Source organism: Streptomyces sp. NPDC056144 (genome assembly GCF_042264145.1).
Classification (GTDB): Bacteria; Actinomycetota; Actinomycetes; order Streptomycetales; family Streptomycetaceae; genus Streptomyces.
On sequence record NZ_JBHJVF010000017.1, the window covers coordinates 67,158 to 119,516 of the forward strand.

Here is a 52,359-nt window from a genome sequence, read left to right on the forward strand (position 1 = left end):
CGGCGAGGTTGTTGCGTGAGTTGAGCGTGTTCGGGTGGTCGTGGCCCAGGATGCGTTCGCGGATGCCGACGGTCGCTTGGTGGAGGGGGATGGCCCGGTCGTAGTCCCCGGCCGCCACGTACGAGGCGGCGAGGTTGTTGCGTGCGGTGAGCGTGCTCGGGTGGTCGTGGCCCCGCAGCCGCAGTTGTACGGCGAGTGCGCGCTGAAGACCTGACAGGGCGAGGTCCAGGGCGCCCTGCCCCTTCCTGTAACGGGAGGCACGGTCGAGGGCGACTGCGGTGTAGAGGGTGTCGTGGTCGCTGGAGTGGTGGTCGACGAGGGAGTCCGTGTGGGGAAGGAGCGCTTGGAAGCGGGGCCAGTTGGCGGGTTCGTCCTCGTCGTCGGGATATGCGCTCGCCAGAAGTGCGGCGGCCTCGTCCCGCGCCGTAGCGATGTCCTCGGCCCGTCGGTGCGGATCCTCGGGGTCCGGCGTGCGGGCCAGGGCCTGGACCAGCCGGTGGACGCTCAGCGTGCCGTCGTCGTTCGCGGTGATCATGTTGTACGCCGCGAGCTTGCCGATCGCCGCGTTGACCTCGGGCGGCGTGCCGAGAGGGGCGAGCAGGTCGCGCGGGATCCGGTCGGGGGCGTACCAGGCGAGGACGCGCAGCAGGTCGCCCGCCAGTGGGGTGGCCGCGACGCGGTCCAGGGTGAGGCGCCAGATGCGGGCGGCCGTGCGGGCCGAGTCGCCGCCTTCGGCGGTGGCCGCGTACATCGTGGCGGGCCAGGAGGCCAGCTGGTCCAGGTACGCGTACGGGCTGACGCCGGTCTCGGCGCAGTACGCGGCGGCCTGTTCGACCGCCAGGGCGAGGTACCCCAGCTCGGCGCAGACCGCTTCCGCGCCGGTCTCGTCGCGGGGGCCGTGCTGCGTGAGGATGCGGGTGAAGAGTTCGACCGCGTCGGCCGGGGCGAGCACGCCAAGGCGGACGACGGCGGCGTGGCGGTGCCAGCCGCTGGCCAGGCGGGTTGTCACCAGGACCCGTCCTCCAGGGATCCGGTCCAGGAGCGGGCGGATGTGGGCCGGGTCCTCGACGTTGTCGAGGATCAGGAGCCATCGGTCCGGGTGGTCGGCCAGCCACCGGATCGCGCGTTCCGTCTGCACCTCGGCGGGGAGTCCGGTCAGGCCCGGTTGGAGGGCTCGGGCCAGGGCCGCCACGCCCGCGTCCACGGCGGGCGCGGTGTCCGCCGTGATCCACCACCGGACCGTGTCGCGCCGCCCACCGGCCCACTCGGCGGCGAGCGCGGACTTCCCCACCCCGCCGAGACCGTGTACCGCTTGCACGAGCACTTCGCCAGGACCGGTGAACGCCGCCTCCAGGGAGGCGAGCTCGGACGTCCGGCCGACGAAGCCACCGGCCGCGACGGCCTGGATGTTGGACATACCTGTCTTGGCCGCGTCGGCCGGGATCGGCCCCTGCGCCTCGGGAGGCAGGAAGAACGCCTGCTGGGTCTCCACGTGCTGCGTCACGGAGTTGTTGACGTCGCCACCGGCGACGATCGACCCGTTCGTCCCGTGCAGGGCGGGTTCAGGGGGCTCCGGGGGGCGCTTCCGGATCACTGCCGGAACTCCGTCGTCGAGTCCTCGACGTCACCGCCCGCCGCGATCCCACCGTCCCGGGCGGCAAGGCCGTCCTGCCCCGGTGCGGGGGGAGTGGAGGAGGGTGGGGGCGTGCCCACGTACGTCGTCGAGGAACGCGTCACGTTGCCCCTCGCCGCGATCCCGCCCCGCTCCGCGACGACCGGCCCGGCCGGGGCGGGCGCGGGCGCCGCAGCCCCGGCTGCCGCCGCCCGTAGCTGCCACAGGCCCACCCCCGCCGCGACCAGCCCCGCCACCCCGCCCGCGACGCCCCACCCCTGCGCGGACCCCTCCGGATGCGACACCGTCACCCACACCAGGAGTCCGATCCCCGCACCGGCCCCCAACAGGGCCAGCCCCCACCAGCACACCCGCTGCCACGTCACCATGTCTTCATAGTGGACCAGCGGGGCTCTACGGACCGAGCCCGGCGGGAAATCCCGCCGGGCTCAACCACCGTCTACGGACTGCCGGTTCAGACGCCGGCCGCGTTGACCTGCGTCAGCCACGCGTTCCAGTCCGCCTCGTAGTCCAGCGCCGTCAGGAACGTGCGGGCCGCGGCCCAGTTGCCCGTGCGGTAGTAGCCGAGGACCTTCTGCACGTCGGCCGGGTGGCGCTCCAGCATGTAGCGGGTGGCGAGGTAGCCCCACTGGTAGACGCGGGTCGAGTCGGCGTTCTCGTACGTCGTGTCGAAGAGCGTGCGCAGCGAGTACGTGTGGAGACCGGCCTGCGCCACGGCCTTGGTGTTGGTGAGGTTGCGGTACGAGTACGAGACGTACTCGGCGAGGCCCTCGACCCACCACACGGTCGGCGTGCTGTATCCGGCGCCGAAGTCGCCGTACATGTCGTAGCGGCCGTCGAGGTAGTGCGTGTACTCGTGGTTCAGGTTCCAGATCTGCCAGCCGGGGGCCACGTCGGTGCGCTCGTAGCAGATGAAGCGGGGCTGGGCGCTGTTCTTGGAGGGGTCGCCCTCCAGGTACATGCCGCCGTTGTTGGTGTCGATGTCGTAGATCTTGCCCGCCCACGCCTGGTAGTCGGCGCGGGTGTTGAAGACGTCGACTTCGAGGGTGGTGTTGGAGTCGTCCGCGACCGCGCCGGAGTCCTTGACCACGCTGTGGAAGAACGCGTCCTGGTTGGCGAGGCTCGCGCAGGTCGCGGCGAGCTGCTCGGCGGTGATCTCCTGGGCGCGGATGCGCAGCGAGGGGCTGCAGTCGTGGACGATCGGCAGGACGCGGCTCTCCAGGCGGCCGCCGCCGCCGGCCGCCGGGGTGGTGACGTCGGGCTTGGCCAGGCCGTGGGCCACGCGGGCGCCCGGGGCGTCAAGGGCCTGCTCCAGGGTCAGCTGGGGCGTGGGTTCGGCGGCCTGGGCGGACTGGAGCGGGGCGGCGGCGAAGGCCGTGACCAGCAGGGCGGTGGCTATGGCACGCAAGGGGGACTCCTGAGGAGGAGGAGGGTGTGGCGCGGATGAACCGTCCATGACGGACTCGCAGTAAAATGGCACACGTCACATTGCTTGGCAATACTGTGGGGCGAGGGACTGTCGTGACGGGGGTGCACACGCGTACGCACACGCAGAAGCGCCCCGGTCGTCATGACCCGGGGCGCTTCGTCCGTGCACAGGTGTCGCGGCTCAGCCCTTCGACGCCGGAGCGTCCGGGCCGCAGGCGATCCGCGCCGCCTCCAGCGCGTGCTTCTCGCGCTTCTCCGCCTTCTTCACCGGCTCCGAGCACGACAGGATGCCCGAGCCGTCGAGCGTCCAGCTGGTCGCCTTGCCCTGGATGGGCGCCTCGGTGCCGCACTTGTACCAGAACTCGCCGGTGACCTCCTTCACGAAGGAGTAGTCGACGAACTTCCCCGGACCGAGCATCGTCGTACGGCCCTTGTGGTCCGGCGCCGGTCGGCCCACGTCGGTGAAGGCGTACTCCGAACCGCTGTCGCCGGGGTCGATCTCGCCGGTCTTCACGCCGAGCGCCGTCAGCGCGGCCTTCGCGTCCCCGGCCCCCGCCGGGACCCACTCAGCGAAGGTGACCGAGACGTGCGGGGTGTAGAGCGGCTTCAGCGGGGCGGTGAGCTCCCCGCCGCCCTTCCCGACCTCCTGCTCGTCGGCGACGCCCGTCAGGACGTCCTTCTGGGTCACGTTGGACCAGGTGTACGTGCCGCCCTTGCAGGGCTTGGCCTTGGCGGCGGACGCCGAGACGGAGGGCGCGGGCTTGCCCGACGCCTTGTCCGTCCCCTTGCCCTCGCCGTCCGACGTGCATCCCGCCGTACCCGCCACCAGCGCGGCCGCCGCGCAGGCCGCCAAGGCCGTCCTTCTGATCCTCATCCGCTTCCGCTCCCCCTGTGAATGCCGTGGTCACCACTGGTCAGGTGGTGGTGGGGCCGATCATCACCAGTCGATTCCCTGCCCGGCAAGGGACTTGAGCTGCATATGAGGTCAGAACAGCAGGTTGTACTTCTGCCACCCGCTGCCGACCCGCACGCGCGTCGCGAACGGCGTCGTCGCCGAGCCCGTGCCCGCGTGGAAGTACAGCGCGCCCGTGGCGTCCCGGCCCACCAGGTCCGCCTTGCCGTCGGAGTTCAGGTCGCCGGGGGAGACCAGCGCGTTGTACCCCTGGTAGCCGGTGCCGACCTGCTTCGCGGGGGCGAACGGGCGCGTCGCCGAGCCCGTGCCCACGTACAGGTACGTCTTGCCGTCCTTGGCGCGAGCCAGCAGGTCGGGCTTGCCGTCGCGGGTCAGGTCCGTGCCGCCGACGAGCGCGTTGTAGACGTTCCAGCCGCCGCCGATCCGCAGCGGCGTCTTGAACGGCGTCGCCGTGACGCCCGTGCCCTGGTACAGCCGCAGGACGCCGTCCGTGCCCCGCGCGAGCAGGTCCGCCTTCTTGTCGCCGGTCAGGTCCGAGGCGCCGGCGAGCAGGTTGTACGTGTTCCAGCCGCCGCCCACGCGCGACCGGCCCGTGAACAGGCCGCCGTCACCGGACGTCCGGTAGAACCACAGCACACCGCTCCTGTCCCGGGCGACGGCGCCGGGGCCGGTGCTCTGGACGGTGAGGGGACCGAGGCGGGTGATCGCCGAGTACCGGTTCCAGTCGCCGCTGTAGCCGACCGGGGAGACCTCCTGGAACAAGGGGGAGACCTTGCCCGTGCCCTCGTACGCGTACAGGTCGCCGTCCGACGCGCGGCCCACGAGCTGGTGGCGCTGGATCACCGGCTTCGTGCTGCCGATGGAGAAGTCGGAGCTCTTCTCCGGGTTGCCGATGCCGAAGTTGTAGACCTCGTACGCGGCGAACGCGCGCACCCGCCACGCCGGTGCGCCCGCCGCGGCCTTCAGGCCGTAGGTGACCGTGTAGTCACCGGGCTTCGTCACCGTGCAGTACACGCCGCCGTCGGGGATGTAGCCCGTCGAGTGGTCGCAGCTGATGCCGGTCGCGGTGCCCCTGGAGACGCCGGTGACGGTGACCTTGAGCTCGCCCTCGTCCCAGCGGCGGTATCCGGGCGCCGCGTTCAGGTCCAGCCAGAGCTTGCCCTTGTCCACGGCGTGCAGCTTGAGCGTGTGCTTCACCGTGCCGCCCGCGGGCAGCGTCGGGGTCGTCAGCGTCATCTTGTTCTGCGCGACGTGGGCCTTGGACCTGACGGTGACCGTCGCGTGCGCGCGGCGGCTCGTCTCGGTCTTGGTGGCGGCGATCTGTGCTTCCTTGATGCCCGCGTCGACGCTCGAACCGCGCGGCACGTACACGAGGCCGTAGTAGGCCGTCGTGCCGTCGGCGGCGGTGCTCGTCGCCTCGACCTCGGGGCCGAGGAAGCCGCTGCTCCGGACGTCGCACGTGTACACGCCGGCCTTGCCGGCCTTCGGCGCGCAGCCGTCGTTGCGCACGATCTTCAGGCCGCTCGGCAGGCCGCCGGTGGTCCAGGCGGCGTTGGTCAGCGGCTTCTTGCTGATCGCGTAGACGTACGTGCCGTCGGGCCGGCCCGTGGTCGAGCCGAAGGTCCCGTTGGGCCACAGCTCCGCGTAGCCGGTACCCGGCATGATGATCTGGTCGTCGAGCTCGTCGAATCCGAACGTCGGATCCCCGGCCGCGAAGGCGGACCCCGCCCCCACGACCCCACCGGTCACGAGCATCGCCGCGGCGACACCCGCCCCCATAAACCTGCGCAGCATTCCCACCCCAGGGAAAAGAAAACGAACGAATGGTCGGCGGACGTTAACACGTCCGCCGACCGCATCCGTCAGCACATTCCCCGGACGGTCTCAGCCCTTGCTGACCGCCGCCAGGATCTCCGGCAGCCGCCGCGCCGTGCGCGGAGCCGCCACCTTCAGGCCCGCCCAGACGAGCAGCGCCGCGTACACCGCGCCCGCCGGGAGCAGCACCCACAGCAGCGACTGCGTGTCCGTCACGTGGAGGGTGATCGCCGCCGCGATCATCGGCGCGCACAGCAGCGCCGAGCCGAACATGCCGCCGAGGATCGACATCCAGGCGAGCCCGCCCTGTCCCGGCACCACGTTCTTGTAGCCGCTGTCCTGCGGGATCGAGTACGGGAAGGCCGCCGAGGCCACCGCGCCCGTGCCGACCGCCGCGCCGAGCAGCGCGAGCGCCAGGCCGAGGGCCTCGGGGAAGGCCGACCAGTCGCCGAGGACGGCGGCGGTCACGCCGGTCACGAGGACGGTGTACGGGACGGTGACCAGGAGCATCACCAGGGCCCGCGCCCGCAGTTCGGCGTACGCGTCGGCGGTCGTCGAAATGGTCTGCGCGACCATCCAGAACGCCGAGGTGTCCTGGCCGAACTGGTTGTACATCTGCACGCCGAGCATGCCCGAGGCGAAGCACGCGAAGTAGATCGAGCCCGTGCCCTGGAAGGCGTTGAACAGCGGCACGATCAGACCGATCGCGAGCGAGGTCACCCACGCGGCCTTCGTCTTCGGGTCGCGCCAGATGTACCGCAGGGTGCGCTCCATGACCGCGCCCGTACGCCCGCCCGGCAGGAGCCGCGCGAGCGTCCCCGTACCCGACTTCTCGCTGACGCCCGCGTCCGCCGCCGCGCCGATCGTCGAACCGTCCGGCTCGACCATCAGGCGGACGAGGCTCCGCTGCCACCAGTACACGACCGCGACGAGCGCCGCCGCCGTCAGCAGCAGCCGGCCGACGGCCACCCCGTACGCGCCCTCGCTCGCCGCGTCGACGGCGCCGATCGCGGCGGCCGGCGGCAGCCAGCCGACGACCTCCGCCACCGGTTCGAGGACTTCGAGGCCCCCGGCCTGGCTCAGGCGCTGTGCGCCGAAGTTCACGACCTGGATGCCGACCGCGATCACCAGACCCGACAGAAGGGCCAGGTCACGGCCCTTGCGGGAGGTGAGGAGCCGGATGTTCGCCGCCGCCACCGCGCGCGAGAGCGCCACGCAGCCGACGGTCACGAGCGGCACCGCGAGGACGGCGGCGACCGTCCCGGCCGCGCCGTGCGCGACCGACAGGGCCGCGCCGAAGGCCAGGACGAGGGTGAGCACCGGGCCGATGCCCACGAGGGAGGCCACGAGCAGCGCCCGGATCAGCGGTCGGGGCCGCAGCGGCAGCATGACGAGCCGCGAGGGGTCGAGGGTCTCGTCGCCGCTCGGGATGAACAGCGGCATGAACGTCCACCACAGGGCGAGGACCCCGGTGAGCAGGACCGCGATCGTGTCGGCGTCCGCGTTGCCCCGCAGGAGCGCGAAGGCCAGCACCATCACGGCGGAGAAGAGGAGGCCGACGACGACCGTCGTGATGTACGCGGCCGTCCGTCCGCCCGACTGCCGCAGCCCGTTCTTGAGCAGCGACAGCTTGAGCCGTACGAAGACGGAGGTGAGCGACGGTACGGGGGAGGGGACGGGGGCTGTGGTCGTGGTGGTCACTTCGCCCCGCCGCCCAGCCAGTCCAGCGACTCGCCGGACGCCGCCCGCCCGTTCGCCCCCACCAGTTCGAGGAACGCCTCCTGGAGGGAGCCGGCCTCGCCCCTGACCTCCGCGAGCGGGCCCTGCGCGCGGATCCGGCCCGCCGCCATGACGGCGACCCAGTCGCACAGCGACTCGACCAGCTCCATGACGTGGCTGGAGAAGACGACGGTCGCGCCCGACGCGGTGTACCGCTCAAGGACGCCCCGGATGGTCTGCGCGGAGACCGGGTCGACGCCCTCGAACGGCTCGTCGAGGAAGAGCACTTCGGGGTTGTGGAGGAGGGCGGCGGCGAGCCCGATCTTCTTCCGCATGCCCGTCGAGTAGTCGACGACCAGCTTGTTCTGCGAACCGGCCAGGTCGAGCACGTCGAGCAGCTGCGCCGCCCGCTTGTCGACCTCGGCGCCCGGCAGCCCCCGCAGCCGGCCGCTGTAGGCGAGGAGTTCGCGTCCCGAGAGCCGCTCGAACATCCGCAGGCCCTCGGGCAGGATGCCGATCCGCGCCTTCACCTCGGCGACCGACTCCGGGTCGGCCCACACGTCGTGCCCCGCGACGAGAATGCGCCCCTGGTCGGGCCGCAGCAGGCCCGTGATCATGGAGAGCGTGGTGGTCTTTCCGGCCCCGTTGGGCCCGACGAGCCCGATGAACTTCCCCGCGGGCAGGACGAGATCGACGCCGTGCACGGCGATCTGCTGCCCGAAGCGCTTCCACAGCCCCTCGACACGCACCGCGGGCACCGCACCGGATTCCGGTGCGGTGCCCGTCGCGGCGCCCGTGTTCAATGCTCCGTCAAATGCCTGGTCAGGCATGGTCCGTCAACCCTTCGGTTGTCCCCGTGTATACAGGGCCCACCATACGGGTGACGTGCGATCACGCCAGATTCACTGCGTACGCGCCCTGGACTCCGCCGCCTCCCGGCCGCACGCGTACGCGAGGGCGCTGATGAGCTCCTCCGCGTCCGGCAGCCACCGGTTCGCCGGGGTGGGGCGGCGCGCCCACTGCACCGCGCCGACGCCGCCGATGCGGGTCGGCGGGGCCGCCACGTAGTGGCCCTCGCCGCGCGTGGTGAGGTCGATCGCCGCCGGGACCCAGCCCAGCTTCCGTACGAGGTCGGGCACCTTCGTCGCGGCGCCCGGCAGCACGAAGAAGAACATCCGGCGGTCCGGAGTGCAGGTCACGGGGCCGAGCGTCAGCTCCATGCGCTCCATGCGCGCGAGCGCGAGGAAACCGGCCGACTCCGGAACCTCGATCGCGTCGAACGTCCGGCCCGTCGGCAGCAGGATCGACGCCTTCGGCGTCTTCGACCACATCCGCCGGGCGCCGACCCCGCTCCCGGTGGCCTGGGTCGACCAGTCGGGCTTGACGGCGTGCGCGCCGGGGACGGCGCACGCCTCCGCGCCGCAGGAACAGCGCTCCCTGCCCTCGACGGCCTCAAGCCAGGTCCCGGGGAACACGTCCCAGTGCCGCTCTTCCGCGTACCGCACGGCACTGTCCAGCAGCTGTTCGCCGCGCTGCTGGGGGATCTGTGCGGTCTCCGTGACTCCGATGGTCTCTTCCACGGTGAGCACAACTGCCCCCGTCACCTGGGGTTACGGGCGCGGGGTGCAGTCGTGTGACGCATCGATCCTGCATGCGGGGCGCACGGTTGCACTGGTGGGGGCGCGCGGAGGGACGGGGAGCGGGGGTGGGTAGAGGGGAGTGGGGGAGCCGGTGACCCCTGTCCGGTTTCGCGTGTTCACATCGGCATTGACCGGATATCCGCCGGGCAGTGATCACTTCTCGTGATCACCGCACGGTCATAGGGGGTTCCTCATGACAGCAGCCCGTCCACTCGTCCCACGTCAGCCGAACGAACGGCTCCAGTCACTCATCCAGGAGGCGGCCTGCTCGCACGCGGGCCTGGCCCGCAGGGTCAACATGGTCGGCGCCGAGCGCGGACTCGATCTCCGCTACGACAAGACGTCCGTGGCGCGGTGGCTGCGCGGGCAGCAGCCGCGCGGCCGGGCGCCGGGCGTCATCGCGGAGGCCCTCGGCCGCAAGCTGGGACGTACGGTCACGATCGACGAGGTGGGGATGGCCAACGGCCGGAACCTCGCGGCCGGGGTCGGGCTCCAGTTCGCGCCGACCGTCCTCGCGGCGATCGAGCAGGTCTGCGAGCTGTGGCGCAGCGACGTGGGCCGCCGGGACTTCCTCACGGGATCGACGGTCGCGGCCTCGGCGCTCGTCGAACCCAGCCGGGACTGGCTGATCACGGGCGCCGACGCGCACGTGGCCCGGCACGCGGGCACGCGCGTGGGGGTCGCGGACGTGACGGCCGTACGGGAGATGACGACCGCGCTCGTCGACCTCGACCGGCGCTTCGGCAGCGGGCACGTGCGTCCCGTGGTCGTGCACTACCTGAACAGCGTCGTGTCGCAGATGCTGTCCGGCTCGTACCGGGAGGGCGTCGGACGGCAGCTCTTCGGGGCGGCGGCGCGGCTGACCGAGCTCGCCGGGTACATGGCGGTGGACACCGGTGAACCGGGGCTCGCGCAGCGGTACTACATCCAGGCGCTGCGGCTCGCGCAGGCGGCGGGCGACCGGGGGTACGGCGGGTACGTGCTCGCCGCCTCGATGAGCCACCTCGCCGCGCAGCTCGGCAACCCCCGGGAGATCGCGCAGCTGGCGCGGGCGGCGCAGGAGGGGGCGCGGGGGAAGGTGCCGCCGCGCGCGGAGGCGATGTTCCTCGCGGCGGAGGCGCGCGGGCACGCGCTGCTCGGGGACGTCCGCGCCTTCGAGGCGGCCGTCGCCCAGGCCGTACGGGCGCTCGACCGGGCCGCTCCGGACGCCGCCGACGAACCGGCGTGGATCGCGCACTTCGACCACGCCTACCTCGCCGACGAACTGGCCCACTGCCACCGGGACCTGGGGCAGCCGGAGGCGGCGGCGCGGGCCGCGCGCGAGGCGATCGCCGGGCACCCCGAGGCGCGGGCGCGGCGGCGGGCGATCGGCCTCGCGCTGCTCGCGACGGCGCAGGTGCAGCAGCGCGAGGTGGAGCTCGCCTGCCGGACGGGCACGCGGGCCCTCGAACTCCTGGGGGCGATGCGGTCGTCGAGGGGCGCCGAGTACCTGGAGGACCTGCGGGACCGTCTGGAGCCGTACGCGGGGGAGGCGGTGGTGCGGGAGTTCGGGGCGCGGATGGACCTGGCGGTGGCCTAGGGCCTGTCCGGCGGATCATGGCCGGGGTCGCGGGGCCTGGTGCGCCGGACAGGCCCTAGGGGGCGGGAGGGGCCCGCGGTGTTAGCGGGCTCACACGTGTGTGCGGAGGCCTGGACGTACCCGGTAGCGTGAGCCGACGATTCCGTAGGTCCATCAGTAGGAGTCCCGGTGACGCAGTACGGACAGGGTCCGGAGCAGCAGTACCCGGCGGCGGGCGGGCAGCCGCTGCCTCCCGCGCAGCCGCTGCCCCCGGAGGCCGTGCCGGGCGCCGCCGACATGCAGTCCACGCAGTACCTGCCGCCGATCCCGGCGGGGCCGCCGTCGGTGCCGCCGCAGCCGGGGTACGGCTACCCGCCGGCCGGGGCCTCGGACGCGACCCAGTACATCGCTCCGGTCCCCGGCGCGATGCCGCCCCAGCAGCCGCAGCAGCCCCAGCCCGGGTACGGCTACCCGCCGGCGCAGCCCGCCGCCGGGTCCGACACCCAGTTCCTCGGCACCGGACCGCTGCCGCTGCCGGGCCACGGGCAGGGCCAGGGCCAGCCGCACGGCGCCTCGGACGCGACCCAGTACATCGCTCCCGTACCGCAGCAGCAGATGCCCGGCCAGGTTCCCGGTGAGCGGCAGCCGCTCGCCGAGTTCGACAGTCTCTTCCGTACGGAGTCGCCCCAGGCCCCGCAGGGATACCAGCAGCCCGCCCCGTACCAGCAGCAGCCGCCCACGGCCTCGTACCAGCAGCAGGCGTACCAGCAGCCCCCGCAGCAGCAGTACGGGCAGCAGGGCGCCTACCAGGACGCCTACTACGACGACGAGCCCGAGCGTCCGCGCCGCAAGTCGCCGGTCGCGCTGATCGCCGCCGTCGTCGTCGGCTGCGCGGTCGTCGGCCTCGGCGCCGGGATGATGCTCAGCGGTGACGACGAGCCCGAGAAGGGCGGCCAGACCGTGGCCACCGGCTCCGTGACGCCCGCCGCCCCCGACGCCAAGCCCGGCGAGGCCACCACCGAGCCCGCCGAGAAGAAGCCGGACCCGGCGGAGCCGCAGGCCAAGGAGCTGGACAAGCTGCTCGGCGACAGCAACAGCAGCCGCGACTCGGTGATCAGCGCGGTCGCGGCGATCAACAAGTGCAAGAACCTCGACAACGCGGCGAAGGACCTGCGGGCCGCCGCCGAGCAGCGCCGGGGCCTGGTGACCAGGCTCCAGACGCTGAAGGTCGACAAGCTCCCGAAGAACGCGGCCCTGACCTCGGCGCTCACCAAGGCCTGGCGGGCCTCGGCCTCGGCCGACGACCACTACGCGGCCTGGGCCGACGAGATGAAGAACAAGAAGAACTGCAAGGGCGGCGAGGCCAAGCGGACCGAGCGCCTGGCGCAGGCGAACGAGAAGAGCGGCGAGGCGAGCGCGGCCAAGAAGCAGGCGGCCGGGCTGTGGAACCCGACCGCCGACAAGTACGGACTGGAGAAGCGGTCGCCCACCCAGCTGTGACGCCCACCCGGCTGTGACGCCCACCCGGCTGTGACGCCCACCCGGCTGTGAGGCCGGGAGGGCTGCCTACGGGGCGCTGAGGACCGTTTCGCCGACGTCGACGAAGCCGGGCTTCTGCGCCACGAGCCGCCCGTTCCTCACCACCTGGAACGTCACCTTGTGGTTGACGATCCGGGGGTATCCGGCGGCGCCGAGGAGGTCCTCGTACTTCCACCGCAGGCTCGGGGTGAGCCCGCCGGTGTCGATGCGCGCGCCCCGGTCGAGGGCGGTGGCGATCTTCTCGCCGGTGATCTCGTCCTGGTCGAGGGACTCGATGACGGCCTTGAGGACGGTGTAGGCGATCCAGGTGGTCTGGACGCCCGCGTCGGACGGGTCGACCCGGTTGTCCGCGAAGGCGTGCTGCCGGATGGCCTCGCGCATCGGCTGCCAGCTCTTGTCGTCGGACTCCGGGTACCAGCCGGTGACGTACGCGCCCTCGAAGGGGCTGTGGGCGCCGCCGGTGCGGTCGATGACGGGCTGGCCGACGCTGCCGAGCACGGAGGAGATGCGGACGGAGTCGCCGGGCTTGTCGTCGCCGGTCCGCGTCTTCCCCTTGCCCTCCGCCTGCTCGGGCAGGCGCCGGAAGGAGTCGAAGAAGGTCTGGGTGCGTTCGCCGAGGACGGCGGTGACGCAGCCCTTCTCGTTCCCGGCCTGGTCGCGGGCCTTGCCGGCCTGCCGGGTGTACTCGCCGGCGTCCTCGACGGCCGGGATGTCGACGGCGTTGCGGTGACTGGCCCTGCTCAGGCCGGAGTTGAGGAGTCCGGAGAGCCGGTCGCCGTCGACGGTGTCGGGCCGGACGAGCGAGACCGTGCGGCAGGACTCGGCGAGCTGCATGCCGTGCCCGGCGATGAGGGAGGCCTGTCCGCCGTTGACGGGGTAGGAGAGCGGGCTCGTGAACTCGTCCTCCGAGATGCCGTAGCCGCCGATGTACGGGATGCCGGCGGCCTCCAGCGGCGCCATGAAGGCCTCGCCGTTCTGGCTGTACGAGCCGACGACGGCGACCGCGCCCTCGTGGACCGCGCGGCGGGCGCAGGCGGCGGCGCCGGCGGGGGTGTTCTCTTCGTTGCAGGTGAGGACGCGGAGCTCGTGGCCGTCGATGCCGCCCTGCGCGTTGATCCACCGGGCGTAGGTCTGCGCCATGGCGGGCATGCCGGGCATGTTCGTCGCGCGGGTCTGGTCGGGTGCCCAGGTCATCACCGTGACCTGCTCCCTGGAGCCCCCCGTGGCCCCAGGGAGCATGCCACACCCGGTGAGGAGCGACGCACCCGCCGCGATGGTCGTGACGTATGCGAGGAGTGGGGTCGTTCGCCTACCGGTCATGGACACGCACGCTTCCGGTTCCGGGGTAACGCGGGAGTGAGCGCGGTTCAACGAAGGGTGACGTGAAGGTGAATTACGGGGGTGGTGCAGTGAAAGGGGAGGGGGTGAGTCCGGTTGTGGAGTAGGGGAACGTACGATCGAAACGTGTCCCGTCCCGTCCCGAGTCCCGTCCCGAGCCCGGCCCCGAGTCAGGCATCACGTCCGGTGAACCCTTCCCGTCGCGGCCGTCGCTCCTCCACCATGGGCGGCATGCCGCTCAACGACATGCCGTGGTGGCGCTGGCGCATCAACGTGCGTTCCGCGCTGCACATGCTCTCCGACCCCGCCTTCCACGAGACGACCTGGCTCGCCGGCCAGGAGGGGTACGGCGACGTCACCGACGCCGTCTACCGCCTCGTCGAGGACACCTGGCTCGACAACTGGTCCGCCGAGAAGTACGTCGGCGCCGTCTTCCGCGACTCCGCCGAGGCCGCCCTCGTCGACGCCGCCGTCCTCCGCGTGCTGCGGATCATGCACCAGGTCGGCGCCGACGCCCCCGTCTCCGCCTACCTGGAGCACCAGGGCTGGCCGGAGGCCGTACGGGCCGCACGCGAGGCACACGTACGGATGGCGGTCGCGGACGGCGAGGACCCCGACATGCCCCCGCGCTCCCTTGAGGTCCTGGAGATCATGACCCGGTCCGTCTGACGGACAGTGGCTCTTGACGTTCTCCCGGTTGTGGCAAGGTGTCGGGATGACCGACCAGTACGTCCTCACCCTCTCGTGCCCCGACAAGCAGGGCATCGTGCACGCCGTGTCGAGCTACCTGTTCATCACGGGATGCAATATCGAGGACAGCCAGCAGTTCGGAGACCGTGACACGGGTCTCTTCTTCATGCGGGTCCACTTCTCGGCCGAGGCCCCCGTGAACGTGGAGAAGCTCCGCGCGAGCTTCACCGCGGTCGGCGACTCCTTCGCGATGGACTGGCAGATCAACCGCGCCGACGAGCGGATGCGGGTCGTCCTGATGGTCTCCAAGTTCGGTCACTGCCTGAACGACCTGCTCTTCCGCTCGCGGATCGGCGCGCTCCCCGTCGAGATCGTCGCGGTCGTCTCCAACCACACCGACTTCCAGGAGCTCGTCGGCTCGTACGGGATCCCCTTCCGGCACATCCCGGTCACTAAGGACACCAAGGCGGAGGCCGAGGCCGAGCTCCTCGACCTGGTCCGCGAGGAGGAGGTCGAGCTCGTCGTCCTCGCCCGCTACATGCAGGTGCTCTCCGACGACCTGTGCAAGCAGCTCTCCGGCCGCATCATCAACATCCACCACTCCTTCCTCCCGAGCTTCAAGGGCGCCAAGCCCTACCACCAGGCGCACACGCGCGGGGTGAAGCTGATCGGCGCGACCGCCCACTACGTGACGGCGGACCTCGACGAGGGCCCGATCATCGAGCAGGAGGTCGAGCGCGTCGGCCACGAGGTCACCCCCGACCAGCTCGTCGCCGTCGGCCGGGACGTCGAGTGCCAGGCCCTCGCCCGCGCGGTGAAGTGGCACGCGGAGCGCCGGATCCTGCTCAACGGCCGCCGCACCGTCGTCTTCACCTGATCCCCCCGGCGGGGGATCAGATACGGCTCAGGGAGGCCGCCGCGGCGAGGACGTCGTGGATGGCCTCCCGGTCGCCCTCCTGGCCCGCCGCCGCCTCGGCCGGCGAGACGTGCCCCGCGAGGAGCCGGCAGAACTCGACGCCGTCCATCGCCACCTGCGCCACCGCGAGCTCCGGCGCGCCGACCGCCGCGGGCGAGTCCAGCGGGATGTACCAGTGGCCGCCGCCCGACCCCTCCACCTCCAGGTGGAGCGACCGGCCGCGGGCGCCCGCCGCGACGAGCCGCCGGGGCGGGGACGCCAGCCCCGTACGCCGCCGGTTCGCGAGCGCCCCGGGCAGCTGCCGGGCCGCCAGGTCGATCATGTCGTGCAGATGCGGCCCGCTCGGCGGGTCGTACGGGTACGCCACGGCCTGCGCGATGTCGTCCGCGTGCAGCCAGCACTCGAAGGCCCGCTCCAGGAGCGAGTCCCGCAGCGGCAGCGCGAAGTCCCGGTAGTCGACGGTGAGGTCGGCGACCCCGTCCGCCTTGAACGAGACCGTACGGATCAGGGCGTGCGACTGCTCGCGCCAGGGCCTGCGCATCTCCCGGTTCGGCGGCCGGTCGCACCCCGACCACAGCGCCTCCGTCCGCTCGGCCGGCGAGAGCTCGGGCACGTCCGCGCCCAGCGGGTCGGGGAGGCCCAGCGCGGAGGAGACCAGGCCGTCCACCGCCAGGAGGTGGCCGATGACCCCGGCGACGCTCGTCTTGCGCCGCACGATCCGCTCGTCCTCGAACCACTTGAGCCGTACCGGCGCGTGCCACTCCGCGTCCCCGATGTCCCGGAGCAGCGCGTCGAGCCGGGCGGTCTCGGCGTCGTACGGAGTGACCCAGTCCGGCACCGGTACGCGTGCGGGGCGCCGGCCGAGGCAGCTCTCCAGGACCCGGGCGCGGAGCAGCGGGTCGAGGTCGAGGTCCCGGTCCTCGTGGAGCAGCGTGACGGCGTCCCGCAGCCGGAGGGCCTCGTCGGCGCAGGGCGCGCAGTCGGTGAGGTGGTCCTCGACGGCCCGGGTCTCCCCGGCGGAGCACGCCGAAAGTGCCCAGGCCCCGAGGAGGGACGTGAGCACTTGGTGACTGAGCTGCGGGACGTCGGCCTCGCCGCCGTCCGGCGGCGGGCCGGGGGCGCCTGCGGACACTTCCGAGAGGCTGCCGGGGCCGCCGGGACCATCCGGGGTGTGGGGTGCGTCCTCCAGGTCGTACGGCTCCGGCTCCGGCTCCGGGGGCCGGTCCAGGCGGGTGTGGTCGTCGGCCGCGAGGCGGGGGCCCGGTATCCGCGGGGCGCGGGCGACGTCGTCCGCGTCGCCGTCCCGGGGCGTCACCATGCCCGCCCGTAGCCCGGTGGCGAAGTCCCCTCCAAGGGGCGGGTGTTCGCCGAGGAGAGCAGCTGGAGGCCGAGCCGGAGCCGCCGCCGGGCCTCGTCCTCGGTGACGCCGAGGTCGGCCGCGGTCTGCCGGTAGTCGCGCCGCTGGACGTACGCCGATTCGAGCGCGGCCCGCAGCGGGGCCGGCATGGACGTGACGATGTAGTCGGCGCGGGCGGCGGCCTTGGCGCGGAGCACCTTCTGCTCCAGCTCCTCCGCCGAGCCCTCGCCGGTCTCCGCGTACGCCGTCGCCTCGGTCTCCCGCAGCCGCCGCACGGCCTGGTTCTGCGCGAGGGTGGCGACCCAGGCGCGCATGCTGCCGTGCCGGGGGTCGTACTCGTCGGGGTGCTCCCAGACGTGGGCGAAGACCTCGCTGGTGATCTGGTCGGCGGCGGGGACGTCGTCGAGGACGCGGTTGGCCAGGCTGTGCACGAGCGAGGCGAACCGGTCGTAGAACTCGCCCAGCGCGGCGGCCTCCCCGCGCGCGAGCCGCTGCTGCATCCTGCGGTCCCAGCGCGGTGGTGTCTCCCTCGCCATGCGCGTCCTCCGCCCCGCTCGTCGGCCCCGCTCCTCGGTCCCTCACCGTCTTCACCAACGTAACGGCCCGCACGGACACCGCACGTCTGTTTGCCGGAAGTGCGCCCTTGACGCCGATGTGGATGGTAAGGAAAGCGCCATCCGTGCCCGGACGGGTTTCGGTCCGGTCCCGCGGGGCAGGCGGCGACCGTGACGACGACGACGTTCGAGGTGGACGAGAACGAACGCGGGCCCTGGACGGTGCTGAGCATCCGGGGCGAACTCGACCTGGTCACCTCCCCGCAGATACGCCGGCGCGTGCACGACGCCGTGGCGGACGGCCACCGCGACCTCGTGGTCGACCTGTCCGCCGTCCGCTTCTGCGACTCCAGCGGCGTCGGCGTCCTCATCGGCGCCCGCCGTCTGCTGCGCTCCTGCGGCGGACGGCTGCGGCTGATCCTCCCCTTGGGAGCCGAGGAGGGAGAGGGAGGTCACGTGGACCGCGTCCTCTCCGCCCTCGGCGTCCGCCGCCTCTTCGACGTCTACGGGGACGTCGGGGCGGCCGTCGGCGGGGAGCAGGGCCTCAGCGGGACGCCGGGCCGAACCGCTCCCTGAGCTTGTACTTGAGCACCTTCCGCAGGGTGTCGTTGCGGGGCAGGGCGTCCACGACCTCCAGCTGTTCCGGCAGCTTGTGGACGGAGAGCCCCGCCTCGCGGAGGTACGCGGTGACGGCGCCGAGCGTCAGCGGGGCGGCGCCCGGCGGCTGTTCGACGACGGCGCAGACCCGCTCGCCGCGCTCGGCGTCCGGGAGGCCGATGACGGCCGTGTCGCCGACGTCCGGGTGTCCGGCGAGGAGGTCCTCGATCTCCTTGGCCGAGATGTTCTCGCCCTTGCGGATGATGATGTCCTTGATGCGGCCGGTGAGGACGAGGTGCCCGGTCGGGGTCAGGTGCCCGACGTCCCCGGTGATGAGGAAGCCGTCCTCGTCGAAGGCGGCGGCGGTCTGCGCCGGGTCCAGGTAGCCCCGGCAGACGGCCTCGCCGCGGAGCCTGACCTCCCCATCGGGGGTGATCCGTATCTCCATTCCGGCGGGCGGGCGGCCCTCGGTCGTCGCGAGGTTCTCGACGGTGTCCTCCGGGTCGCCCATGGTGATCATCGGGACCTCGGTCATCCCGTACCCGTGGGTGAGCTGGCAGCCGAGCTCCTTGCGCACGGCGTGGTAGACCTCCGGCGGCTTCGGCGCCCCGCCGCCCGCGAGGAGGCGGAGGGTGGGGATGACCGGGCGGTCGGGCGTCTTGCGCTGCTCGGCGAGGAACATCGCGTAGAACGCGGTGGAGCCGCCGGCGACGGTCACGCCGTGCGCGTTGTACTCGTCGAGCGCGTCGGGCAGCGCGAACTGTTCGAACATCACGGCGGGGAACCCGTACAGGAGGAGCATCACCGTGTAGTCGGGCCCGGCGATGTGCGCGTACGGGAAGGCCATCGAGCCGACGTCCTCGGCGGTCAGTCGCAGCGCGTGCGCGAGGCAGGAGCCGCCGGCGAGGAGCGAGCGGTCGGTGTGCAGGACGCCCTTGGGGTCGGAGGTCGTGCCGGAGGTCCAGTAGATCCAGCGGACGTCGGTGCCGGAGGAGGGCGGCGGCGGGAGGACGGCCGGGTCGCCGTCCGGCAGCTCCCCGTAGGCCTCGAAGATCCCGCGCGCGCCGAGCCGCCGGGCCATCGCCGTGTGGTCGAAGCCGCGCCAGACCCCGGGCACGGCGAAGAACTCGGCCCGTGACGCGCGCAGCGCGAAGCCGACCTCCTTGTCCCGGTAGAAGGGGATCACCGGCGTCTGTACGGCTCCGATGCGCGCGAGCGCGAAGGAGAGCACGGCCGTCTCGATCCGGGTCGGCAGCTGCCAGGCGACGACCGTGCCGGGCCGCACGCCCATGCCGTACAGCCCGGCGGCGCACCGCTCGGCGCGGTCGCGCAGGCCGCCGAAGGTGAGGACGCGGTCGCCCTGGAGCAGGACGGGCCGGTCGGGGGTGAGGGCGGCGCGGCGTTCGACGAGCTCCCAGAGCGTGCGGGACTCGCCGAGGGCGTACGCGGTGTCGGTGTCGTTCATCCCGTACTCCTCATGGCTGACGTTCCGTCAGATTGTGCGGCGAGCGTAAGGGCCCGGCGCTTGTCGGTCCAGAGGTGCGGGGCTAGCCTGATGCCGTCAGATCTGACGGGTCATCAGAAACGGGAGAGGGTCCCATGAGCTCCAGCGCGGAACTGCCCCGCATCATCAGCGTCGACGACCACGTGATCGAGCCGGCCCACCTCTTCGACACCTGGCTCCCGAAGAAGTACCGGGACCGGGGGCCCAAGGCCCTCACCGCCGGGATCGGCGAGCTCGCCTACGTCGCCGGGAAGTACCAGATCACGATGGACCCCGAGGGCCCGCCCACCGACTGGTGGATCTACGAGGACCTCAAGTTCCCGTACAAGCGGAACATCGCCGCCGTCGGCTTCGACCGCGACGACATGACCCTGGAGGGCATCACCCGCGCCGAGATGCGGCGAGGCTGCTGGGACCCCAAGGCGCGCCTCGCCGACATGGACCTCAACCACGTCGAGGCCTCGCTCTGCTTCCCCACCTTCCCGCGCTTCTGCGGGCAGACCTTCGCCGAGGCCCACGACAAGGAGGTGGCCCTCGCCTGCGTGCGCGCGTACAACGACTGGATGGTCGAGGAGTGGTGCGGGGACAGCGGCGGCCGGCTCATCCCGCTCTGCATCATCCCGCTCTGGGACATCGACCTCGCCGTCGCCGAGATCCGGCGCAACGCCGCCCGGGGCGTCCGGGCCGTCACGTTCTCCGAGATCCCCACCCACCTCGGACTGCCCTCGATCCACTCCGGCTACTGGGACCCGTTCTTCGCCGTCTGCCAGGAGACCGGGACCGTCGTCAACATGCACATCGGGTCGTCGAGCCAGATGCCGGCCGCCTCGCCCGACGCGCCGCCCGCCGTCCAGGCCAGCCTGAGCTTCAACAACGCGATGGCCTCGATGATGGACTTCCTCTTCTCCGGCGTCCTCGTGAAGTTCCCCCGGCTCAAGCTCGCCTACAGCGAGGGCCAGATGGGCTGGATCCCGTACGCCCTGGAGCGCGCCGACGACGTGTGGGAGGAGCACCGCGCCTGGGGCGGGGTCCGCGACCTGATCCCCGAGAAGCCGTCCACGTACTACTACCGGCAGATCTTCTGCTGCTTCTTCCGCGACAAGCACGGCATCGCGTCCCTCGACGTCGTCGGCCGGGACAACGCCACCTTCGAGACCGACTACCCGCACGTCGACTCGACCTTCCCGCACACCAAGGACGTCGCCCTCGACCACGTCCAGGGCCTCGACGACGAGACGATCTACAAGCTCATGCGCGGGAACGCGATCCGCATGCTCGGCCTGGACTTCGACAAGGACCGGAAAGGTCGCGGCTGATGGATCTGACCTGCTCGGAGGAAGAGGAGGAGTTCCGGGCGCGGCTCCGCGAGTGGCTCACCGCCACCCTCCCCACCCTCCCGCCGAAGCCCGACCCGCTCGACTGGCCCGCCCGCCGCGCCTACGACTGCGGCTGGCAGCGCCGCCTGTACGACGCCGGGTACGCCGACACCCACTGGGACGCGTCGCCCACCCAGCGGCTGATCTTCCTGGAGGAGACCGAGCTCGCGGGCGCGCCCTACGTCGGCGCGAACTTCGTCGGCCTGCTCCACGCGGGCCCGACGATCGCCGCCGAGGGCACGGCCGCGCAGCGCGAGCGCTGGCTGCCGCCGATCCTGCGCGGCGACGAGGTGTGGTGCCAGGGCTTCAGCGAGCCCGGTGCCGGGTCCGACCTCGCCTCGCTCCGCACGAAGGCCGTGCGGGACGGCGACGAGTACGTGATCACCGGCCAGAAGATCTGGACCTCGCACGCCGAGGTCGCCGACTGGTGCGAGCTCCTCGTCCGCACCGACCCGGACCCGGCGACCTCCAAGCACAAGGGCATCAGCTGGCTCGCCATGCCGATGGACGCGCCCGGCGTGACCGTCCGGCCGCTGCGGACGCTGGCCGGGTCGACCGAGTTCGCGGAGATGTTCCTCGACGAGGTACGGGTCCCGGTCGCGAACCGCGTCGGCGAGGAGAACGACGGCTGGCGCGTCACCATGGTCACCCTCTCCTTCGAGCGGGGCACGGCCTTCGTCGGCGAGGTCGTCGCCTGCCGCCGCCTCCTCGGCGAGCTGGCCCGTACGGCCCGCAAGAACGGCACCTGGGACGACCCGGTGCTCCGCCGCCGGCTCGGCAGGCTGTCCGCCGAGTTCCAGGCGCTGTGGCGGCTCACCCAGGCGAACGTCAGCGAGGCCCAGGCCACCGGCGGGGTCCCGGGCGCGGGCGGCTCCGTCTTCAAGCTGCACTACTCGCACGCCCGCCAGGAGCTGTACGAGGCGGCCGGCGCCGTCCTGGGCCCCGACGCGCTCGACCTCGACCGCGTATGGAACCTCGACCGGCTGTCCTCGCTCTCGTACACGATCGCCGCCGGCACCTCCCAGATCCAGCGCAACATCGTCGCCGAGCGCATCCTCGGCCTCCCGAAGGGCCGGTGACCCGACGCCATGGACTTCCGACTCACCGAGGACCAGCACGCCCTGCGGCGGGGTGTACGGGAGCTCCTCGACCGCCGCTTCGACCGGGACGCGCTGCGGGCCGCCGTCGACGCCGGGGGCCTCGACCGGGAGCTGTGGCGGGAGCTCGGCGCGGCCGGGTTCTTCGCGCTGCGGCTCCCCGAGGAGGAGGGCGGGGTCGGGCTCGGGCTGCCCGAGGCCGTGCTCCTCTTCGAGGAGGCCGGGCGGGCGCTCCTGCCGGGACCCCTCGTCGCCACGCACGTGGCGGCGGGGGTCGTGCCGGGCGCGGCGGAGGGCGCGGTGGTGGTCACGGAGGCGGCCGAGGGGCTGGTTCCGTGGCTGGACGCGGCCGACGTCGTCCTGGGCGACGCCGACGGGGCCGTACCGGTGCGGTCGGTGGATCCGCTGACGCCGCTGCACCGGGTCGCGGACGGCGGCCCGGCGGACCTGGAGTCCACGCTCGCCGCCGTCCTCCTCACCGCCGCCGAGCAGGTCGGCAGCGCCGGGCGGACGACCGAGATGGCCGTGGCCTACGCCCGTGAGCGGGAGCAGTTCGGGCAGGCCATCGGCGCCTTCCAGGCGGTCAAGCACCTCTGCGCCGGGATGCTCGTGCGGACCGAGCTCGCCCGCGCGGCCGTACGGGCCGCGTCCGTCACCGGCGCGCCCGCCGAGGTCGCGGGCGCGAAGCTGCTCGCCGACGAGGCGGCGACCGGGAACGCCCGTGACTGCCTCCAGGTCTTCGGCGGCATGGGCTTCACGTGGGAGGCGGACGTGCACCTGCACCTCAAGCGGGCCTGGGTCCGGGCGGAGTCGCGGCTCCCGGCGGCACGGGCGGAGGAGACGGTGGCGGCATTCTTGTAACCTGATGTGACTGATGCGTCACGGAATGTTGATATCGGGTTGTGTCCTTCGGAGGGGCCGTCGCGACCGGGAGGCGGCCTTCCGCTCCGGTACTCTCCGTGGGATGCGTTCGACTACCCGCAGCGCGCGTCGCACAGTATGGACCATGCGTACTCCTTCGCGCTGGAATATGCCCGAAGCGCTTGTTGCGGTGACTGTACGTCAACCATGCTGTCCCATAAGGGAATCACGTTCCGTAAAGGTGTGTCCGCCGGTTCGGATGGTGTGAGCGGTGCAGGTGCTTCAGGTGCAGTTGGAGGTCGGGCCCGACCCGGCTGAAGTAGGGCGAGCCCGGAAGTGGGCGCGGTCGCGTCTCGTCGGGTCGGGCATAGGGGACGACGAGCCGCTCACCGAGACGCTCGTGCTGATCGTGTCCGAGCTCGTGACCAACGCCGTGGTGCACACCGGCTGCCCGGCCGTGCTGCGGATGCTCTTCGCCGCCGAGGGCGGGGTCCGGGTCGAGGTCGCGGACGCGAGCGACCGCCCGCCGCGGCCCCGGCACGCGCAGGGGGACGACACCAACGGGCGCGGCCTCGAACTGGTCGACGGCCTCGCGGACCGCTGGGGCTGGCAGCCCGAGGGCGCGGGGAAGAGCATCTGGTGCGAGGTGGACCGGGCCGTGCCCGCCCCGGCGTCGGCTCCGGTTTCCGCCGCCGCCCCCCTGTCGCCCGGACGGGTGCACTGTTGACGGTTCGTGTCGCTTTGACCACTCTGGTCTGAGCGATTCGTTGCGAGGGGAGCCGAGGGCCGCGACGGCCCTCGGCGTGTGCGGGTCGTGGCCGGGTGGCGGCGGGTGTTCGTGCCGTGCTCGGGGTGCGCGCGAGCGCGCCGCCGCCCGTGAACGTACAAGCGCCTGAAGTGCTGTTCAGAGGAGTGCCACCGGTGCCACCGGCGTGCCCGTGCCGCCGACGAAGGGCTCGGGCATCGCGGAGAGCAGGAAGGCGTAGCGCCGTTCTTGTGCACAGGCTGTGGACAGTTCTTCCAGATTCCAGTTCTGGCCCTGGAGCATCCCCATCTCGACGAGGTCGAGCGCGTGGACGGGCATCCACAGGTCCTCGATCTCCGGCGGGAAGATCTCGAAGGTGAGCGTGTCGTTGGCGACGGCCGCGACGTCGTGGGCGTGGAACCACTCGGGCGTACGGATCGACAGGCCGGGTGACGGGAACGCGTACCCGTGCTTGTCCCCGGCCAGGTACGCCTGGATCTGGCCCGTCCGTACGAGCACGATGTCACCGGCCCGGACCGTGACCCCGCCGAACTCGGCCGCCTCGTCGAGGTCCTCGGGCGTCACGGCGTGGTCGCCGGGCAGCCGGTCGACGCCCTTCGCGGCGGCGACGTCGAGGAGGACGCCCCGGCTCACGACGTGCCGGGCGGTGTGGATGCCGCTGAACTCCGAGCGGCCGTGGGCGGTGATGGTGTCGGCGGGCCGGCCGTTGTAGATGCGGCCGGAGTGCGAGGCATGGGTGAGGGCGTCCCAGTGGGTGCCGGCCTGGAGCCCGAGGGTCACGGCGTCGTCGCTGGTGGCGACGGTGCCGGGGCCGAAGATCTCCTGGTTGACCTGGACCATGACGTGGAGCGGGTTGACCCGGCCCGGGATCATGCCGGTCTGCACGCCGTCCTGCTTGAGGTCGAGGGCGAGCGGGATCCGCCGGCCGGTGCGGACCGTCGCGGCGGCCTCCCTGACCACCTCGTCGGTGATGAGGTTCAGCGTGCCGATCTCGTCGTCCTGGCCCCAGCGGCCCCAGTTGTTGACGCGCTTGGCGATCTCGTGAAAAGCGGCGGGGAGAGACATCGGGGCCTCCGGGGGCTTGTTTTCCGGTATCTGACGGACCGTAGAATCCTGACGACGTACGAATCTAACGGACCGTCAGAAAATGCGGGAAGGGGCCGGACGTGGGGAACTTCTTGGCTGGCAAGGTCGTCGCCGTGACGGGCGCGGGGCGCGGCATCGGCCGCGCGGTCGCCCTCGCGTGCGCGGCGGAAGGCGCGAAGGTCGTCGTCAACGACTACGGGGTGTCGATCGAGGGCGGCGAGCCGACCTCGGAGATCGCCGCCGAGGTGGTGAAGGAGATCGAGGCCGCCGGAGGCACCGCGATCGCCGTCGCCGACGACATCTCGACGATGGCCGGCGGACAGCGGATCGTGGACGTCGCCCTCGCCGAGTACGGACGCGTCGACGGCGTCGTCTGCGTCGCCGGCATCCTGCGCGAACGGATGCTCTTCAACATGTCCGAGGAGGAATGGGACCCGGTCGTCGCCACCCACCTCAAGGGCACCTTCACCGTCTTCCGCGCGGCCTCGGCGGTCATGCGCAAGCAGGGCACGGGCACGCTCATCGGCTTCACCAGCGGCAACCACCAGGGCTCCGTGGCCCAGGCCAACTACTCGGCGGCCAAGGGCGGGATCATCTCGCTCGTCCGGAGCGCCGCCCTCGGCCTCCACAAGTACGGGGTCACCGCCAACGCGGTCGCGCCCGTCGCCCGCACCCGGATGTCCGCCAACGTGCCCATGGAGCTCAAGGAGATCGGCGAACCGGAGGACGTGGCAGCGCTCGTCGTCTACCTGCTCTCCGAGCGGGCCAGGGACGAGAAGATCACCGGCCAGGTCTACACGATCGCGGGCCCGAAGATCGCCGTCTGGGCACAGCCGCGCGAACTGCGCGCCGGGTACGCGGAGGGCGGCTGGACCCCCGAGCGGATCGCCGACTTCCTGCCGGGCACGGTGGGCAAGGACCCGATGCCGATGCTGGAACGGCTGGAGGAGATGGCCCGGGCGGCGGCGGCCGGCGACCGGCCGAACGCGGCCCCCGAGAGCAAGAAGGAGAACGGCTCATGAGGGGTGTCGTGTTCGACGGCAAGTCCGTCCGGGTCGTCGACGACCTGGAGGTCCGCGACCCCGGACCCGGCGAGGTCCTCGTCGGGATCGCCGCCGCCGGGCTCTGCCACAGCGACCTGTCCGTGGTCGACGGGACCATTCCCTTCCCGCCGCCCGTGGTCCTCGGCCACGAGGGCGCCGGCGTCGTCGAGGCCGTCGGGCCCGGCGTCACCCACGTCGTACCGGGCGATCACGTGGCCCTCTCCACGCTCGCGAACTGCGGCGCCTGCGCCGACTGCGACCGGGGACGGCCCACGATGTGCCGGAAGGCCATCGGGATGCCCGGGCAGCCGTTCTCGCGGAACGGGCAGCCGATCTTCCAGTTCGCCTCGAACTCCTCCTTCGCCGAGCGGACCGTCGTCAAGGCCGTCCAGGCCGTGAAGATCCCCAAGGACATCCCGCTCACCTCCGCCGCCCTCATGGGCTGCGGCGTCCTCACCGGCGTCGGAGCCGTGCTCAACCGCGCGAAGGTCGGCCGCGGGGAGACCGTCGTCGTCATCGGCACCGGCGGCATCGGCCTCAACGTCATCCAGGGCGCCCGGATCGCGGGCGCGCTGACGATCGTCGCCGTCGACACCAACCCCGACAAGGAGGCCGTGGCCCGGCAGTTCGGCGCCACGCACTTCCTCGCCTCCACCGACGGCGTACGGGACGTCCTGCCGACCGGCGCCGACCACGTCTTCGAGTGCGTCGGCCACACCGGGCTCGTCAGGACCGCGATCGACCTCCTCGACCGGCACGGCCAGGCGATCCTCCTCGGCATGACCGCGCCGAAGGCCGAGGCGACCTTCCTGCCCGCCGCGATGTTCCTGGACAAGTCGATCCTCGGCTGCCGCTACGGCTCCTCGCGCCCGCAGAAGGACCTCGCGCTCTACGCGGAGCTGTACCGCACGGGGAACCTGCTCCTCGACGAACTCGTCACCGCCACCTACCCGGTGGAGGAGTTCGGGCGGGCCGTGGAGGACGCCGAGAAGGGCAGGGTGGCGCGGGGCGTGCTCACTTTCTGAGGCTCACTTTCTGAGACTCACGCCGTCAGTGGGCTTCGGGGCCTCGTCCTTGATCTGCCAGGGCGGGGCCTCGTTGCTCTGGTACCAGGCCCAGCAGACCCCCGCGTACGGCGCCAGCATGCCGACGAGACCGAGCAGGAACGCCGTCACCCCCGAGGGGAAGCCGAGGAGGAACGGCACCATCGCCGCCGCCCCGAGGCCGAAGGCGCCGAGCGCGGGAAGGTGGGCGCGGGGCTGGTAGCGGCGGGCGTCGTCCACCTCCTCGATACCCATGTACATGCCGATGGTGAGGAACGCCCCGCCGAAGAAACCGAGCGCCAGGATCCAGAACGAGGCGAACAGCGCCCCCGGCGACACGTCCAGAGCCTCGCCCGTCCGCACCCCCAGATCGGGCCGGTCCGGCGCGAACGCCACGAGCTCCTTCTCACCGGGCTTCGGCAGGCCCGTCGTCTCGAACCCGTCGAGCGAGACCTCCCGGGCGCCCGCCGCGAACGGCACGGAGAAGACGAGCGTGGAGCGGTAGACCGGCACGTCGTTGACGCTCATGTCCGTGTCGACGGGCTCCCCCACCACCCGTACCACCGTCGCCTCGCGCACCCCGCCGCCCGCGTCCTCCACCGCCTGCCGCCACTCCGCCGTCGCCCGGTCGGGCAGCGTCGCCTGGGTCATGCCGGCCGCCCCGAGGACCGCCGTGCACCAGGCGAGGGAGAGCGGGAGCAGGTACGAGGTCCGGCCGGGGCGGGACGGCCTCCCCTCGGGATCATCCACGTACGGGCGGGCCTTGTGGTGCGCGAGCACCCACAGCCCGGCGCAGGCGAGGACGGCGAGGAGCAGCCCGAGGTCCACCCAGCGGGGGCGCGCCGGGCCCGGGTCGTGGACGAGCCCCCGGAGCCCGAGGACCCAGGCGAGGGTGAGCCCGGCCCAGCCGGTGAGCCGGGTCCAGACGGACCGGCTGGGCCGTCTGCTGCGTAGGTGTCGGTTCTCGGTGCTCATGGCGTGCCCCCCTGGTGCGATGACGGCCGCAGCATACGCAGGGAAGGAGTCCGGGGACGGCGTCCGTCTCACCCGACGAATACCCCTGGGAGACAGCACCGTCCACCCCGTACGGTCCCTGTCATGTCCTATCGCGAGCTCGCCACCCGCCCCGTCCTCGCCTGGTCCGCCGTCACCGTCGCGGGCCGGACGCCCGTCGCCATGGCGCCGCTCGCGCTCGTCTTCCTCGTACGGGAGCGGCCCGGCGGCTACACCCTCGGCGCGGTCCTCGCCGCCGCGTACGTCATCGGCGAGATCGTCGGCGCCCCCCTCCTCGGCCTGCGCCTGAACGCCGAACGGGCCCGACCGCAGCTCGTCGCCGGACTCGCCGTCGGCGCCGCCGCCTTCACCGGCCTCGGCCTGCTCCCCGACGCCCACCCGCTCGTCCTCGGCACCCTCTGCGTCCTCGCCGGCATCGGCCCCGCCGCCGTCCCCGGCGGCCTGCGCGCGCTGCTGACCAGCCTCGTCCCCGAGCGGTCCGTCACCCAGGCCATGAGCATGGAGTCGATCCTCACGTACGGGATCTGGGCCGCGGCCCCCGCGCTCGCCACCGGCCTCGCGCTCGGCGTCGGCCCCGCTGTACCCCTGCTCCTCATGGGCGGCCTCATGGCCGTGTCGATCGCCGGGCTCTGGACGCTGCCCGCCGGCTGGACGACCGAACCGCCCGCGAGCGGCGCCTCCGCGCGGCGGGCCCTGCTGCGGGTCTGGCCGGTGTACGTCCTCGGGGCCGCCGGACTCTGCCTGCTCGCCCTCGCCGAACTCGTCCTCCCCGCCCTCCTCGAACAGCGCGGGATCGCCCTCGGCTGGGCGGGGCCGCTGCTCGCCGGGTTCTCGGTCGCCTCGGCCGTCGGCGGCTTCGTCTACGGCCTGCGGAACACCTGGCCCGGCTCGCTCGCGGCCCAGTCCGCGGCCCTCGTCCTCGCCGTCTGCGCCGGGATCGCGGTCGTCGCCGTCGTCCCGTGGACGGCGGGCATCGGCATCGTCCTGGCCCTGTCCGGCCTGCTCATGGCCCCGTCCTCCCTCAGCCGCAACCTCGCGCTGCGCCGCCTCCTGCCGCCGTCCGCGCTCGCCGCCGGGTACTCGGTGATGTACGCGGCCGTCGGCGCGGGATACGCGGGCGCGGGCGCGCTCGCGGGCTGGCTGCTGACCGTCGTCGCGCCGTCGACGGCGATCCTGTACGGGGTCGGGCTGACGGTCCTGCTCGTGGCGGTGGGGGCGGCGGGGGAGCGGCGGCTGACGGCGCGGGCGGCTCAGCCCGAGGTGGCGGAAGCGGAGGAGGACGTCCGGAAGGTCCTCCGGTAGGCGGTCGGCGTCACCCCGATCGCACTCATGAGATGGGCCCGCAGCGACTGCGCGGTCCCGAAGCCCGCGTCCTGCGCGACCCGGTCCACGGGCAGGCCCGTGGACTCCAGGAGGTGCCGGGCGCGCTCCACGCGCTGCTGGGTGAGCCACTGCCCCGGGCTGACGCCGACCTCCTCGCGGAAGCGGCGCGTGAACGTCCGTACGCTCATCGCCTCCCGCTCGGCCAGGTCGCGCAGCTGGATCGGCTCGTGGAGGTGGGCGAGCGCCCAGGCGCGGGCGGCGGTGGTGGTGTGGGTGCCGGCCTCGGGCATCGGCCGGGCGATGTACTGGGCCTGGCCGCCGTCGCGGTGCGGCGGGACGACGGTCCTGCGGGCCACGTCGTTGGCGACGGCGGTGCCGTGGTCGCGGCGGACGATGTGCAGGCACAGGTCGATGCCGGCGGCGACGCCGGCGGAGGTGAGGACGTCCCCGTCGTCGACGAAGAGGACGTCGGCGTCGACGCGGACGCTCGGGAAGAGCCGCTGGAAGTGCTCGGCGGAGGACCAGTGCGTGGTGGCGGGCCGCCCGTCGAGGTACCCGGCGGCGGCGAGCACGTACCCGCCGGTGCAGATGGAGACCAGCCGGGTGCCGGGCCTGATGTGGGCGAGGGCGGCGGCGAGCTCGTCGGTGAGGCGGCCCTCCTCGTAGACGGGCCCGAGCTCGTAGGAGGCGGGGACGACGACGGTGTCGGCGGTGGCGAGGGCCTCGGGCCCGTGCTCGACGTGGATGGCGAAGTCGGCGTCGGTGCGTACGGCTCCGGCGGCGGGCGCGCAGGTGAGGATCTCGTACAGCGCCCGGCCGTCCGGGCCCTTGGCGCGCCCGAAGATCCGGTGGGGGATGCCGAGTTCGAAGGGGAGGAGCCCGGGGAGGGCGAGGACGACGACGCGGTGCGGGCGGTGGCGCACGGGCGGTGCTCCCTCCGAAAATGAATGGTGGTCCAGACCATAGAACTGCTACGACTACATGTCCGTGACGGACAACACGTACAAGCACGAGACGCCCGCACGCATTCCGACCGGGCAGCCCATCCCTTCGCGTCCCTCCCCGAAGCTCTGGAACCGTAACTTCCGCCTCTTCTTCACGGCGAGGGCGGTGGCGGTCTTCGGCGAGGGCATGGTCCCGGTGGCCTTCGCGGCGGGCCTGCTCGGCGCCGGGCACCCCGGTTCGACGGTCGGGTACGCGCTCGGCGGCTGGACGGCGGCGTTCGCGCTCTTCGTCCTCTTCGGCGGCGTCCTGGCGGACCGTTTCACCGCCCGCCGCATGATGATCCTGGCGGACCTGCTCCGCCTCCCCGCCTCGGGCGTCCTGGCGGTCACCTTCACCCTCGGCAGCCCGCCCCTGTGGGCGGTCTACGCCCTCTCGGTCCTGAGCGGCATGGGCGCGGCCCTCTTCCAGCCCGGAGTGGCCTCGACCATCCCCCGCATCGCCCCCGACGTGCAGCGGGCGAACGCCGTCCTGCGGGTGGCGGAGGCCCTGATGACGATGGCGGGCCCGGCGGCGGCGGGCGTGCTGGTGGCGGTCTGGAACGCGGGGGCGGCGTTCGCGCTGAACGGCCTGACGTTCGCGGTGAGCGCGCTGTGCCTGACACTGATGCGCCTGCCCCCCATCCCGTCCGACAAGGCCCGAAGGGGCAGTTTGACCTCCGAACTGGCCCTGGGCTGGCGCGAATTCACGTCCCGCTCCTGGCTCTGGGGAGTGATCGGCATCTGGACGGTGTACGGCCTGACGGTGGCGGGCCCGATGGTCCCGCTGACCGCGAGCCTGGTCACGGCGGAGCACGGCTCGGCGACGTACGGCGTGCTGATGGCCGTCAACGGCGCGGGCAGCGCGACCGGCGGCCTCCTGGCCCTCCGCCTCCGCCCCACCCGCCCCCTGGCGGCGGGCGCGATCGCCCTCCTCGGCCTCCCGGTGAACCTCTTCCTGCTGGGCACGGACGCCCCCGTGGGGGCCCTGGTGGCGGGCCAGTTCATCGGCGGGGCGGCCTTCGCGTTCTGGCTGGTCATGTGGTCGACGGCGGTCCAGACCCACGTCCCCCAGGAGGCCCTCAACCGCATGCACGCGTACGACGTGGCCGGCTCCCTCCTGATGATGGGCGTGGGCCGCACCCTCTCGGGCCCGGTAGCGGCAGCGGTCGGCACGGAAACGGTCCTGCTGACAGGCGCGGCGATCGCCATCCTCGTCGTCACGTCCCTCCTCTCGGTCCGCCCGATCAGGAGACTCCCGAGGGCGGCGGCGGGGTGAGCACCCGGCCCGGAACGGCCCGCTCCGACGCGGAACCGTCCGCGTCGGGCTCCACCCGGTACAGCCGGGCGCGGGGCTCGCGCGTCACGGCCTCGACGAGCCGCCCGTCGGCGAAGAGCGCCCCGACCCCGTCCTCCACGGCCCACCCGCCGGGCAGCGCGCCGCATGCGACGGCGCGCCGGTAGGAGTCCCGGCGCCCGGGTTCGCTGTCGTAGTGGGGACAGACGGACCCGGGAAGGAGCCCGAGCCCGTCGGCGAGGTGGGTCAGCGGCCCGAAGGAGTCGGTGTGCGAGCCCTCGGCCCAGCAGTTGGCGCCCGCGCTGATGCCGCAGAGCAGGGTCCCGCGCGCGTACGCTTCGCCGAGGATCCGGTCGACGCCGTGTGCCCGCCAGACGGCGAGGAGGTTGGCGGTGTTGCCCCCGCCGACGTACACGACGTCCTGGCTCAGGAGGAAGGCCCGCAGGTCGTGGTCGTCGAGCTCGCGCCGGAAGAGAGGGAGGACGGAGGGCTCGCAGGAGCGGGAGCCGAAGGCGCCGAGGAACTGCTCGACGTAACCGGGGGCGTCGCCGCTGGCGGTCGGGACGAAACAGACCTTGGGACGGCCGGGGGCGGCGCGGGAGTGGCCGAGCACCCAGTCGTCGAGGAGCCCGTCGGTGTCGGTGGAGAAACCGCCGCCGAGGAGGGCGAGGCGGGGGAGGGGTGCGGGGGTCACGGGCACCTCCGTGCGGGTGTGCGGGCGATACGGGAACGGTGCCAAGCGCGCGGGGTGGCCCGCAACCGAATAGGGGGAAGCGGCCGGAACCGGTGGCCCGCCCCGGTGGCCCGATCCATTGGAAACATGTCAGCCGGGCCAATGGTGGGGGCGGGGGTGCGGCCGGGATTCTGGGTGGCATGGCTCAGACAACAGAGAGCAGTGCCCCGGCGCTCCGGACCTCACCTCCGTCTCCCGCACGCTTCCGGGTGCACCGCGCCTGGTTCGTCGCGGCCGTCACCTTCGTCACGATCATCGGGGCCGCCGCCTTCGCCTCCCTCCCGGGGCTGCTGATCGAGCCGCTCCACGCGGAGTTCGACTGGTCGCGGGGCACGATCGGCTTCGCCGTGTCCGTGAACCTCGCGCTCTACGGGCTCACCGCCCCCTTCGCCGCCGCGCTCATGGACCGCTTCGGCATCCGGCGGGTCGTCGCCGTCGCGCTGACGATCATCGCCGCCGGCTCGCTCCTCACCGTCTGGATGACGGCGGCCTGGCAGCTCGTCCTCTACTGGGGCGTTCTCGTCGGCCTCGGCAGCGGCTCCATGGCCCTCGCCTTCGCCGCGACCGTCACCAACCGCTGGTTCACCGCCCGCCGCGGCCTCGTCACCGGCATCCTCACCGCCGCCGGCGCCTCCGGCCAGCTCGTCTTCCTCCCGCTCCTCTCCTGGCTGGTCGAGCACCACGGCTGGCGGCCCGCCGCCGTCACCGTCGCCCTCGCCGCCCTCGCGGTCGTCCCCTTCGTCTGGCTCCTCCTGCGCGACCACCCGGCCGACGTGGGCCTCGCCCCGTACGGCGGGGAGTACGCCGACAAGCCCGCCCCCGTCACCGGCGCCGCCCGCCGCGCCGTCACGGTCCTCTTCAAGGCGGCCCGCACCGGCCCCTTCTGGCTGCTCGCGGGCACCTTCGCGATCTGCGGCGCCTCCACGAACGGCCTGGTCAAGACCCACTTCGTGCCCGCCGCCCACGACCACGGCATGCCGGTCACGGCCGCCGCCGGACTCCTCGCCGTCATCGGCGTCTTCGACGTCGTCGGCACGATCGCCTCCGGCTGGTTCACCGACCGCTTCGAGGCCCGCCGCCTCCTCGCCGTCTACTACGCCCTGCGCGGGATCTCGCTCCTCTTCCTGCCCATGCTCCTCGCGCCCAGCGTCCACCCGCCGATGCTGTTCTTCATCGTCTTCTACGGCCTCGACTGGGTCGCCACCGTCCCGCCGACGATCGCCCTCTGCCGCGAGCACTACGGCGAGGACTCGGCGATCGTCTTCGGCTGGGTCCTCGCCTCCCACCAGGTCGGCGCCGCCCTCGTCGCCTTCGGCGGCGGCCTCGCCCGCGACGTCTTCGGCAGCTACGACCTGGTCTGGTACGCCTCCGGGGCGCTGTGCGCGGCGGCGGCGCTGATGGCGCTGGTGATCAGGCGTCCCCGATCGAAGTAACGGAGGGAGGAAGACGGGCGGGTCGGAGCCGCGCTCTGCCAGCATCCGGCGCATGCGCCCCACCACTGCCCGCCTGATCCGGCACCCGGCACCGCCCGGCATCGACACCTTGAGCCGTACGACGGGGAAGGGCCTCGCGGCGATCCCCGACCCCCGACACCGCGCGATGGTGGCGTCCGTCCTGGACGCGGGCCTGGTCGAGGAGGCGATCGCCGACACCGCGGACTTCGACGCGACGACGGTGGACCAGCCGCGGCGCACCGCGCACATGGCCCGCCTGACGGCCGAGTTCGAGGCCTTCGGGGTGGTGGTCCCGGCCGCCACGACCCGGAACATCACCCTCATGCGCGCCCTGATGGTGCCGATCGAGGACCCGGTGGTCGCGTACGCCGTCGACCGCGTCTGGGTCTTCGTCACGAACGTCGACGACGTCTGTTCCAAGAACGTCGCCGAGGCGGAGGCGCTCCTCCGCGCGGGGATGCTCCCCGACGCCCGGGACCTGGCGGCCTCCCCGTACGCCCGCTACGTCGCGCACATGTTCCGCGAGCTCGCCCCGCACGGCGACCCGACCTTCCTGGCCGCCTTCAAGACGCTGTTCTACTCGGCCCTCAACGGCGTCCTGATGGAGGCGGAGTTCGACCCGGAGGTGTCGGACGAGGCCGACGGCGACTACGTACGGCTCTTCAACGGCTTCTCCCAGTTCTGGTTCCTCAGCCTCCAGTTCACGGACCCCAGCCTGTCCGCCCACCGCCACCGCGCCTTCTGGACGGCGGCGATGAGCTCCTGCGTCGGCTACCTCAACGACGTGAACGACGTGCTGTCCTTCTACAAGGAGGCCGTCGACGGCGAGGACTTCGCGATCAGCCGCATCCACCGGCGGGCGGTCCAGGAGGGCATCCCGTACCTCACCGCGTACCGCCGCAGCCTGGCCGACGGCCGGAAGGCCTACGACCGCGTCCTCCGCCTGGCCACGGCCGAACAGCGCCCGCACCTGGACCGCTACATGACGGCGTTCGCGTACTGGCACCTGCACTGCCGGCGGTACCGCTGGCAGGACGTGTACCCCGGCCTGGAGATGATCGACGCCTGAGGAATGATGGGCCTCAGGGGGTGATCGCGATGAGCGATCCGGATGGTGATGCCATGGGGCGTACGCACGCCCGGATGCTGAGGGTCTCGACGCTGGCGGTGTGCCTGGAGGCCGGGGTGGGCCTGGCGGCGCTGATGACGGTGGGACTGAGCCAGGAGCCGCAGGGCGAGTCCGGGGGATCGGGGCTGTTCCTGATGGCCCTGCCGGTCGTCGCGGTCCTCGGAGTCCTCGTGGCCTTCGCGATCTCCGCCGTTCTCGTCATGCCGATCACACTCCTCGGCGAGGACATCGCACGCCGCCGCCGCTCGGGCGGCCCGGCCCTCTGGCAGCTGGGCCTTTCGGCCGTCACCGGCCTCCTCCTGGCACCGCTGACGGGCCTGTGGGGCTGGCTCGCTGGCACGGCGACGCTCTTCGTGGCGGCGCTGCTGACCGCCCGAGCCAAGCAGGGCTACTTCGTCGACCTGCTGCTGTGGGGCACGCTTGCCGTCGTGGGCGCGTTCACTGCGGGCGGGGCGATCCTGTACGTACAGGACTGACCCGCCCGCGCCTGCGTGTCAGGAACTGAACCGCCCGAACTTCCCCCGGTGGAACAGCAGAGGATCCCCCTCCGCCTCGACCGCCCCCAGGGCCTCCACGCGCCCCACCACGATCAGGTGATCCCCGCCCGTGTGGACGGTGGAGATCGTGCAGTCGATCCAGGCGGGCACTCCGGCGAGCCGCGGCGCGCCGGTGCCCGGGGCCGGGCCCCACTCCACGCCGGCGAACTTGTCGCCGCCGCTGACGGCGAAGGACCGGCAGAGCGGGCCCTGGTCGGCGCCGAGCACGTTGACGCAGAACGTGCCGGTCGCGGCGATGCGGGGCCAGCTCGTCGACGTACGGGCCACCATGAAGGCGACCAGCGGCGGGTCGAGGGAGAGCGAGGCGAAGGACTGGCAGGCGAAGCCCGCCGGGCCTTCGGCGTCGAGGGCCGTGATGATCGTGACCCCGCTCGCGAAGTGACCGAGGACGCGGCGGAATTCGGCGGGGTCGACGGGCATCCGCTCGTCCTCCCCTACCGCGCGCAGTACCGGCCGTGGCAGTGGTTCGACGGCCGTGGGCGAACCGGCCGCTCTCAGGTGTCGGACGGCGGTGGCCGCCATCCCCGCGTGTCCCATCACACCGTCATTGAAGCTGACGGTTCGTCAGATAGGAAGGGCTTGGGCCCGGGGGATGACGGCCACGGTGGCGCGCGGCTTCTTATGGACTCAGCCGACGACCGCCACCGTCGCCCGCGTCCACGCGACACCGGAGTAGTGCCCGGTCCTGCGGGCGGTCACCTTCACCGTGAGCTTCTTGCCACGCTGGGCGGTGGCGGGCACGAAGGTGCTCTTCGTCGCGCCGCTGACGGCGACCCCGTTGGCGTACCACTGGTACGCGTACGAGGTCGGCGCCGGCGTCCACGTACCCCGGTTCACGGTGAGCGTCCGCCCGACCTTCACGGTCCCGGAGACGTACGGCGCGGCCGTCGCCTTCGGCGCGACGCCGGTGGCGACCGTGTACCCGGCGGTCGTGTAGGCCCCGCTGAGGTGCCCGGTCCGGTGGGCGGTCACGGTCACGGTCAGCTTCTTGCCGAGGACCGAGGCGACGGGCGTGTACGTCGACCAGGTCGCCCCGGAGATCGCGACCCCGTTGGCGCGCCACTGGTAGGCGTACGAGGTCGGCGCGGGCGACCAGGTCCCGACGACGGCCGTCAGCTTGCTGCCGACGCGGGTGGCACCGGTGAAGTACGGGAGCTTGGTGGGCTTGGGGGCGATGCCCTTGACGACGGCGTACGCGCTGCCGGCGGTACGGGACGGGTGCCCGGCCTTCCGGGCGGTCACGGACACGGAGAGGGACTTGCCCTGGAGCGTCGCCGGAATCGTGTACGTGGAGGCGGTGGCCCCCGCGATCACGACCCCGTTGGCCCGCCACTGGTACGTGTACCCCTCGGCGGTCGGCGACCACGTGCCGGTCGTCGCGGTCACCTTGCCGCCGGTGACCACCGTGCCGGTGATCTTGGGGGCGGCGGTGACGTGGAGGGGGTCGATGACGGTGATCTGGCCGCGTGACTCCCGGTCGCCGCTGTGGGTGACCACGGTCGTGTTCAGCTTCCTGCGCGGCGCGCTCGTCAGATCGAGGGCGACCACCATGCTCTTGCGGTCGGCGGCGACGGAGACCGTCGTCGACCGGGCGCGGTAGGAGCCGTAGGAGAGCTCGACGACGTCCTTCTCGTGCAGAGCGGTGCCGGTGACCTTCATGGTGATCTTTCCGGCGCCCACGGTGCCGGGGGTGACGGTGCCGATGGTGGGCCAGATGGTGCCGCAGTGCCCGTACACGCAGGTGAAGGTCGCCGACAGCGGCACGGAGGGCGTGGCAGGGGCGTACGGCATGCCGATCACAAGGACGGTCGACCGGGGGTCCCCGCGCCACACCTCCTCGGCCTCCGGGACGTCGCACTCGAAGCGGTTGTAGTTGTACCGTGCCAAGCAGCCGTCCTGGAGGTCGTCCAGCGTGTACAGACGAGGGGTCGGAGTGCCCGAGAGGGTGACGCCGGAAGCCCGCGGCATGGAGAAGCTGTCGCCCGCCGCCGTCGGAAGCGTGGCGCAGATCGCGGACTTCTGCTCGGACAGGGTGGCGACGAGCGGCCCGAACCCGTAACTCACGTTGGGGATCTTGACGCACTCGGGCGCGGGCCCAGAAGCGGTGGCGATCCGGAGTGCGTCGACGCGGTAGGCGGCGGAGGAAGTCGTGGACGGTTCGACGTCGACGATCACCTGGTAGCCGGTGGATCCGGTGACGGCGCAGCCGAAGACCGGGTCGTCGCAGGTGTCCGCGCCGTCCGACAGGTACACCCCGACGGTCGAGGCGGAGACGGCCGACGTCTGGCGGGCCTCCAGGTGCAGCGTGTCCCGGGCGTCGGCGGTGGTCACCCGGTGGCAGACGTAGCCACCCGACGCGAGAGGGACTCCGGCAGTGGACGGCCGGCCGGCGGCCGTGGCGGGAGTCGTGATGCAGCCCCGCGCGGTGGCGGTGACGTCCCGGCGGATGAGCGTGTGCTCGATGGGGGTGCCGGAGCTCCGGAGGAGAACCATGTGCGAGAGGCCGGGTGTCAGTGAGCAGATCGCCCGGTTGTCGTCGGCATCGTCGATGTCATAGGCGCTGCAGCGCTGATGGCCCTTCTCGTCGATCACGGCGAAATCGACGGAGCGATAGCCGTCCGTGTCGGCGATGTCCAGGAGTTCACGGCTCGCGTGGGCGTTCGCCGGGATCGTCAGGCAGTCGAAGAAGGCGTCGGCCTCGACGGTCGCCTTGACCGAGGTCGAGTTCGAGCCGAAGTCACCGGCGGGGAAGGTCCGGCAGGTGCTCGGCTCGTCCGTACGGTGGACGACGAGCCGGTACGAACCGGCGAACGAGGTGGACTTGCCTGCCACCAGTGCGCGGTAAGGGGCGGTGCCGTCCAGGACGCAGGATTTCGCGCCGGAAAAGTCCCAGCAGATCAGGGCGCCGGTCGCGTCCCGCACCGTGACGTCCATCTCCGCGCCGACGTATTTGGACGAACTCGACATGAGCGCCACGCGAGAGCCCTGCGGCGCCGCCAGGTACAGGCAGTCGACCTCGCCGCGCTCCGCGATGGAGTACTGCTGCGGCTGGGTGAACACCACGTCCGTGCAGCCCTCCGAGGAACGGTGGTCGATGATGCGCAGCCGGTCGCTGCTGACAAGGGTGTAGGTGACACCTGCGGTGAGCCGGCACATGTAGTCGGCGCAGGCCGGTCCGGTCGGCCCGTAGATCTCGATGGGGCTGTGGCTGCCGGTCGCGTCGAAGCTCTGGATGTCGTACGGGCCGGAGGAGGTCGGGGTGAACGTCCTGCACGGGACCGGGGACACGGCGTCGGCGGGACCGGAGCCGTACGGCGTCACGGACGCCACAGCGCACCCGACGGGGTCGGAGAAGCGCGGGACCTGCACGGTGTACGTGATGGGGCCGGGGGAGCCGCCGGCGCTGATGTCCGACAGGATGCGGTAGCCGCCGGTCCCGGCGGGCAGCACGCACGGGTAGCCGACGCTGCACAGGTACTTGCCCGCGCCGTCGGTGATCCACCCGTTGAACGTGGCGTATCCGCCGACCCGCTTGAGCTGGGCCTTGACCAGGTCGCCCTGCTCGGCCGTGAACGAGTGGCAGAGGATGCCGAGCAGGTCAGGGAGGGCGCCGGTCGTCGGCTGTGCACCGATGTCAGTGCTGACCGGGCCGGTGCAACCTGTGTCCGACATCAGCGGCAGGACCGCGATACGCGTCTCGCCCGTATAGCCGCCCTCGTAGTTCCCGATGTCGAGCCGGTATGTGCCGACGGGCAGGTCACAAGGGTTGAAACCGATCGAGGCCTTGGGGCACACAGGCGTTCCGCCTGAGGAGAACGTGGCGTTGTGACCGCCGTATCCCAGTACCCGGTGCAGTCCCGGCCGCTTCACCGTCACGGTGAAACAGACCGAGCCCGGGGCGGGTACGGACACCGTCCTGACCGCGTCGCCTGGGTCGCCGAAGGGGGCGAGCGGCAGGGCGGGGCAGCCGTCGACGGTGGGCTCCGGCGTCGGGGTGGCTGTCTGGGTTGGGGTTGGGGTTGGGGTCGGGGTCGGGGTCGGCTCCGGCGTGGGCGTGGGGTCGACCGTCGGGGTCGGCTCCGGCGTGGGGTCGACCGTCGGCGGTGTCGGCGTCGGATCCGGCGTCGGTTCGTCGGTGGGCTCCGGTTCCGGGGCCGGCGCCTGAGCTTCCGACGTGACCGGCGTCGGCGCAGCCGCCACCGCCGCCCCCGTCGGTATCACCGGGCTCAGCAGGGCCGTGAGCAGCGCGGGAACCAGGAGAAGGGATCTTCTGGACCTGCGGGATCTTTCGCGCGAACGCGCGGAGTTGGACATTCCGGTTCCCCCCGGAGCAGCAGTGTGTGGCATATGCGCGACACACCATAGAGCCCCGGTACGACAGCCTCCGCTACACCCCCGACCCCCTACCGCCCCACGTACCCCGCCTCCCTCCGCTCCACGAAACTCGCCACCCCCTCCTGCGCGTCCCGTGTCCCCATGTTCAGCTCCTGGGCCGCCGCCTCCGCCGCGAGGGCGGTCGTGCGGTCCACGTCCAGGGAGGCGTTGACCAGCTGTTTCGTCAGGGCGATCGATCGGGTCGGGCCTTGGGCGAGCCGTTCCGCCCATTCCCTCGCCAGCTTCGGGAGTTCCTCCGCCGCGACGACCCGGTTCACGAGCCCCAGCCGTTCCGCGTCCGTCGCCGACACCGCGTCGCCGAAGAACATCAACTCCTTCGCCCGCTGCGGGCCGATCAGCCGGGGCAGGAGGTACGCCCCGGCCCCGTCCGGGACGAGTCCCCGCCGGACGAACACCTCCACGAACCGCGCCGACTCCGCCGCGAGCACCAGGTCGCACGCGAACGCCAGGTGCGCCCCGATGCCGGCTGCCGTGCCGTTCACCGCCGCGATGACGGGCTTCTCGCAGTCCATGACGGCGGTGATGAACCGCTGCGCGCCGAGCCGGATCATCCGGGAGACGTCCCCCACCACCCGGTCCGTACCCGAGGACGAAGGCGCGCCCCGCAGGTCCGCCCCCGCGCAGAACCCCCGGCCCGTCGCCGTGACGACGACCGCCCGGACGTCCGGGTCGGCGGAGGCGTCGGCGAGCAGGCCGATGATCCGTTCCCGCTGGTCCCAGGTGACGGCGTTCATCGCCTCGGGGCGGTTCAGGGTGATCCAGGAGACGCCGTTCTCGACCGAGTGGAGTACGTCCGACACAGCTCACAGCTCCTTAACGACAGACCGCCAGCGCGTCCAGGGCCACCGCCCCCTGCCCGCGCGGCAGCACCATCAACGGGTTGATGTCCAACTCGGCGAGATCGCCGTCGAGTTCGAGGGCCATGCGCTGCACCCGCAGGATGACTTCCACCAGCGCGTCGATGTCCGCCGCCGGTGCTCCCCGTACTCCGTCGAGCAGCGCCCGGCCCCGGAGTTCGCCGAGCATCGACCGGGCTTCCCGTTCCCCGAAGGGCGGGACGCGGACGGCGGTGTCGCCCATGACCTCGACCAGGACGCCGCCGAGGCCGACCGTGACCGTCGGTCCGAAGAGTTCGTCGCGGGTGACCCCGACGACCATCTCCACGCCCTTTCCGACCATCTGGCAGACGAGGATTCCGTCCAGGTCGATGGACTCGAACCGCGCGATGTCGGTCAGCTCCCGGTACGCGTCCCGCACCTGGCTCGCCGAGGTCAGCCCGACCTTGACCAGCCCCAGCTCCGTCTTGTGCGCGAGCTGCGCGCCGGACGCCTTCATCACGACCGGGTATCCGACGAGCCCCGCCGCCCGGACCGCCGCCGCCGCGCTCGTCACGAGCTGTTCGCGCGGCACCCTGATCCCGTACGCCCGGAGCAGCTGCTTCGCCGCGTGTTCGCTGAGCCGCCGCCCGGGCCGCATGAGCGCCTGGGCCTTGCGGAAGGAGGGGGAGGGGGTGCGGGGGGCCTCGTCGAACGGCGAGCTGTAGGAGACGGTGAAGCGGTGGTGGTCGAGGTAGGCCTTGACCGCCCCGATGCAGTTGCCGAACGTACGGAACGTGGCGACGCGCGACGAGCCGAGCAGCGTCGTCCGGTACGCCTCCTCCGTCCCGACCGGCGACCCCCACACCACGCACACCAGCTTGTCCGTCGCCTCGGCCGCGTCCACGAGGTCCTGCGCGAGCTTGTCGCTCATCGGGGGGAAGGGGCCGGTGATGGGACAGATGAGGACCCCCACCTCCGGGTCCGCGAGGATCGCGTCGATGATCTTCCGGCCGCGCCAGTCGCCGACCGGGTGCCCGCCGTTGTCGACGGGGTTGGAGACCCCGAGGTACTCGGGGATCCACTGGTGCAGTTCGTCCTGCTTGGCCTGGGACAGGGACGGCAGGGTGAGGCCCGCCGCCGTCGCCAGGTCGGCGAAGTGGGCTCCCGTACCGCCGGAGATCGAGTAGACGACGACCCCGTCGGCGACGGGCCGCCGCGCGCGGGCGAGGAGTGTGGCCGTGTCCTGGAGCTGGTCGAGCCCGTCGACCCGGATGACCCCGAACTGCCGCATCGCCGCGTCCACGACCTGGTCCGCGCCGGTCAGCTTGCCGGTGTGCGAGGCGGCGGTACGGGCCCCGGTCTCGGTCCTGCCGACCTTCACCGCCACCACCGGCACGCCCTGCCGGGCCGCCCGGTCGGCGGCGAGGAGGAAGGAACGGCCGTCCTTGAGCCCCTCCACGTAACAGGCGATGGCCCCGACCTCGGGAAGTCCGGAGAAGTACGAGAGGAAGTCGGAGGTCTCCAGGTCGGCCTCGTTGCCGACGGGCGCCCAGTGCGAGATCCGGACGCCGAGCTCCTGGAGCGCGAAGACGGGTCTGCCCTGGTGCCCGGACTGGGTGATGAGCGCGATCGCCGGCCCTTCGAGGTCCTCGCGGAAGCGCTCGAAGGCGTTGAGGTTGGTGTTGGGGCCGAGGAGCCGGAGCCCGGAGCGGCGGACGGCGGCGGCGAGACGTTCCTGCGCGGCGGCGCCGGCCTCTCCGGTCTCGGCGAAGCCGGAGGCGAAGGCGACGGCGAACTTCACCTTCGTGTCGGCGAGTTCCTCGATGACGGGCAGCGGGTCCCCGACGAGGAGGACGGCCAGGTCGACGGGCTCGGCGAGCGCGCCGACGCTCGGTACGCAGTCGATCCCGAAGACCGTCTTACGGGTCGGGTGCACCGGCACGAGCCGCGCGCCGACCCGCTCGGCCCAGGCGAGCAGCTGCCGGGTGATCCCGGTGTTCGGCCGGCCCTCGGCGTCGGAGGCGCCGACGACGGCGACGGACTGGGGCCGGAAGAAGCGGTCGAGGTCGGGAACGGGGGCGTGCAGTGGCCTGCCGCTGACGTCCTGGTCGCCGGGGGCGGCGGTGACACCGTGCACCACGACCGGGGGCGCCTCGCCGCAGGCGACCACGCGGGCGCGGAGATCGGTGGTGAAGGTGCCGTGAGTCGATCCAAGCATCGTTCCGCTCCACCTTCCACCCATGACTATGAACCTGACGCTCTGTCAGGTTACAGAACTGACGGCCAGTCAGGAATGGTCGTGCAGCGGGGATGTCGGGGGAGATGTTGGGGAGAGTTGTTGGATGCTGTGCATCGACGAGACGGTGGCCGGTGCTACTTCCCCTTCGGCTTCGACCGGGCTATCCGGCGCGCGATCTTCTCCGCGTCCATCGCCAGCTCCCGGAACATCCCGCTGATCGGGTTCGTGAAGCCCGTGAAGTACAGCCCCGGCGCCGAACGCGGACACCGCGCCCCGTGGACCACCGGCCGCCCCCGCCCGTCGAGCACCCCGTCGAGGTGGCCGAGCAGCGGCTCCAGCGCGCGCCGGTAGCCGGTCGCGGCGACGACCGCGTCGGGGGCGATCCGGGAGCCGTCCGCGAGGAGGACCTCCCCGTCCTCGAAACCGTCGACGGCCGCCACGACCTCGACCTTCCCGGCCCGCACGGCGTCGATCAGGCCCACGTCCTGCACCGGCACCGCGCCCTCCCGCATGCGGGTCGCGAGCCCCTTCTCCGGCCGGGGCAGCCCGTACGCCGACAGGTCCGGCATCGCGAACCGCGCCAGCCCCGCGCTCATCCGGTCCACGAGCCACGCGGGAAGCCGCCGCACGAGGATGCCCGTCCGCTGGGCGGGCCAGCCCGCCGTCGTCCGCCGCACGATGTGCGGCACGGTCCGCACCGCGAGCCGTACCCGCGCCGCCCCGCCCTCGGCGAGGTCGGCGGCGATCTCGGCCCCGGTGTTCCCGACGCCGACGACGAGCACGTCCTTGCCCTCGTACGGCCCCGGGTTGCGGTACGCGCTCGCGTGGACGAGGTCCCGGCCGTCGAGCGCGGGGTCGGTGTACGCGTCCAGGCCCGGCCACTCGGGCACGCGGGGCGTGTGGTTGAAGCCGGTCGCGACGACGACCGCGCGCCCGGTGAGGCGGCGGCCGCCGGTGGCGTGCAGGACCCAGCCTTCGGGGGATGCCTCGATACGGAACACCTCGACGCCCGTCACCACGTCGAGCTCGTGCTTCTCCGCGTACACCTCCAGGTACCGCACCACGTCCGCGCGGGCCACCCAGCGCCCGAAGGCGCGGGGGATCCGCAGGCCGGGGAGCCCGGAGAGGCGGCGGGTGGTGTGCAGCCGCAGCCGGTCGTAGTGGGAGCGCCAGGAGGCGCCGACGGCCTCGGACTTCTCCAGGACGACGGCCCGGACACCGCGCTCCTGCAACGCGGCCGCGACCGCGAGCCCGCCGGGCCCGGCGCCGATGACGTACACGGGGTGCACGGGGTACGCGGGCGGCTCATGGGGGGTGATGACCATGAATGCTGAGCGTAATGACGCGTACACGCCGTGGGTCTCGACCGGGAGGGGGTTCGGTTGCGAATCGGTCACGCACCCCGGGATGTCCCTATGGGGACGGGGGAGTGGGCGCGGTGGGCTCCGTGGGGGCGTCGGCGGTCGGGGTGGGCGGGGCGGTGGGCTCCGTGGGCTCCGTGGTCTCCGCGGACGCTTCGGCCGTCGGCGTCGCGGTGGCGACGGGGCCCTCGTACGCGGGTGTCGACCCCGACTCCGTGGCGACGGCGAGGCCGAGGAACAGCGCGCCGACGGTGAGGACGGCCACCCCCGCCCCGGCGAAGGCGATGATCCGGCCGAGCCGGGGGCCCGGCGGGGCCGCCGGGGGCACGGGCGGTGCGGGCGGGGTGGGCGGCGTCGGAGGCGTAGGCGGGGTGGGAGGCGTCGGAGGTGTGGGCGGTGTCGGCGGCAGGGGCGCGGTCGGCGGCTCCGGCGCGGCGGCCGACTCCGGACCCGAGGCGGCAGCCGCGGGAACGGCCGTCCCCACCACCGGCGTCGACCCCGTCGACCGGGGCCCGCCCACCTCCGCCGCGACGATGTCCGCCGGCGGTCCGAGCCGGTCGAGCACGGCGCGTACCGCCGCCGCGTGCTTCGCGTCGGCCTCTTCGAGGCCCGCGTCGATGTGCTCGACGATCTCCTGTCGCAGTTCCGCCCGCCGTTCGGCGGGGAGGAAGACGGCCGCGTTGTCCAAGCGGCGCAGGTATTCGTCCACGAGCTGGTCTCGCCTCGGCGGGGTGGTCATCCCTGGCTCCCTTCACTGCTGCTGTTGCTGTTGATCAGGAGGTTGTCGACGGTGGTCTTGAAGGTCCCCCACTCGGTGGAGAACTCGTCGAGTGCCGCCCGCCCGGTGGCGGTCAGCGTGTAGTAGCGGCGGGGCGGGCCGGCGTCGGACTCGCGCCAGACGGTGTCGACCCAGCCCTCCTTCCGGAGCCGGGAGAGCAGCGGGTAGATGGTGCCCTCGCTGGTCTCCATCCCGTGGGCGTCGCAGAGCTCGCGTACGAGGTCGAAGGCGTACCGCTCGCCGTCACGGAGGAGCGCCAGAACGCAGAACTGAAGGATTCCACGGCGGAGTTGGCTGACTCCTGATCGTGATCCACTCGGTAGTACCATGTGTCGCAAGGTACCTGCCGATGAATGGTTCCCGCAAGCGCGATCGCGTACACCTCTTGCGCCGGTGGCCACCCCTGCGCTGAACTGACGTACCGTCAGATTCAGTGGGATGCCCGAGAGGACACGCGCATGCAGACCATCTGGCTCACCGGCGCCGAATGGGTGGCCGTCCTCCGCATCGGCCTCGGCCTGTGGTGGCTGGAGAGCTGGCGCCACAAGGACAAGAAGGGCTGGTTCGAGCGCGGCACCGGCATCGCCTGGGCCGCCGACGTCGCGGGCAAGCACAAGTGGCCGCAGGTCAAGAAGGGTTTCGAGACGGTCGTCGCCCCGCGCCCGAAGCTCATGGCGTACGTCGTCGTGTACGCGGAACTGGCACTCGGGCTCGGCCTGATCGCCGGGTTCCTCACCCCGGTCGCCCTGGCCGGCGGCCTGCTCCTCAACCTGCTCTACCTCGTCCTGATGATCCACGACTGGGCCGAGCAGGGGCAGAACGCGATGATGGCGCTGATCTCCGCCGTCGCGCTCTTCGCCATGTCCTGGCAGACCTGGTCCCTCGACTCCGCGATCGGACTCTTCTGATGACGACGCCGAAAGCAGCGCGGCCCGCCACCGCCGCCACCCCCGACATCGACGCGTTCACCCGCCCCTACTGGGACGCCGCCGCCGAGGGCCGCCTCCTCCTGCGCCACTGCGCCGCCTGCGACCGCCCCCACCACTACCCCCGCGAGTTCTGCCCGCACTGCTGGAGCGAGGACGTCGACTGGCGGCAGGCGAGCGGCCGGGCCACCCTCTACACCTGGTCCGTCGTCCACCGGAACGACCTCCCGCCCTTCGGCGAACGCGTGCCGTACGTCGCCGCCGTCGTCGACCTGGCGGAGGGCCCCCGGATGATGACGGAGGTCGTGGACGTACCGGAGGAGGACCTCCGCATCGGCATGGAGCTGGTGGTCGGCTTCCGCCCGGAGGGGGAGACGACCGTCCCCGTCTTCACGGCGGCTCCTCCTGCTCCTGCCGCTGCCTCCTAGGGAGCCTCCCTAGGGGTCCTTCAGGAGCTCGTCCAGGGAGACGTGGAGAGCGCCGCTGGGCCCGTAGCCGAGCCCGTACCGCTCCCGCATGCGGTGGCGTTCCGACGGCGTGGGGGGCCGGGAGACCGCATCTCCCGGTCCCACGACGGCGACCAGGTCCGGCCCGAACGGGCCCTCCTTCCGCAGCTCGCTCAGCACCCACCAGAGCGTGACGTAGTGAGGGGCGCGCGTGTACTCCAGGACCGCCGTGCTGTGCCGGATCCGCGACTGGTAGCGGAAGGTGTTGACGCGGCCCCCGCCGGTCACCCAGGCCGGGGCCTTGTTCGCCGAGCCGTACTCGTACTGCTGGGTCCAGGAGCTGCGGCCCGACCGGGCGTAGTCGTCGACCAGCCTCGCCCGGTCCTTCCGCAGGTAGACGACGTTCGCGGCGGCGGCGAGCGACACGAAGGGCTTCCCCTTCGGGACCCGGGGGAACTCGACGAGATTCTGCGTCACGATCTCCGCGCCCGGTTCCAGTACCTGCACCAGCCCCGCCCTCCCGGCGAACGCCCCCTGGGCCAGGAGGTCGTACGCGCCGGGTGTCACGTCCGTGTGGCGTGCGAGGTCCCGCTGGCCGCTGTTGATGTCCTGGAGCCAGCGCTGGTCCGGGCGCGCCCGCGCCACGTACGAGTCCCGCAGTGCGCTCACCTGGTACAGCGAGCCGAGCAGGTAGAGCGAGACCTCTCCGGTGTTGTGCGTCCGCAGGCGGACCGGGACGCTGACCGACCCGTTCTTCTCGTTGACCGTCGCCTTCCCGAACTCCACCGTCGTCGTGAGCGTCGCCGTCGCCGCGTACGGCTGGTAGACCTGCGCGTGCGTGAAGTTGGCGACCGCGAGGGCCCCGGTCAGCACCACGCCGAGCGCGATACCGCGCGGGTGGGGGACGCGGCCCCACACCCCGGCCTTGTAGAGCCGGACGAGGGACCAGCAGGCGCACGGGATCAGGGCGAGGAAGGCGGCGTACGGGGTGAAGTCGCCGTCCAGGAGGAGGACGAGCAGGATGATGTTGGCCAGCAGCGAGACGAGCAGGGCGACGATCACGGCCGCGCCCGAGTACGGCGCGGGGCGGGGCTTCGCGAGGTCGAACAAGGCGCCGACCGCGGCGGTCTCCAGGACCGCGGCGATCAGGAACACGACCCCGCTGACCCTGCCCGCGTAGGTCAGGGCGCCGGTCACGTCCCGCCCGCCGAAGAGCGCCAGCTCGACGGCGGTCGCCAGGAGGACGGCCGCCGTCAGCACCCAGGGAACAAGGGCCTTCCACCCTGTCGTCGCCCTGTTTCCGTCGTCGTCGGCTGCCATGCCCGGAGCCTGCCAGCGGGGCCGCCCGTGCCCCCGGCCGACCCTCCGTGGCGTACGGGTGACCTCGTGCCGCCCGTCAGTCCGTCAGTCCGTCTGCCCGTCAGCCCGTCTGCCCGTCAGCCCGTCTGCCCGGCCGTGCCTACAGAGGCGCGATGTTCCGCCAGAGCTGGGCGGGGTCGGAGCCGCAGGTGAACGTGGTGGCGGCGAAGCCGCCGGCCGACAGGCACATCCCGTCGCTCACGTTCTTGAGGGTCCGGCCACCGGAGGAGGAGCTGAGGACCTTCCAGGACTGGGCGCCGGAGCCGTTGCAGGCGGCCGTGGTGACGGCCGTGTTGCCGCCGGGCTGGAGGCAGCGCTGGGACTTCTTGTTGACCAGCCGGAAGGTTCCGTTCGGCCCGGACACGTAGGTCCAGGCCCAGCTGTAGGTGGTCGCGGGGTTGCTGCCCGGGTCGCCGCACTCCAGGGTGCCGACGAGGGGGCCGAAGCCGCCGTCGTACTCGACCAGGCACTTGCCGCTCGTCCCGTTCTCCAGGGAGTACGTCCCCGAGGGCGCCGATCCGCCGCCGCTGGTGGGCGGCGGGGGAGCGGGCTTGGTGGTGGTCCGGGAGGGCTGGGGAGCGGGCGGCGGGGTGGTGGTCGTGCTCGATCCGCCGGTCGTGCTCGACCCGCCGGTGGAGCTGGACCCGCCGTTGGAGGTCGATCCGCCCGTGGAGCTCGTACCGCCGCCAGAACTGCTGCTGCTGCTTCCGGTACCCCCTCCGCCGCTCGTGGTGCTCGTACCGCCCGACCCGCCGCCCCCGGACGTGCTGGTGGAGGCCCCGCCTCCGCCCGTGCCCCCGGCCACGGCGGCCCCGGCGACGGAACCGCCCCCGCCCGCGCCTCCGGCCGCCCCCGGCGGCGGAACCACCGGCCCCGAGGAGCCGGGAGCGGGCGCGGACGCGGAGCCCGACGCGGAACCCGACGTGGACGGCTTGGCCGAGGACGTTCCGGCGGACGGAGAGGCCGCCCCGGGCGCCGAGGTGCCCCCCGGGCCCCCCGGCTGCGAGACGACGACGGACGGCGAGGGCGTCCCGCCGTCGGCGGCGCTGCTGCGCCCGATCTGGTACGGGCCCAGGGCGACGGTGAGGGTCGCGCCGGTGGTGACGACGACGGGCAGCGCGAGCATGACGAGCCGCCGCTTGCGCCGTTTCCGTACGCCTTCGGTCCCGCTGGTCACGGAGAGGACGCCGGGCGGATAGGTAGAGGGCTCCTGCGCCCCCGTCTGCGCCCCCGCCTGCGGCGTGAGCGAGGCAGTGGCGACATCCCGAGCGCCCTGAGCGCCCTGCGCGGGCTCGTCCCGTTCCAGCTCCGCGAGGTGCTCCGCGCTGGGCGCCACGGCCGCGAACGCGGCCCGTTCGCCGATCCGTTCGGCGACGGCGGCGGGCCAGGCCGCCCCCACGGCGTCCGCCGCCTTCTCGTCGGCGAGGGCGACGAGCTCCGCCGCCGTCGGCCGGTCGCCGGGGTCCTTGGCGAAGCACCGCCGGAGAACGGAGGCGAGCTCCTCGTCGGCCTCGGGAAGCCGCCCGAAGTCGGGCTCTCCGTGGACGACGCGGTAGAGGAGGTCGGGCCCGGAGCCGTCGCCGAACGGAGGCCGCCCGTTGGCGGCGTACAGGACCAGGCTGCCGAGCGCGAACACGTCGGCCGCGCCGCTGAGCTCCCGGTCGGCGACGGCCTGCTCGGGCGCCATGTACGCGGGTGTCCCGATGACCATGCCGGTCTTGGTCAGCCGGCTCTGGTCGGCGGCGCGGGCGACGCCGAAGTCGATGAGGGAGAGCCCGCCCTCGGTGAGCATGACGTTGGACGGTTTGAGGTCGCGGTGCACCATGTCGGCCCCGTGCACGACCGCGAGCCCGGCGGCGGCGCCCCGCAGCAGCCGCCACAGCGCCTCGGCGGGCAGTGGCCCGCCGTGCAGCCGTATCGCCTCGTTGAGGGTGATGCCGGGGATGAACTCGGTCGCGAACCACGGCGGCTTGGCGGTCCGGTCGCTGGCGAGGAGCTTGGTGTTCGCCCCGGCGGGCAGCCGGGCGAGGTTGTCGAGCTCGTGCCCGAAGTGACTGAGGAAGTCGGCGTCCTCGGCGAGGACGGGCAGGACCCGCTTCACCGCCGCGAACGTCCCCGGTACGGCCCCGAGGTAGACCCGCCCCATGCCCCCGGACCCGAGGACGCCGAGCAGCCGGAACGCCCCGATCTGCCGTGGATCCCCCGCTTCGAGGGGCATGGCCCCACTGCCGTCGAGCCCGCCGGGTCCGCCGAATCCGGCGCCGCTGTTCAGTTCCCCCTGCATGGGCCACACAGTAGCTGAGCATGTTTCACATCTGTATGGAGCCCAAGTGATCGTGCCCGTACCGTAGTTGATGCTTCTCGCACGGCGTCCCGCGGACACCCCGCGGACACCCCGGGGGATGTCCCGGTAAATCGGTCGACACCGGACGGGGTCATGGGGAACTCTTCGCCCGATGACCAGATTCAGTGACACGCCGTCCTCCTGGGACGAGCGCACCCAGCTCACCACTTTCCTCGACTACACCCGCGACACCGTTCGCGTGAAGTGCGAGGGCGTCTCCGAGGAGAACGCCCGCAAGGCGCTGCTCCCCGGCTCGCCCCTCATGACCCTCAGCGGACTGGTCAACCACCTCCGCTGGGTCGAGTACTGGTGGTTCACCATGGTCTTCCTCGGCGAGGAAGGCGAGAACCTCCCGTGGACCGAGGAGGACCCCGACCGCGAGATGCGGATCGCGCTCGACATCCCGATCGAGCAGCTCCTCGCGGAGTACGCCGAGCAGAGCGCCCGCTACCGCGAGCTGGTGGCCGCGCACGACCTCGACACCAAGGCGAAGCGCCCGGTCCGCAACGGGACCCACGTCGACCTGCGCTGGATCCTCCTCCACCTCACCGAGGAGACCGCCCGCCACAACGGCCACCTCGACATCCTCCGCGAGCTCCTCGACGGAGTGACGGGCGACTAAGGCCTGTCGGGTGCGAACGCCTCCCGGTGGTCGCGCACCCACTGTTCGAACGTGCCCGCCGGCCGCCCGAGGATCCGCTCCACGTGGCCGGTGAGGTACGCGGCTCCGCCGGCGCGGGCCCAGCGGACGCCCGGGGCCACCCCGGCGGGCGGCTGCCGGGCCGCGTACCACCTAGACGCGCCCGGCCCCCTCAGCTCCAGTCGAAGAGCGGGTCCCCCGCCGCGACCTGACCGGATTCGGCCACGCCGCTGAGCTGGTCCGGCGCCGCCTCCAGGGCGACGACCGGGGAGATGGGGGAGTACCCGGCGCCCTCGACGGTCGCCGGGTTCCACCGGATGACGGGCTGGCCGCGCTTGACCCGGTCGCCCTTGTTCACGAGGAGTTCGAAGCCCTCGCCGTTCAGCTTGACGGTGTCGATGCCGAGGTGGGTCAGGATGCCGTGCCCTTCCTCGTCCACGACGACGAAGGCGTGCGGGTGCATCGAGACGACCTGGCCGTCGACGGGGGACACGGCCTCGATGATCCCGCGGTCGGGGTCGACGGCGGTGCCGGGACCCACCATCGCCCCGGCGAAGACGGGGTCGGGCACGTTGGCGAGTCCGACGGCGCGGCCGGGGAGCGGGGAGGTCACGGTGGTGGCCATGAGGAGGGGCCTTCCTGGGGGATAGGGCGTGGATCGATCCCATGCCCAACGATCAGGGAAGAACGAGGATGCTGCTACACGGCGGCGGCCGTGGCCAGGAGCGCGAACGCGGCGATGATGACGGCCACGCGGACGTAGTGGTAACGGTCCCAGCGGTCCGACTGCTCCTGCCAGTCCGCCGGCCGGTTCTCGGGCGTCCAGGTCTTGCTGCGGTTGTTGATCGGGACGAGCAGCAGGACGGACATGAGCACGCTCACGATGAGCAGTGCTCCCGCCGTGACGACGAGACCGGTCCCGGCCTCGCCCCACGCGACGATCGCCCAGACCGCCGACAGGACGAGCGAGCCGATGTACCAGAACGGCATGACGGCCCCGAGCATCCGGCCGCCGTGGGCCCGGCCGAGCTGCCCGGCGTCCCCGGGGAGCGCCTTGAAGATCCGGTTCATGACGAAGGAGACGGAGAACTCCACCCCCACCATCACGCCGACGACCACGATGGTGAAGACCTCAAGTGCGTGGAACATGGTGCGACCCTCCCGGTGCGGGGACCCAGCGGCGAAGATCCGATCCAGATCTAGCGCTGCTAGCTGATGAAGCAATGCTAGACCTGCTATCGCTCGATTGTCTAGCGGTGCTAGAATTTCGAGCATGTCAGTACAGGAGCGCAAGCAGCGCGAGCGGGCGGACCGCGAGCGGCTCATCGTGACGACGGCCCGCGAGCTCGCCGAACAGCAGGGCTGGGAGGCGGTCACCACCCGCCGGCTCGCCGAGCGCATCGAGTACAGCCAGCCCGTCCTCTACAGCCACTTCCGCGGCAAGCGGGAGATCATCGGCGCCGTCGCCCTCGAAGGCGCCGCCGAGCTGGCCGCGTCCCTGCGAGCCGCCACGACCGCCGCCTCACCGGACGGCCCCCGCGCCCGGGTGCTGGCCCTGGCCCGCGCGTACCTCGCCTACGCCGAGGACAACCCGGCGGTCTACGACGCCATGTTCCAGCTCGACGGCGGCCTCACCTTCGCGCAGGAGGACACCCCGGCCCCCCTGAAGGACGCCTTCGCCGCACTCTTGGAGACCCTCGGCGAGGTCGCGGGGGAGGGCGTCCACCGCGGCCTCTTCACCGAACTCTTCTGGGCCTGCCTCCACGGCCTGGCCACGCTGACCCGCGAGGGGCGGCTGCCGATGGGGGAGGGCGAGCACCGGGTGGAACTACTGGTGGACCGACTCGCCGCTTTCTGACAACGCCTCGGCGCGGTGCCGCCCCGGCGGGCGCCTGTGGATGTACGGGGTGCCCCCGCCCCCGGGCTCGAACCGGGGCGGCCGGCTGAGGGTCACGTCTCCGAGGTCCTGAGGGTGGGGGTTTCTTGAGGGTTCCTGGTGCGGCCGCCCTCTTTCCGAGTGTGGCGGCCTCCGCCGCCGCGTCAAGGGCGAGTCGGCGGAGCCGATGGCCTGCGGCCACCCTTGACCCGGCGGC

The 52,359-nt window shown here is 72.4% G+C and carries 46 protein-coding genes and 1 pseudogene; 20 read left to right on the forward strand and 27 right to left on the reverse strand.

The window, feature by feature from the left end; translation table 11 throughout:
- From ACFC0Z_RS33170 to ACFC0Z_RS33205, 8 genes and pseudogenes are all read right to left on the reverse strand, one after another.
- Positions 1–1,594, reverse strand: a 1,594-nt coding sequence (locus ACFC0Z_RS33170) for a tetratricopeptide repeat protein (RefSeq protein WP_376445974.1), incomplete at its 3' end; no start/stop codon positions are given.
- The gene (locus ACFC0Z_RS33175) at positions 1,591–2,001 is read right to left on the reverse strand and encodes a hypothetical protein (protein WP_376445977.1); all 411 of its coding nucleotides are present in this window, start codon (positions 1,999–2,001) and stop codon (positions 1,591–1,593) included. The genes ACFC0Z_RS33170 and ACFC0Z_RS33175, both read right to left, overlap by 4 nt.
- 110 nt (positions 2,002–2,111) lie before the next feature.
- Positions 2,112–2,858: pseudogene (locus tag ACFC0Z_RS33180) on the reverse strand (collagenase); the annotation flags it as partial.
- Positions 2,859–3,242: 384 nt separating this feature from the next.
- Positions 3,243–3,935, reverse strand: a complete 693-nt coding sequence (locus tag ACFC0Z_RS33185; protein ID WP_376445979.1) for a hypothetical protein — start codon at positions 3,933–3,935, stop codon at positions 3,243–3,245.
- Between the two features lie 111 nt (positions 3,936–4,046).
- Positions 4,047–5,768: an FG-GAP repeat domain-containing protein gene (locus ACFC0Z_RS33190; protein WP_376445982.1), complete on the reverse strand. Its 1,722-nt coding sequence runs from the start codon at positions 5,766–5,768 to the stop codon at positions 4,047–4,049.
- Positions 5,769–5,858: 90 nt separating this feature from the next.
- The gene (locus tag ACFC0Z_RS33195; protein WP_376445985.1) at positions 5,859–7,490 is read right to left on the reverse strand and encodes a transporter; all 1,632 of its coding nucleotides are present in this window, start codon (positions 7,488–7,490) and stop codon (positions 5,859–5,861) included.
- On the reverse strand, positions 7,487–8,338 hold the full coding sequence (locus ACFC0Z_RS33200; protein WP_376445987.1) for an ABC transporter ATP-binding protein: 852 nt from the start codon (positions 8,336–8,338) through the stop codon (positions 7,487–7,489). The genes ACFC0Z_RS33195 and ACFC0Z_RS33200 overlap by 4 nt, the downstream gene beginning before the upstream one ends.
- A gap of 72 nt (positions 8,339–8,410) precedes the next feature.
- Positions 8,411–9,097, reverse strand: coding sequence for a bifunctional DNA primase/polymerase (locus ACFC0Z_RS33205; RefSeq protein ID WP_376445990.1), 687 nt, complete (start codon positions 9,095–9,097; stop codon positions 8,411–8,413).
- A gap of 244 nt (positions 9,098–9,341) precedes the next feature.
- Between ACFC0Z_RS33205 and ACFC0Z_RS33210 the strand changes: the two genes are divergently transcribed.
- Both ACFC0Z_RS33210 and ACFC0Z_RS33215 read left to right on the forward strand, forming a co-directional pair.
- Positions 9,342–10,727 carry a transcriptional regulator gene (locus ACFC0Z_RS33210; RefSeq protein ID WP_376445992.1) on the forward strand — a complete coding sequence of 462 codons (1,386 nt, stop codon included), beginning with the start codon at positions 9,342–9,344 and terminating at the stop codon, positions 10,725–10,727.
- Between the two features lie 168 nt (positions 10,728–10,895).
- The gene (locus tag ACFC0Z_RS33215) at positions 10,896–12,206 is read left to right on the forward strand and encodes a hypothetical protein (RefSeq protein ID WP_376445995.1); all 1,311 of its coding nucleotides are present in this window, start codon (positions 10,896–10,898) and stop codon (positions 12,204–12,206) included.
- Between the two features lie 66 nt (positions 12,207–12,272).
- On the opposite strand, the gene ACFC0Z_RS33220 is transcribed toward ACFC0Z_RS33215, so the two are convergent.
- Positions 12,273–13,565 (reverse strand): ABC transporter substrate-binding protein, encoded by a 1,293-nt coding sequence (locus ACFC0Z_RS33220; RefSeq protein WP_376445998.1) that lies wholly within the window; start codon positions 13,563–13,565, stop codon positions 12,273–12,275.
- Between the two features lie 240 nt (positions 13,566–13,805).
- Here ACFC0Z_RS33220 and ACFC0Z_RS33225 point away from each other — a divergent pair, with 240 nt between their 5' ends.
- Entirely contained in the window at positions 13,806–14,252 is a 447-nt protein-coding gene (locus tag ACFC0Z_RS33225; protein WP_376446096.1) for a hypothetical protein, read from the forward strand.
- Positions 14,253–14,298: 46 nt separating this feature from the next.
- Positions 14,299–15,150, forward strand: a complete 852-nt coding sequence (gene purU / locus ACFC0Z_RS33230) for a formyltetrahydrofolate deformylase (protein WP_376446001.1) — start codon at positions 14,299–14,301, stop codon at positions 15,148–15,150.
- A 16-nt stretch (positions 15,151–15,166) separates the two neighbouring features.
- On the opposite strand, the gene ACFC0Z_RS33235 is transcribed toward purU, so the two are convergent.
- On the reverse strand, positions 15,167–16,507 hold the full coding sequence (locus tag ACFC0Z_RS33235) for a maleylpyruvate isomerase N-terminal domain-containing protein (RefSeq protein WP_376446004.1): 1,341 nt from the start codon (positions 16,505–16,507) through the stop codon (positions 15,167–15,169).
- Positions 16,501–17,082: an RNA polymerase sigma factor gene (locus tag ACFC0Z_RS33240; protein ID WP_376446007.1), complete on the reverse strand. Its 582-nt coding sequence runs from the start codon at positions 17,080–17,082 to the stop codon at positions 16,501–16,503. The genes ACFC0Z_RS33235 and ACFC0Z_RS33240 overlap by 7 nt, the downstream gene beginning before the upstream one ends.
- 189 nt (positions 17,083–17,271) lie before the next feature.
- On the opposite strand from ACFC0Z_RS33240, the gene ACFC0Z_RS33245 reads away from it, so the two are divergent.
- On the forward strand, positions 17,272–17,676 hold the full coding sequence (locus ACFC0Z_RS33245; protein WP_376446010.1) for an STAS domain-containing protein: 405 nt from the start codon (positions 17,272–17,274) through the stop codon (positions 17,674–17,676).
- On the opposite strand, the gene ACFC0Z_RS33250 is transcribed toward ACFC0Z_RS33245, so the two are convergent.
- Positions 17,645–19,162 (reverse strand): class I adenylate-forming enzyme family protein, encoded by a 1,518-nt coding sequence (locus ACFC0Z_RS33250; protein WP_376446013.1) that lies wholly within the window; start codon positions 19,160–19,162, stop codon positions 17,645–17,647. The genes ACFC0Z_RS33245 and ACFC0Z_RS33250 overlap by 32 nt on opposite strands.
- 134 nt (positions 19,163–19,296) lie before the next feature.
- Between ACFC0Z_RS33250 and ACFC0Z_RS33255 the strand changes: the two genes are divergently transcribed.
- The 4 genes from ACFC0Z_RS33255 to ACFC0Z_RS33270 all read left to right on the forward strand — a co-directional run bounded on the left by ACFC0Z_RS33255 (position 19,297) and on the right by ACFC0Z_RS33270 (position 23,262).
- Positions 19,297–20,517: an amidohydrolase family protein gene (locus tag ACFC0Z_RS33255; protein WP_376446016.1), complete on the forward strand. Its 1,221-nt coding sequence runs from the start codon at positions 19,297–19,299 to the stop codon at positions 20,515–20,517.
- On the forward strand, positions 20,517–21,656 hold the full coding sequence (locus ACFC0Z_RS33260; protein WP_376446019.1) for an acyl-CoA dehydrogenase family protein: 1,140 nt from the start codon (positions 20,517–20,519) through the stop codon (positions 21,654–21,656). Before ACFC0Z_RS33255 ends, ACFC0Z_RS33260 begins: the two co-directional genes overlap by 1 nt.
- Before the next feature lie 9 nt (positions 21,657–21,665).
- Entirely contained in the window at positions 21,666–22,535 is an 870-nt protein-coding gene (locus tag ACFC0Z_RS33265) for an acyl-CoA dehydrogenase family protein (RefSeq protein WP_376446022.1), read from the forward strand.
- A gap of 271 nt (positions 22,536–22,806) precedes the next feature.
- Entirely contained in the window at positions 22,807–23,262 is a 456-nt protein-coding gene (locus ACFC0Z_RS33270; protein WP_376446025.1) for an ATP-binding protein, read from the forward strand.
- A gap of 177 nt (positions 23,263–23,439) precedes the next feature.
- Here ACFC0Z_RS33270 and ACFC0Z_RS33275 read toward each other — a convergent pair whose 3' ends face one another.
- Entirely contained in the window at positions 23,440–24,366 is a 927-nt protein-coding gene (locus ACFC0Z_RS33275) for a cyclase family protein (protein ID WP_376446028.1), read from the reverse strand.
- A gap of 101 nt (positions 24,367–24,467) precedes the next feature.
- Here ACFC0Z_RS33275 and ACFC0Z_RS33280 point away from each other — a divergent pair, with 101 nt between their 5' ends.
- Together ACFC0Z_RS33280 and ACFC0Z_RS33285 are read left to right on the forward strand one after the other, a co-directional pair.
- Positions 24,468–25,409 carry an SDR family NAD(P)-dependent oxidoreductase gene (locus ACFC0Z_RS33280; RefSeq protein WP_376446031.1) on the forward strand — a complete coding sequence of 314 codons (942 nt, stop codon included), beginning with the start codon at positions 24,468–24,470 and terminating at the stop codon, positions 25,407–25,409.
- Positions 25,406–26,455 (forward strand): Zn-dependent alcohol dehydrogenase, encoded by a 1,050-nt coding sequence (locus ACFC0Z_RS33285; protein WP_376446033.1) that lies wholly within the window; start codon positions 25,406–25,408, stop codon positions 26,453–26,455. Before ACFC0Z_RS33280 ends, ACFC0Z_RS33285 begins: the two co-directional genes overlap by 4 nt.
- Positions 26,456–26,458: 3 nt before the next feature.
- On the opposite strand, the gene ACFC0Z_RS33290 is transcribed toward ACFC0Z_RS33285, so the two are convergent.
- On the reverse strand, positions 26,459–27,448 hold the full coding sequence (locus ACFC0Z_RS33290; RefSeq protein ID WP_376446036.1) for a hypothetical protein: 990 nt from the start codon (positions 27,446–27,448) through the stop codon (positions 26,459–26,461).
- Between the two features lie 123 nt (positions 27,449–27,571).
- On the opposite strand from ACFC0Z_RS33290, the gene ACFC0Z_RS33295 reads away from it, so the two are divergent.
- Positions 27,572–28,789: an MFS transporter gene (locus ACFC0Z_RS33295; protein ID WP_376446039.1), complete on the forward strand. Its 1,218-nt coding sequence runs from the start codon at positions 27,572–27,574 to the stop codon at positions 28,787–28,789.
- Here the strand turns inward: ACFC0Z_RS33295 and ACFC0Z_RS33300 are convergent.
- A complete protein-coding gene (locus tag ACFC0Z_RS33300; RefSeq protein WP_376446041.1) occupies positions 28,738–29,733 on the reverse strand; it encodes a GlxA family transcriptional regulator in 996 nt (331 codons plus the stop codon). The two genes, ACFC0Z_RS33295 and ACFC0Z_RS33300, sit on opposite strands and share 52 nt — an antisense overlap.
- A 58-nt stretch (positions 29,734–29,791) precedes the next feature.
- Here ACFC0Z_RS33300 and ACFC0Z_RS33305 point away from each other — a divergent pair, with 58 nt between their 5' ends.
- Positions 29,792–31,069 (forward strand): MFS transporter, encoded by a 1,278-nt coding sequence (locus ACFC0Z_RS33305; protein ID WP_376446043.1) that lies wholly within the window; start codon positions 29,792–29,794, stop codon positions 31,067–31,069.
- Here ACFC0Z_RS33305 and ACFC0Z_RS33310 read toward each other — a convergent pair.
- A complete protein-coding gene (locus tag ACFC0Z_RS33310; RefSeq protein WP_376446045.1) occupies positions 31,038–31,781 on the reverse strand; it encodes a Type 1 glutamine amidotransferase-like domain-containing protein in 744 nt (247 codons plus the stop codon). The two genes, ACFC0Z_RS33305 and ACFC0Z_RS33310, sit on opposite strands and share 32 nt — an antisense overlap.
- 179 nt (positions 31,782–31,960) lie before the next feature.
- On the opposite strand from ACFC0Z_RS33310, the gene ACFC0Z_RS33315 reads away from it, so the two are divergent.
- The 3 genes from ACFC0Z_RS33315 to ACFC0Z_RS33325 are packed head-to-tail and all read left to right on the forward strand — an operon-like array spanning position 31,961 to position 34,879.
- Positions 31,961–33,253, forward strand: coding sequence for an MFS transporter (locus tag ACFC0Z_RS33315; protein WP_376446047.1), 1,293 nt, complete (start codon positions 31,961–31,963; stop codon positions 33,251–33,253).
- 52 nt (positions 33,254–33,305) lie between these two features.
- Positions 33,306–34,343, forward strand: a complete 1,038-nt coding sequence (locus ACFC0Z_RS33320; protein ID WP_376446050.1) for a hypothetical protein — start codon at positions 33,306–33,308, stop codon at positions 34,341–34,343.
- A 53-nt stretch (positions 34,344–34,396) separates the two neighbouring features.
- Positions 34,397–34,879: a hypothetical protein gene (locus ACFC0Z_RS33325; protein ID WP_376446053.1), complete on the forward strand. Its 483-nt coding sequence runs from the start codon at positions 34,397–34,399 to the stop codon at positions 34,877–34,879.
- A gap of 18 nt (positions 34,880–34,897) precedes the next feature.
- On the opposite strand, the gene ACFC0Z_RS33330 is transcribed toward ACFC0Z_RS33325, so the two are convergent.
- The 7 genes from ACFC0Z_RS33330 to ACFC0Z_RS33360 all read right to left on the reverse strand — a co-directional run bounded on the left by ACFC0Z_RS33330 (position 34,898) and on the right by ACFC0Z_RS33360 (position 44,880).
- Entirely contained in the window at positions 34,898–35,482 is a 585-nt protein-coding gene (locus tag ACFC0Z_RS33330) for a flavin reductase family protein (protein ID WP_376446099.1), read from the reverse strand.
- Between the two features lie 105 nt (positions 35,483–35,587).
- Positions 35,588–38,755: a hypothetical protein gene (locus ACFC0Z_RS33335; RefSeq protein WP_376446055.1), complete on the reverse strand. Its 3,168-nt coding sequence runs from the start codon at positions 38,753–38,755 to the stop codon at positions 35,588–35,590.
- A 608-nt stretch (positions 38,756–39,363) separates the two neighbouring features.
- Positions 39,364–40,089, reverse strand: coding sequence for an enoyl-CoA hydratase/isomerase family protein (locus tag ACFC0Z_RS33340; protein ID WP_376446102.1), 726 nt, complete (start codon positions 40,087–40,089; stop codon positions 39,364–39,366).
- A gap of 79 nt (positions 40,090–40,168) precedes the next feature.
- Positions 40,169–42,391 (reverse strand): acetate--CoA ligase family protein, encoded by a 2,223-nt coding sequence (locus tag ACFC0Z_RS33345; protein ID WP_376446058.1) that lies wholly within the window; start codon positions 42,389–42,391, stop codon positions 40,169–40,171.
- Positions 42,392–42,546: 155 nt separating this feature from the next.
- The gene (locus tag ACFC0Z_RS33350; RefSeq protein WP_376446060.1) at positions 42,547–43,737 is read right to left on the reverse strand and encodes a flavin-containing monooxygenase; all 1,191 of its coding nucleotides are present in this window, start codon (positions 43,735–43,737) and stop codon (positions 42,547–42,549) included.
- Between the two features lie 88 nt (positions 43,738–43,825).
- Positions 43,826–44,512 (reverse strand): hypothetical protein, encoded by a 687-nt coding sequence (locus ACFC0Z_RS33355; protein WP_376446063.1) that lies wholly within the window; start codon positions 44,510–44,512, stop codon positions 43,826–43,828.
- The gene (locus tag ACFC0Z_RS33360) at positions 44,509–44,880 is read right to left on the reverse strand and encodes a PadR family transcriptional regulator (RefSeq protein ID WP_376446065.1); all 372 of its coding nucleotides are present in this window, start codon (positions 44,878–44,880) and stop codon (positions 44,509–44,511) included. Before ACFC0Z_RS33360 ends, ACFC0Z_RS33355 begins: the two co-directional genes overlap by 4 nt.
- A 129-nt stretch (positions 44,881–45,009) precedes the next feature.
- Here ACFC0Z_RS33360 and ACFC0Z_RS33365 point away from each other — a divergent pair, with 129 nt between their 5' ends.
- Together ACFC0Z_RS33365 and ACFC0Z_RS33370 are read left to right on the forward strand one after the other, a co-directional pair.
- Complete coding sequence (locus ACFC0Z_RS33365; protein WP_376446067.1) at positions 45,010–45,459, forward strand: DoxX family membrane protein; 450 nt, start codon at positions 45,010–45,012, stop codon at positions 45,457–45,459.
- Positions 45,459–45,905 carry a Zn-ribbon domain-containing OB-fold protein gene (locus tag ACFC0Z_RS33370; protein WP_376446069.1) on the forward strand — a complete coding sequence of 149 codons (447 nt, stop codon included), beginning with the start codon at positions 45,459–45,461 and terminating at the stop codon, positions 45,903–45,905. The genes ACFC0Z_RS33365 and ACFC0Z_RS33370 overlap by 1 nt, the downstream gene beginning before the upstream one ends.
- A 9-nt stretch (positions 45,906–45,914) precedes the next feature.
- On the opposite strand, the gene ACFC0Z_RS33375 is transcribed toward ACFC0Z_RS33370, so the two are convergent.
- Complete coding sequence (locus tag ACFC0Z_RS33375) at positions 45,915–47,243, reverse strand: hypothetical protein (protein WP_376446072.1); 1,329 nt, start codon at positions 47,241–47,243, stop codon at positions 45,915–45,917.
- Between the two features lie 139 nt (positions 47,244–47,382).
- Entirely contained in the window at positions 47,383–49,566 is a 2,184-nt protein-coding gene (locus ACFC0Z_RS33380) for a protein kinase (RefSeq protein ID WP_376446075.1), read from the reverse strand.
- 172 nt (positions 49,567–49,738) lie between these two features.
- Between ACFC0Z_RS33380 and ACFC0Z_RS33385 the strand changes: the two genes are divergently transcribed.
- Complete coding sequence (locus tag ACFC0Z_RS33385) at positions 49,739–50,248, forward strand: DinB family protein (protein WP_376446077.1); 510 nt, start codon at positions 49,739–49,741, stop codon at positions 50,246–50,248.
- A gap of 190 nt (positions 50,249–50,438) precedes the next feature.
- On the opposite strand, the gene ACFC0Z_RS33390 is transcribed toward ACFC0Z_RS33385, so the two are convergent.
- Positions 50,439–50,891, reverse strand: coding sequence for a PTS glucose transporter subunit IIA (locus ACFC0Z_RS33390; RefSeq protein WP_376446080.1), 453 nt, complete (start codon positions 50,889–50,891; stop codon positions 50,439–50,441).
- Positions 50,892–50,965: 74 nt separating this feature from the next.
- Complete coding sequence (locus ACFC0Z_RS33395) at positions 50,966–51,415, reverse strand: anthrone oxygenase family protein (RefSeq protein WP_376446083.1); 450 nt, start codon at positions 51,413–51,415, stop codon at positions 50,966–50,968.
- A gap of 124 nt (positions 51,416–51,539) precedes the next feature.
- Here ACFC0Z_RS33395 and ACFC0Z_RS33400 point away from each other — a divergent pair, with 124 nt between their 5' ends.
- The gene (locus tag ACFC0Z_RS33400) at positions 51,540–52,124 is read left to right on the forward strand and encodes a TetR/AcrR family transcriptional regulator (protein WP_376446086.1); all 585 of its coding nucleotides are present in this window, start codon (positions 51,540–51,542) and stop codon (positions 52,122–52,124) included.
- The last annotated feature ends 235 nt before the right edge of the window (positions 52,125–52,359 follow it).

Bases quoted from the DNA above. Each gene is read 5' to 3' on its own strand.
- ACFC0Z_RS33365 (WP_376446067.1), top strand. From the start codon at position 45,010: ATGCAGACCATCTGGCTCACCGGCGCCGAATGGGTGGCCGTCCTCCGC.
- ACFC0Z_RS33200 (WP_376445987.1), bottom strand. From the start codon at position 8,338: ATGCCTGACCAGGCATTTGACGGAGCATTGAACACGGGCGCCGCGACG.
- ACFC0Z_RS33175 (WP_376445977.1), bottom strand. From the start codon at position 2,001: ATGGTGACGTGGCAGCGGGTGTGCTGGTGGGGGCTGGCCCTGTTGGGG.
- ACFC0Z_RS33370 (WP_376446069.1), top strand. From the start codon at position 45,459: ATGACGACGCCGAAAGCAGCGCGGCCCGCCACCGCCGCCACCCCCGAC.
- ACFC0Z_RS33265 (WP_376446022.1), top strand. From the start codon at position 21,666: ATGGACTTCCGACTCACCGAGGACCAGCACGCCCTGCGGCGGGGTGTA.
- ACFC0Z_RS33250 (WP_376446013.1), bottom strand. From the start codon at position 19,162: ATGAACGACACCGACACCGCGTACGCCCTCGGCGAGTCCCGCACGCTC.
- ACFC0Z_RS33220 (WP_376445998.1), bottom strand. From the start codon at position 13,565: ATGACCGGTAGGCGAACGACCCCACTCCTCGCATACGTCACGACCATC.
- ACFC0Z_RS33315 (WP_376446047.1), top strand. From the start codon at position 31,961: ATGGCTCAGACAACAGAGAGCAGTGCCCCGGCGCTCCGGACCTCACCT.
- ACFC0Z_RS33395 (WP_376446083.1), bottom strand. From the start codon at position 51,415: ATGTTCCACGCACTTGAGGTCTTCACCATCGTGGTCGTCGGCGTGATG.
- ACFC0Z_RS33185 (WP_376445979.1), bottom strand. From the start codon at position 3,935: ATGAGGATCAGAAGGACGGCCTTGGCGGCCTGCGCGGCGGCCGCGCTG.
- ACFC0Z_RS33385 (WP_376446077.1), top strand. From the start codon at position 49,739: ATGACCAGATTCAGTGACACGCCGTCCTCCTGGGACGAGCGCACCCAG.
- ACFC0Z_RS33380 (WP_376446075.1), bottom strand. From the start codon at position 49,566: ATGCAGGGGGAACTGAACAGCGGCGCCGGATTCGGCGGACCCGGCGGG.
- ACFC0Z_RS33345 (WP_376446058.1), bottom strand. From the start codon at position 42,391: ATGCTTGGATCGACTCACGGCACCTTCACCACCGATCTCCGCGCCCGC.
- ACFC0Z_RS33260 (WP_376446019.1), top strand. From the start codon at position 20,517: ATGGATCTGACCTGCTCGGAGGAAGAGGAGGAGTTCCGGGCGCGGCTC.
- ACFC0Z_RS33355 (WP_376446063.1), bottom strand. From the start codon at position 44,512: ATGACCACCCCGCCGAGGCGAGACCAGCTCGTGGACGAATACCTGCGC.
- ACFC0Z_RS33360 (WP_376446065.1), bottom strand. From the start codon at position 44,880: ATGGTACTACCGAGTGGATCACGATCAGGAGTCAGCCAACTCCGCCGT.
- ACFC0Z_RS33240 (WP_376446007.1), bottom strand. From the start codon at position 17,082: ATGGCGAGGGAGACACCACCGCGCTGGGACCGCAGGATGCAGCAGCGG.
- ACFC0Z_RS33350 (WP_376446060.1), bottom strand. From the start codon at position 43,737: ATGGTCATCACCCCCCATGAGCCGCCCGCGTACCCCGTGCACCCCGTG.
- ACFC0Z_RS33285 (WP_376446033.1), top strand. From the start codon at position 25,406: ATGAGGGGTGTCGTGTTCGACGGCAAGTCCGTCCGGGTCGTCGACGAC.
- ACFC0Z_RS33400 (WP_376446086.1), top strand. From the start codon at position 51,540: ATGTCAGTACAGGAGCGCAAGCAGCGCGAGCGGGCGGACCGCGAGCGG.
- ACFC0Z_RS33210 (WP_376445992.1), top strand. From the start codon at position 9,342: ATGACAGCAGCCCGTCCACTCGTCCCACGTCAGCCGAACGAACGGCTC.
- ACFC0Z_RS33375 (WP_376446072.1), bottom strand. From the start codon at position 47,243: ATGGCAGCCGACGACGACGGAAACAGGGCGACGACAGGGTGGAAGGCC.
- ACFC0Z_RS33225 (WP_376446096.1), top strand. From the start codon at position 13,806: ATGGGCGGCATGCCGCTCAACGACATGCCGTGGTGGCGCTGGCGCATC.
- ACFC0Z_RS33190 (WP_376445982.1), bottom strand. From the start codon at position 5,768: ATGCTGCGCAGGTTTATGGGGGCGGGTGTCGCCGCGGCGATGCTCGTG.
- ACFC0Z_RS33235 (WP_376446004.1), bottom strand. From the start codon at position 16,507: ATGGTGACGCCCCGGGACGGCGACGCGGACGACGTCGCCCGCGCCCCG.
- ACFC0Z_RS33330 (WP_376446099.1), bottom strand. From the start codon at position 35,482: ATGGCGGCCACCGCCGTCCGACACCTGAGAGCGGCCGGTTCGCCCACG.
- ACFC0Z_RS33275 (WP_376446028.1), bottom strand. From the start codon at position 24,366: ATGTCTCTCCCCGCCGCTTTTCACGAGATCGCCAAGCGCGTCAACAAC.
- ACFC0Z_RS33325 (WP_376446053.1), top strand. From the start codon at position 34,397: ATGGGGCGTACGCACGCCCGGATGCTGAGGGTCTCGACGCTGGCGGTG.
- ACFC0Z_RS33390 (WP_376446080.1), bottom strand. From the start codon at position 50,891: ATGGCCACCACCGTGACCTCCCCGCTCCCCGGCCGCGCCGTCGGACTC.
- ACFC0Z_RS33255 (WP_376446016.1), top strand. From the start codon at position 19,297: ATGAGCTCCAGCGCGGAACTGCCCCGCATCATCAGCGTCGACGACCAC.
- ACFC0Z_RS33290 (WP_376446036.1), bottom strand. From the start codon at position 27,448: ATGAGCACCGAGAACCGACACCTACGCAGCAGACGGCCCAGCCGGTCC.
- ACFC0Z_RS33295 (WP_376446039.1), top strand. From the start codon at position 27,572: ATGTCCTATCGCGAGCTCGCCACCCGCCCCGTCCTCGCCTGGTCCGCC.
- ACFC0Z_RS33340 (WP_376446102.1), bottom strand. From the start codon at position 40,089: ATGAACGCCGTCACCTGGGACCAGCGGGAACGGATCATCGGCCTGCTC.
- ACFC0Z_RS33320 (WP_376446050.1), top strand. From the start codon at position 33,306: ATGCGCCCCACCACTGCCCGCCTGATCCGGCACCCGGCACCGCCCGGC.
- purU (WP_376446001.1), top strand. From the start codon at position 14,299: ATGACCGACCAGTACGTCCTCACCCTCTCGTGCCCCGACAAGCAGGGC.
- ACFC0Z_RS33305 (WP_376446043.1), top strand. From the start codon at position 29,792: ATGTCCGTGACGGACAACACGTACAAGCACGAGACGCCCGCACGCATT.